51 protein-coding genes and 1 pseudogene (1 of these 52 running past the window's edge) are annotated in these 57,671 nt (G+C 59.9%); 21 read left to right on the plus strand and 31 right to left on the minus strand.

The features are described 5' to 3' along the window. Positions 1-138 precede the first annotated feature (138 nt). Together ACQZ48_RS10875 and ACQZ48_RS10880 are read left to right on the plus strand one after the other, a co-directional pair. Positions 139-1,713 carry a Re/Si-specific NAD(P)(+) transhydrogenase subunit alpha gene (locus ACQZ48_RS10875; protein WP_191217814.1) on the plus strand — a complete coding sequence of 525 codons (1,575 nt, stop codon included), beginning with the start codon at positions 139-141 and terminating at the stop codon, positions 1,711-1,713. 20 nt (positions 1,714-1,733) lie between these two features. Further along, complete coding sequence (locus tag ACQZ48_RS10880; protein WP_443388267.1) at positions 1,734-3,179, plus strand: NAD(P)(+) transhydrogenase (Re/Si-specific) subunit beta; 1,446 nt, start codon at positions 1,734-1,736, stop codon at positions 3,177-3,179. A 207-nt stretch (positions 3,180-3,386) separates the two neighbouring features. On the opposite strand, the gene rutF is transcribed toward ACQZ48_RS10880, so the two are convergent. The 7 genes from rutF to ACQZ48_RS10915 form a co-directional block, all read right to left on the minus strand. Then, positions 3,387-3,911 (minus strand): NADH-dependent FMN reductase RutF, encoded by a 525-nt coding sequence (gene rutF / locus ACQZ48_RS10885; RefSeq protein ID WP_137410893.1) that lies wholly within the window; start codon positions 3,909-3,911, stop codon positions 3,387-3,389. A gap of 26 nt (positions 3,912-3,937) precedes the next feature. Next, positions 3,938-4,558, minus strand: coding sequence for a malonic semialdehyde reductase (locus ACQZ48_RS10890; protein WP_142913598.1), 621 nt, complete (start codon positions 4,556-4,558; stop codon positions 3,938-3,940). A gap of 17 nt (positions 4,559-4,575) precedes the next feature. After that, positions 4,576-5,367 (minus strand): pyrimidine utilization protein D, encoded by a 792-nt coding sequence (gene rutD, locus ACQZ48_RS10895; RefSeq protein WP_162520554.1) that lies wholly within the window; start codon positions 5,365-5,367, stop codon positions 4,576-4,578. A 12-nt stretch (positions 5,368-5,379) separates the two neighbouring features. Continuing rightward, a complete protein-coding gene (rutC, locus tag ACQZ48_RS10900; RefSeq protein ID WP_137410895.1) occupies positions 5,380-5,766 on the minus strand; it encodes a pyrimidine utilization protein C in 387 nt (128 codons plus the stop codon). A 25-nt stretch (positions 5,767-5,791) separates the two neighbouring features. Next, the gene (rutB, locus tag ACQZ48_RS10905) at positions 5,792-6,532 is read right to left on the minus strand and encodes a pyrimidine utilization protein B (protein WP_374635640.1); all 741 of its coding nucleotides are present in this window, start codon (positions 6,530-6,532) and stop codon (positions 5,792-5,794) included. Beyond that, positions 6,529-7,620, minus strand: a complete 1,092-nt coding sequence (rutA, locus tag ACQZ48_RS10910; RefSeq protein ID WP_077981365.1) for a pyrimidine utilization protein A — start codon at positions 7,618-7,620, stop codon at positions 6,529-6,531. Before rutA ends, rutB begins: the two co-directional genes overlap by 4 nt. Positions 7,621-8,023: 403 nt before the next feature. Next, positions 8,024-8,635: a biliverdin-producing heme oxygenase gene (locus ACQZ48_RS10915; protein ID WP_448728806.1), complete on the minus strand. Its 612-nt coding sequence runs from the start codon at positions 8,633-8,635 to the stop codon at positions 8,024-8,026. 307 nt (positions 8,636-8,942) lie between these two features. Between ACQZ48_RS10915 and ACQZ48_RS10920 the strand changes: the two genes are divergently transcribed. The 9 genes from ACQZ48_RS10920 (at position 8,943) to ACQZ48_RS10960 (ending at position 17,867) form a co-directional block, all read left to right on the plus strand. Next, positions 8,943-9,827: a dihydrodipicolinate synthase family protein gene (locus tag ACQZ48_RS10920; RefSeq protein WP_191217811.1), complete on the plus strand. Its 885-nt coding sequence runs from the start codon at positions 8,943-8,945 to the stop codon at positions 9,825-9,827. 20 nt (positions 9,828-9,847) lie between these two features. Continuing rightward, positions 9,848-10,504, plus strand: coding sequence for a GntR family transcriptional regulator (locus tag ACQZ48_RS10925; protein WP_077981362.1), 657 nt, complete (start codon positions 9,848-9,850; stop codon positions 10,502-10,504). 105 nt (positions 10,505-10,609) lie between these two features. Then, a complete protein-coding gene (locus tag ACQZ48_RS10930) occupies positions 10,610-11,938 on the plus strand; it encodes an ABC transporter substrate-binding protein (protein WP_142913596.1) in 1,329 nt (442 codons plus the stop codon). Further along, positions 11,938-12,876 (plus strand): carbohydrate ABC transporter permease, encoded by a 939-nt coding sequence (locus ACQZ48_RS10935; RefSeq protein WP_137410899.1) that lies wholly within the window; start codon positions 11,938-11,940, stop codon positions 12,874-12,876. The genes ACQZ48_RS10930 and ACQZ48_RS10935 overlap by 1 nt, the downstream gene beginning before the upstream one ends. 14 nt (positions 12,877-12,890) lie before the next feature. After that, complete coding sequence (locus ACQZ48_RS10940) at positions 12,891-13,712, plus strand: carbohydrate ABC transporter permease (protein WP_170985582.1); 822 nt, start codon at positions 12,891-12,893, stop codon at positions 13,710-13,712. Between the two features lie 27 nt (positions 13,713-13,739). Next, the gene (locus tag ACQZ48_RS10945) at positions 13,740-14,798 is read left to right on the plus strand and encodes an ABC transporter ATP-binding protein (protein ID WP_173990119.1); all 1,059 of its coding nucleotides are present in this window, start codon (positions 13,740-13,742) and stop codon (positions 14,796-14,798) included. A gap of 20 nt (positions 14,799-14,818) precedes the next feature. Then, positions 14,819-15,778, plus strand: a complete 960-nt coding sequence (locus tag ACQZ48_RS10950) for a sugar kinase (RefSeq protein ID WP_448728807.1) — start codon at positions 14,819-14,821, stop codon at positions 15,776-15,778. Positions 15,779-15,922: 144 nt separating this feature from the next. Beyond that, positions 15,923-16,981, plus strand: a complete 1,059-nt coding sequence (locus ACQZ48_RS10955; protein WP_448728822.1) for a P1 family peptidase — start codon at positions 15,923-15,925, stop codon at positions 16,979-16,981. A gap of 19 nt (positions 16,982-17,000) precedes the next feature. Further along, complete coding sequence (locus ACQZ48_RS10960; RefSeq protein ID WP_448728808.1) at positions 17,001-17,867, plus strand: D-amino-acid transaminase; 867 nt, start codon at positions 17,001-17,003, stop codon at positions 17,865-17,867. A gap of 7 nt (positions 17,868-17,874) precedes the next feature. Here ACQZ48_RS10960 and ACQZ48_RS10965 read toward each other — a convergent pair whose 3' ends face one another. The 7 genes from ACQZ48_RS10965 to ACQZ48_RS10995 all read right to left on the minus strand — a co-directional run bounded on the left by ACQZ48_RS10965 (position 17,875) and on the right by ACQZ48_RS10995 (position 25,681). Next, complete coding sequence (locus ACQZ48_RS10965; protein WP_448728809.1) at positions 17,875-18,771, minus strand: LysR family transcriptional regulator; 897 nt, start codon at positions 18,769-18,771, stop codon at positions 17,875-17,877. Positions 18,772-18,854: 83 nt separating this feature from the next. Further along, positions 18,855-20,366: a serine hydrolase domain-containing protein gene (locus ACQZ48_RS10970; RefSeq protein WP_173990125.1), complete on the minus strand. Its 1,512-nt coding sequence runs from the start codon at positions 20,364-20,366 to the stop codon at positions 18,855-18,857. A gap of 233 nt (positions 20,367-20,599) precedes the next feature. Beyond that, positions 20,600-21,340 (minus strand): ABC transporter ATP-binding protein, encoded by a 741-nt coding sequence (locus ACQZ48_RS10975; protein WP_045532258.1) that lies wholly within the window; start codon positions 21,338-21,340, stop codon positions 20,600-20,602. Further along, the gene (locus tag ACQZ48_RS10980) at positions 21,337-22,167 is read right to left on the minus strand and encodes an ABC transporter ATP-binding protein (protein ID WP_448728810.1); all 831 of its coding nucleotides are present in this window, start codon (positions 22,165-22,167) and stop codon (positions 21,337-21,339) included. Before ACQZ48_RS10980 ends, ACQZ48_RS10975 begins: the two co-directional genes overlap by 4 nt. A 3-nt stretch (positions 22,168-22,170) precedes the next feature. After that, positions 22,171-23,073, minus strand: a complete 903-nt coding sequence (nikC, locus tag ACQZ48_RS10985; protein ID WP_004443520.1) for a nickel transporter permease — start codon at positions 23,071-23,073, stop codon at positions 22,171-22,173. Then, the gene (locus ACQZ48_RS10990) at positions 23,070-24,083 is read right to left on the minus strand and encodes an ABC transporter permease (protein WP_063950297.1); all 1,014 of its coding nucleotides are present in this window, start codon (positions 24,081-24,083) and stop codon (positions 23,070-23,072) included. Before ACQZ48_RS10990 ends, nikC begins: the two co-directional genes overlap by 4 nt. Before the next feature lie 2 nt (positions 24,084-24,085). Beyond that, entirely contained in the window at positions 24,086-25,681 is a 1,596-nt protein-coding gene (locus ACQZ48_RS10995) for an ABC transporter substrate-binding protein (RefSeq protein WP_077981351.1), read from the minus strand. Between the two features lie 235 nt (positions 25,682-25,916). On the opposite strand from ACQZ48_RS10995, the gene ACQZ48_RS11000 reads away from it, so the two are divergent. Beyond that, positions 25,917-26,957 carry a dipeptidase gene (locus tag ACQZ48_RS11000; RefSeq protein WP_142913588.1) on the plus strand — a complete coding sequence of 347 codons (1,041 nt, stop codon included), beginning with the start codon at positions 25,917-25,919 and terminating at the stop codon, positions 26,955-26,957. A gap of 58 nt (positions 26,958-27,015) precedes the next feature. Here ACQZ48_RS11000 and ACQZ48_RS11005 read toward each other — a convergent pair whose 3' ends face one another. After that, entirely contained in the window at positions 27,016-27,309 is a 294-nt protein-coding gene (locus ACQZ48_RS11005; protein WP_077981591.1) for a hypothetical protein, read from the minus strand. A gap of 275 nt (positions 27,310-27,584) precedes the next feature. Between ACQZ48_RS11005 and mprF the strand changes: the two genes are divergently transcribed. The 3 genes from mprF (at position 27,585) to telA (ending at position 33,117) form a co-directional block, all read left to right on the plus strand. After that, the gene (gene mprF / locus ACQZ48_RS11010; protein ID WP_448728811.1) at positions 27,585-30,185 is read left to right on the plus strand and encodes a bifunctional lysylphosphatidylglycerol flippase/synthetase MprF; all 2,601 of its coding nucleotides are present in this window, start codon (positions 27,585-27,587) and stop codon (positions 30,183-30,185) included. After that, the gene (locus ACQZ48_RS11015; protein WP_448728812.1) at positions 30,182-31,567 is read left to right on the plus strand and encodes a virulence factor; all 1,386 of its coding nucleotides are present in this window, start codon (positions 30,182-30,184) and stop codon (positions 31,565-31,567) included. Before mprF ends, ACQZ48_RS11015 begins: the two co-directional genes overlap by 4 nt. A 221-nt stretch (positions 31,568-31,788) precedes the next feature. Next, the gene (gene telA / locus ACQZ48_RS11020; RefSeq protein ID WP_077981348.1) at positions 31,789-33,117 is read left to right on the plus strand and encodes a telomere resolvase TelA; all 1,329 of its coding nucleotides are present in this window, start codon (positions 31,789-31,791) and stop codon (positions 33,115-33,117) included. A gap of 87 nt (positions 33,118-33,204) precedes the next feature. On the opposite strand, the gene ACQZ48_RS11025 is transcribed toward telA, so the two are convergent. The 7 genes from ACQZ48_RS11025 to graD form a co-directional block, all read right to left on the minus strand. Continuing rightward, a complete protein-coding gene (locus tag ACQZ48_RS11025) occupies positions 33,205-34,491 on the minus strand; it encodes an MFS transporter (RefSeq protein WP_162520552.1) in 1,287 nt (428 codons plus the stop codon). Between the two features lie 220 nt (positions 34,492-34,711). Beyond that, positions 34,712-35,050 carry a YciI family protein gene (locus tag ACQZ48_RS11030; protein ID WP_137410913.1) on the minus strand — a complete coding sequence of 113 codons (339 nt, stop codon included), beginning with the start codon at positions 35,048-35,050 and terminating at the stop codon, positions 34,712-34,714. After that, the gene (graB, locus tag ACQZ48_RS11035; RefSeq protein ID WP_448728813.1) at positions 35,047-35,934 is read right to left on the minus strand and encodes a hydroxyquinol 1,2-dioxygenase; all 888 of its coding nucleotides are present in this window, start codon (positions 35,932-35,934) and stop codon (positions 35,047-35,049) included. The genes ACQZ48_RS11030 and graB overlap by 4 nt, the downstream gene beginning before the upstream one ends. 15 nt (positions 35,935-35,949) lie before the next feature. Further along, positions 35,950-37,005 carry a maleylacetate reductase gene (locus ACQZ48_RS11040; protein WP_448728814.1) on the minus strand — a complete coding sequence of 352 codons (1,056 nt, stop codon included), beginning with the start codon at positions 37,003-37,005 and terminating at the stop codon, positions 35,950-35,952. A gap of 3 nt (positions 37,006-37,008) precedes the next feature. Beyond that, on the minus strand, positions 37,009-37,992 hold the full coding sequence (gene tsdA / locus ACQZ48_RS11045; RefSeq protein ID WP_077981343.1) for a gamma-resorcylate decarboxylase: 984 nt from the start codon (positions 37,990-37,992) through the stop codon (positions 37,009-37,011). 46 nt (positions 37,993-38,038) lie between these two features. Next, entirely contained in the window at positions 38,039-39,268 is a 1,230-nt protein-coding gene (gene graA, locus ACQZ48_RS11050) for an FADH(2)-dependent resorcinol hydroxylase oxygenase component (RefSeq protein ID WP_448728815.1), read from the minus strand. 37 nt (positions 39,269-39,305) lie between these two features. Beyond that, positions 39,306-39,845 (minus strand): FADH(2)-dependent resorcinol hydroxylase reductase component, encoded by a 540-nt coding sequence (graD, locus tag ACQZ48_RS11055; RefSeq protein WP_077981341.1) that lies wholly within the window; start codon positions 39,843-39,845, stop codon positions 39,306-39,308. A 206-nt stretch (positions 39,846-40,051) separates the two neighbouring features. Between graD and ACQZ48_RS11060 the strand changes: the two genes are divergently transcribed. Together ACQZ48_RS11060 and ACQZ48_RS11065 are read left to right on the plus strand one after the other, a co-directional pair. Beyond that, positions 40,052-40,483, plus strand: a complete 432-nt coding sequence (locus ACQZ48_RS11060; RefSeq protein WP_004433168.1) for a MarR family winged helix-turn-helix transcriptional regulator — start codon at positions 40,052-40,054, stop codon at positions 40,481-40,483. Between the two features lie 130 nt (positions 40,484-40,613). Continuing rightward, positions 40,614-41,003 (plus strand): hypothetical protein, encoded by a 390-nt coding sequence (locus ACQZ48_RS11065; protein ID WP_191217796.1) that lies wholly within the window; start codon positions 40,614-40,616, stop codon positions 41,001-41,003. A gap of 124 nt (positions 41,004-41,127) precedes the next feature. On the opposite strand, the gene ACQZ48_RS11070 is transcribed toward ACQZ48_RS11065, so the two are convergent. The 4 genes from ACQZ48_RS11070 to ACQZ48_RS11085 all read right to left on the minus strand — a co-directional run bounded on the left by ACQZ48_RS11070 (position 41,128) and on the right by ACQZ48_RS11085 (position 44,920). Next, positions 41,128-41,757, minus strand: coding sequence for an outer membrane protein (locus tag ACQZ48_RS11070; RefSeq protein ID WP_173990149.1), 630 nt, complete (start codon positions 41,755-41,757; stop codon positions 41,128-41,130). A gap of 253 nt (positions 41,758-42,010) precedes the next feature. After that, the gene (locus ACQZ48_RS11075; protein ID WP_193559325.1) at positions 42,011-43,405 is read right to left on the minus strand and encodes a sensor histidine kinase; all 1,395 of its coding nucleotides are present in this window, start codon (positions 43,403-43,405) and stop codon (positions 42,011-42,013) included. 35 nt (positions 43,406-43,440) lie between these two features. Beyond that, the gene (locus ACQZ48_RS11080) at positions 43,441-44,115 is read right to left on the minus strand and encodes a response regulator transcription factor (protein WP_448728816.1); all 675 of its coding nucleotides are present in this window, start codon (positions 44,113-44,115) and stop codon (positions 43,441-43,443) included. 172 nt (positions 44,116-44,287) lie between these two features. After that, entirely contained in the window at positions 44,288-44,920 is a 633-nt protein-coding gene (locus ACQZ48_RS11085) for a TetR/AcrR family transcriptional regulator (protein WP_162520551.1), read from the minus strand. Between the two features lie 139 nt (positions 44,921-45,059). On the opposite strand from ACQZ48_RS11085, the gene ACQZ48_RS11090 reads away from it, so the two are divergent. Then, complete coding sequence (locus ACQZ48_RS11090) at positions 45,060-47,096, plus strand: oxidoreductase (protein ID WP_448728817.1); 2,037 nt, start codon at positions 45,060-45,062, stop codon at positions 47,094-47,096. Positions 47,097-47,171: 75 nt separating this feature from the next. Here the strand turns inward: ACQZ48_RS11090 and ACQZ48_RS11095 are convergent, their stop codons facing one another. The 4 genes from ACQZ48_RS11095 to ACQZ48_RS11110 form a co-directional block, all read right to left on the minus strand. Further along, positions 47,172-48,233 carry an ABC transporter ATP-binding protein gene (locus tag ACQZ48_RS11095; protein WP_077981332.1) on the minus strand — a complete coding sequence of 354 codons (1,062 nt, stop codon included), beginning with the start codon at positions 48,231-48,233 and terminating at the stop codon, positions 47,172-47,174. After that, positions 48,230-50,461 (minus strand): ABC transporter permease, encoded by a 2,232-nt coding sequence (locus ACQZ48_RS11100; protein ID WP_077981588.1) that lies wholly within the window; start codon positions 50,459-50,461, stop codon positions 48,230-48,232. Before ACQZ48_RS11100 ends, ACQZ48_RS11095 begins: the two co-directional genes overlap by 4 nt. 98 nt (positions 50,462-50,559) lie before the next feature. Next, entirely contained in the window at positions 50,560-51,585 is a 1,026-nt protein-coding gene (locus ACQZ48_RS11105; protein ID WP_077981331.1) for an ABC transporter substrate-binding protein, read from the minus strand. Positions 51,586-51,696: 111 nt separating this feature from the next. After that, on the minus strand, positions 51,697-52,695 hold the full coding sequence (locus tag ACQZ48_RS11110) for an ABC transporter substrate-binding protein (RefSeq protein WP_077981330.1): 999 nt from the start codon (positions 52,693-52,695) through the stop codon (positions 51,697-51,699). A 239-nt stretch (positions 52,696-52,934) separates the two neighbouring features. Between ACQZ48_RS11110 and ACQZ48_RS11115 the strand changes: the two genes are divergently transcribed. Beyond that, entirely contained in the window at positions 52,935-53,669 is a 735-nt protein-coding gene (locus tag ACQZ48_RS11115; protein WP_137410927.1) for a response regulator transcription factor, read from the plus strand. After that, a complete protein-coding gene (locus tag ACQZ48_RS11120; protein ID WP_137410928.1) occupies positions 53,666-55,771 on the plus strand; it encodes a sensor histidine kinase in 2,106 nt (701 codons plus the stop codon). The genes ACQZ48_RS11115 and ACQZ48_RS11120 overlap by 4 nt, the downstream gene beginning before the upstream one ends. Here ACQZ48_RS11120 and ACQZ48_RS11125 read toward each other — a convergent pair. Beyond that, positions 55,768-57,101, minus strand: a pseudogene (locus ACQZ48_RS11125) (aspartate aminotransferase family protein). The gene ACQZ48_RS11120 and the pseudogene ACQZ48_RS11125 sit on opposite strands and share 4 nt — an antisense overlap. A gap of 103 nt (positions 57,102-57,204) precedes the next feature. Between ACQZ48_RS11125 and ACQZ48_RS11130 the strand changes: the two are divergent. Further along, positions 57,205-57,671, plus strand: the 5' portion of a protein-coding gene (locus tag ACQZ48_RS11130) for a LysR family transcriptional regulator (protein ID WP_173990182.1). Its footprint extends 382 nt past the window's final position; only the first 467 of its 849 coding nucleotides appear in the window; its start codon is at positions 57,205-57,207; its stop codon lies beyond the right edge, outside the window.

The raw sequence follows: 57,671 nt of genomic DNA on the forward strand, positions 1-57,671 counted from the left end.
TTGCCGCCGTACCGTGACCGCCCCAAATGGCCTTTTCCCTGATGTCAATCCGCCGCAGGTAGAAAAACAGCAAGAACAAGACAAAAATACTCGAAATGGGCTATGACGGCTTATCAGGACGGGAATGGGAGAGCAGTTTTGAGAATCGGGACACCTAAGGAACTCTATGAAGGCGAAGCGCGTGTCGCCATGACGCCGGACAGCGCGCTGGCTTTGCAAAAACTCGGATATGATTGCGTGATCGAGGCTGGCGCTGGCAAGGCGGCCGGTTTTTCCGACGACGCCTATCGCGCGGCAGGCGTGACGGTGGTCGAAAGCGCTGAGGCGCTCTACACCGGTTCCGACATCATCGCCAAGGTTCGCCCACCGGAAACGTCAGAGATTGATCGGCTGTCTTCCGACAAGACGCTGATCTCGTTTTTCTATCCCGCCCAGAACAAGGACCTTCTGGAGCAGGCCAAGGAAAAGGGCGCAAACGTTATCGCCATGGACATGGTGCCGCGCATTTCCCGCGCCCAGAAAATGGACGCCCTGTCTTCCATGGCCAATATCGCCGGTTATCGCGCCGTGATCGAGGCCGGCAATAATTTTGGCCGTTTCTTCACCGGCCAGGTCACCGCCGCCGGCAAGGTGCCGCCCGCCAAGGTTCTGGTCATCGGCGCAGGCGTCGCCGGTCTTGCCGCCATCGGTACGGCCACATCGCTTGGCGCCATCACCTATGCCTTCGACGTTCGCCCTGAGGTGGCCGAACAGATCGAATCCATGGGCGCTGAGTTCGTCTATCTCGATTTCGCCGATCAGCAGCAGGACGGCGCCGCCACCGGCGGTTATGCCGCCCCCTCCTCGCCGGAATTCCGCGAGAAGCAGCTTGAGAAGTTCCGCGAACTGGCGCCGCAGATCGATATCGTCATCACCACCGCGCTGATCCCTGGCCGCGACGCCCCGAAGCTGTGGCTTGCCGACATGGTGGCGATGATGAAGCCGGGTTCGGTCATCATCGACCTCGCCGCAGAACGCGGCGGCAATTGCGACCTCACGGTCCCCGACCAGCGTGTGGTTTCCGACAATGGCGTCATCGTCATCGGCTACACCGATTTTCCGAGCCGCATGGCGGCGCAGGCCTCGACGCTCTATTCCACCAACATCCGTCACATGATGACCGATCTGACGCCCGCAAAAGACGGCAAGCCGGTTCACAATATGGAAGACGATGTCATCCGCGGCGCGACCGTCACCTATCAGGGCGAGATCACTTTCCCGCCGCCGCCGCCGAAAATCCAGGCCATTGCCGCGCAGAAGCCGAAGGAACGCGCCAAAGAGCTGACGCCTGAGGAAAAACACGCGAAAGAACGGGCCGAGTTCAAGGCGCAGACCAAAAGCCAGGTCGGGCTGCTGGTCGTCGGTACCGCGCTTCTGCTTCTCGTCGGTCTTTTTGCACCGGCAAGTTTCATGAGCCACTTCATCGTCTTCGTGCTCGCCTGCTTCATCGGTTTCCAGGTCATCTGGAATGTCAGCCACTCGCTGCACACCCCGCTGATGGCGGTGACGAATGCCATTTCCGGCATCGTCATCATCGGTGCACTGCTGCAGATCGGTTCCGGCAACTGGCTGGTGGTGATCCTTGCCTCGCTTTCGGTCCTGATCGCGACGATCAACATCGTCGGCGGTTTCCTCGTGACACGGCGCATGCTCGCCATGTTCCAGAAGTCCTGAGCGTGCGGGGATTTAAATAAATGACCATTGGTATCGTTTCCGCGGCCTATGTTGCCGCAGCCGTTCTTTTCATCCTCTCGCTCGGCGGTCTTTCCGGACAGGAAAGCGCTAAGCGCGCCGTCTGGTACGGCATCGTTGGCATGGGCCTCGCCATCATCGCCACCGTCTTCGGCCCCGAAATCAGCAAGGGCGTCGGGCAGTGGCTCGTCGTGCTCTTGATGCTGGCCGGCGGCTCGGTTCTCGGCTACTTCGTCGCAAGCCGGGTGCAGATGACTGAAATGCCGCAGCTTGTGGCGGCCCTTCACTCCTTCGTCGGCCTTGCCGCCGTCTTCATCGGCTTCAACGCCCATATCGAGGAAGCGCATGTCGCCTCGCTCGATGAGACCGCACGTTCGCTGCTGACGGGCTTTTCCGCCATTCTTGCCCACAAGACGCCGGTGGAACTGGCGATCATGAAGGTCGAGGTCTTCCTCGGCGTCTTCATCGGTGCGGTCACCTTCACCGGTTCGGTCGTCGCCTTCGGCAAGCTTGCCGGCAAGGTGGACGGCAAGGCGAAGAAGCTGCCCGGCGGGCATCTTCTGAACGCCGGTGCTGCGATCCTCTCGCTCCTGCTGCTCATCATGTATTGCAATGGCGCCGGCGCATGGACGCTCGTCCTGATGACGCTCGCCGCCTTCTTCATCGGTTATCACCTGATCATGGGCATCGGCGGCGCCGACATGCCGGTCGTCGTCTCGATGCTGAACAGCTATTCCGGCTGGGCGGCGGCGGCCATCGGCTTCACGCTTGGCAACGATCTCTTGATCGTCACCGGTGCGCTGGTCGGCTCATCGGGTGCGATCCTCTCCTACATCATGTGCAAGGCGATGAACCGCTCCTTCATCTCGGTCATCCTCGGCGGCTTCGGCGGTACGACAGGCCCGACGATGGAAATCGAGGGCGAGCAGGTGGCGATCGACGCCGAAGGCGTGGCCGCAGCACTCAACGACGCCGACAGTGTCATCATCGTGCCCGGTTACGGCATGGCGGTGGCGCAGGCGCAATCGGCCGTGTCGGAACTGACCCGCAAGCTGCGCGCCGACGGCAAGACCGTGCGTTTCGCCATCCATCCGGTGGCAGGCCGTCTTCCCGGCCACATGAACGTGCTGCTCGCCGAAGCCAAGGTGCCCTACGACATCGTGCTGGAAATGGACGAGATCAACGACGATTTCCCGAGCACCGACGTCGTCATCGTCATCGGCTCCAACGACATCGTCAACCCGGCGGCACAGGACGACCCGAATTCACCCATCGCCGGCATGCCGGTTCTGGAAGTGTGGAAGTCGAAGCTCGTCATCGTCTCCAAACGCGGCCAGGGCACCGGCTATTCCGGTATCGAGAACCCGCTGTTCTACAAGGACAATACCCGCATGTTCTATGGTGACGCCAAGAAGTCGATCAACGATCTACTGCCGCTGATCAAGTAAATGAAAAGGGCGTTTTCGGGAATCCGGGAACGCCCTTTTTGCTGACGTGAAAAGAAACTTCCGCCGTCATCCTCGGGCTTGTCCCGAGGATCTATCCACGTCGAATAAAATCAATCGGTTGCAGATCCTCGGGACAAGCCCGAGGATGACGGCGTGCAAATAGCTGATCGTGAATTAAGGGGTATCATCCGGCCGCAGAGACTGCGTTCAAAGCACCCGGTAACGCCGGTTGAAATACATCAGCGCTTCATCACCCGCATTGATCTTCATATCGACGACAGTGCAGATCAGAATGTCATGCGTGCCGCCGTCATGCGCCTCGCGGATGCGGCAGTCGAAAGAGACGAGCGCGTCTTCCAGAACAGGCGCGCCGGTTTCGAGCACACCCCAGGAGCCGGCAGCAAAGCGTTCATCAGCAGGTGTCTTGCCGCCGAAAAGCGTGCTCAGAACCTCGTGATGGGCGGCAAGTGTATTGATGCAGATAACGCCATTAGCCTTCACCACCTTGTAGGCTGAGGCATTGCGGTTGAGGCAGACGAGAAGCGTCGGCGGATTGTCGGAAACGCTGCAAACCGCCGTCGCGGCAAAACCGGCACGGCCTGCCGCGCCATCCGTCGTCACGATATTGACCGCCGCACCGAGCCGCGCCATGGCGTTTCTATAATCGAGGCTGCGCTGCTCAGCAGTCTTCGTCTCCATTTCCGCTTCCTTTTCAAGAGACATCATCTGCATCTAACCCATCCTTCCTTAACAGGCCATCAAGCCAGGAGACACGCGTCTTCAAAGCCAAGACGCGGCAGGCGGCCGAACAGCTTCGACGGATCGCCATAACCGAGATTGATCAGGAAATTGGATTTCCACGTCCTGCCCGCGAAAAATGCCGCATCCACCTTGGCCTTGTCGAAGCCGGACATGGCGCCGGTATCCAGCCCCAGAGCGCGCGCGGCAAGGATCAGATATCCGGCCTGAAGCGTGGCGTTGCGAAAAGCCGTTTCTTCGGCCACAGAAGGGCTGGACGTGAACCACGAACGCGCATCGGCATGCGGAAACAGTTCCGGCAGTTTCTCGTAGAATTCCCCGTCAATGGCGGCGATGACCGTCACGGGTGCCGCCATGGTCTTTTCGAGATTGCCGGAAGACAGCGCGGGCTTCAGCTTTTCCTTGCCCTCCGGGCTGCGCACGAAAACGAAACGCGCTGGCGAGCAATTGGCCGAGGTCGGCCCCATCTTCGTCAGATCGTAAAGCGCCTTCAGCGTCTCGTCGCCAATCGGCTTGTCCATCCAGCCATTGTGGGTGCGTGCTTCGGTGAAAAGCGTTGCCAGTGCAGCGTCGTCAAGTGCCCCGTTGTCCAGTACATTGTCATCAAGTGCTTTCGTCATCTTGCTCTAAAATCCTGTCATAATGTCTGGTCGGCTGGCAGCAGGAACTGCAATAGCCGCTCGTTGAAAAGGTCGGGCTCGGTGATATTCACCGCATGGGCGCCGAAATCGAGTAGCCCAAGTTCGCTATGCCGCAGGCCTTCTGCCAGCCGCAGCGAGCGCGTATAGGGCACCAGAAGATCGTCCTTCGTTGCCACCACCAGCACCGGACTGCCGATCTCGCCAAGCCGGGCGTCGACGTCGAAAGCCCGTAGCGCCGCTATACGACGAAGCACATTTACCTTGCCCTGAAAATGCGCGACGCCATGGGCATCATCCCGCGCCAGCCGTTCCTGATGCTCCGACATCCAGGCGGCCGGATAAAGAAACAGCGGCTGGGCTTTGACGAAGGCCTCGACACCGGATTTCTCCAGAAGCTCGATCCGCACGTCAAAGCAGCGTCCCGAATGCGGATCGGCCTTGCTCCACGCATTGATAAGCACCAGCCGGTCGATAAGGCCGGGCCGCTGCAGCGCGATATCGAGGCCGATCAGGCCGCCGAGCGCATGGCCCATGAAATGGAATTTTTCGAGGTTCAGGGCCGAGGCAATCTCCAGCACATCATCCGCCATGGCAGATATGCCGCCCTCCTCCGGCACCTCGCCGCCCGTCCTTCCGGTTCCGCGGTGGTCATAGGTGACCACGCGGAAATGACGGGAAAGGGCTTCGATCTGCGGCGCCCAATAGGCACCCGATCCGCCCAGCCCCGAAGACAAAAGGATGGTAGGTGCCTCGGCATCTGTGCGGCCATGAACCTCGAAGTGCATCATCTGCCGTCTCGCCTATTTGCCGATATGGGCGACGGTGGCGATTTCCACCAGCGCATCTGGCTTCACGAGGCCGCACTGGATGCAATAACGCGCCGGCTTGTCGCCGGGGAAATATTCGGCATAGACCGTGTTGATGGCCTGATAATTGGCCCAGTCGGTGATGAAGATGTGGTTCATCGTCACGTCTTCCATCGTACCACCGGCGGTCTCAATAACGGATTTGATGGTTTCCAGAACATGGCGGGTCTGGGCGCTCGCATCGCCCACATGCACGACATTATTGTCCTTGTCGAAGGGCAGCGTGCCGGACACGTAAACCACGCCATCGGCAAGCGTTCCCGGCGAAAAAGGGGCGATGGGTTTGCTGGTGCCGGCAGGCACGACGATCTTTTTCGGCATTTCGTTCTCCTCTTGTGGTTGGATATCAAGCGCTGACGGGTGCGGCCTGCGAGATGACGCCGCAGAAATCATTGACGGTGGCGACCCAGCCGAAAAACTTCTCGACATTGTAGACCGTCGCCTGCTGGATAAAATCCGGCCCCAGATGATGGGTGGCATCCTCCAGCATCACCCCGAAATATTCGAGATGGAAGGCATCGCGCAGCGAGCTTTCGACACAGACATTGGTGGCGATGCCAACGAAGACCAGATTGCGGATACCACGGGCACGCAGCACGCTATCCATATTGGTGTTGAAGAAACCGCTGTAACGCGTCTTCGGCACCAGAATATCGCCGGGCTGCGGCTGCAACTCGTCAACAATGGCATAATCCCAAGTACCCTTGGCCAGCAGCTGGCCTTGCAATTCGGGCCTCTTGCGCATGGTCTTCAGCGCATTGGACTTATGCCAGTTGGGCGAACCAGGTCCACCCGCCTCGACATAATCCTTGTCCCAGCCATTCTGGAAATAAATGACCTGGACACCCGCCGCGCGCGCCGCATCCAGCGTCTTCTTGATGTTGGCGATGGTGCTTTTGGCGCCTGATATGTCGAACCCGGCCAGATCGACATAACCGCCCTCGGTCGAATAGGCGTTCTGCATATCGACCACGACAACGGCGGTCTCGCTGGGTTTGAGGGTAATCGGCTCCGGCCTTGCGGGAAGTGTGACGCTTTCCGAACGGCTTTCCGGCCCCTTGTAACCCGCCACGACGGCTTCACTCATTCCGCTGCCTCCAGTTCGGCCAGCACATGCCGGCGGCTCTTCATCAGCGGCTGCACATATTTGCCGAATTTTTCGACGCCCTCGAGGAAGTCGTCGAAAGTCAGCATCACGCCGCCAGTCCCCGGCACCTCGCTCATCTCGTCCAACATGGCCGCCACTTCCTCATAGGAACCGATCAGCGTTCCCATGTTGATGTTGACCGCCGAGACGGGATTGGACATGTGCCGGACATTGGTGTCGGAGCCGGATTTGGTATCGACGGCGCTTTGCAAGCCGAGCCACTTGATCGCATCCTCATCCGCACCCGCCTTGTAATGCTCCCACTTCGCCCAGGCATCCTCGGATTTTTCCTCGGCAAGGATCATGGTCAGCACGACGGATTTAACCTCGCGGCCGCTTTTTTCCGTTGCCGCCAGAAGTCGCTCATTGGTGGGCGCAAAAGCCTTGGGCGTATTGACGCCAACACCGAAGCAGAAGCTGTAATCGGCGAACTTGGCCGAAAACGCCATGCCGGAATTGGAGGAACCGGCGCAGATGAGCTTCACATCCCCCTGCGGCACCGGCTTCATACGGCAATCGTCCATTTGGAAGAACTTGCCCTTGAAGTCCGACTGGCCCTCCGTCAGCAGCTCTTTCAGCACGGAGGTATATTCGCCGAGATATTCGTAACGATCACCAAAATAATCGTCACCCGGCCAAAGCCCCATCTGGCTATATTCCGGCCGCTGCCAGCCGGTAATCAGGTTGATGCCGAAACGACCGCCGGAAATGGAATCGATCGTCGTCGCCATACGCGCAACAATGGCCGGCGGCATGACCAGCGTGGCGGCGGTGCCGAACAGCTTGATCTTGGAGGTAACGGCAGCGAGGCCCGCCATCAGCGTGAAGGATTCCAGATTATAATCCCAGAATTCGGTCTTGCCGCCAAAACCGCGCAGCTTGATCATCGACAGCGCAAAGTCGAAACCATATTGCTCCGCCTTCAGCGTGATCGCCTTGTTGAGATCAAAGCTCGGCTTGTATTGCGGCGCGTTTTCTGAAAGCAGCCAACCATTGTTCCCGATCGGGATAAAAACACCGATTTCCATTTTGCTGTTCCCTTTTTTGCGTCAGGTGTCTCCTGACTTGAGAAAAGAGTAGCAGGTTCTGTGCCAGACCAAATACAATAATTTTATCAAATGGATAAAATTTTGGGACGCATCTAGCCTTGTCCGAAAGGCAAAATTTTTATCATTTGGTAAAAATATTTGCCTGTTTATTCGGCAAATATTGAGAGCAACACGTGAAAGGTGAGCGGCTCTCGCAGTAGGCCTGAAAGTGCCGCAAGGCTCGCCTCACACTCTTCGTCATCCTCGGGCTTGTTCCGAAGATCTAACCATGTTGCGTAAAATCAATCGGTTGCAGATCCTCGGGACAAGCCCGAGGATGACGCTTACCGTTTCAGGAACTGCGATCAGCCCGCGATAGCTCTCTGGAAGCTATGCCAAAACCTCAACCCATCCGCTGCTGCGCATAGGCATGCACCGCCCGGAATGCCGCCTCGGCACCTGCGACAACGCGCTCTTCCTCTTCCACCGTCAGCGAAATTTCATCAAGCGCAGCAGTGAAGGTGCGCCAGTGCAGGCCACGACCTTCGGGAGCGCCAGCGAGATGGCGGGCGCCGAATTCTTCGCCAAGCCCAAGCTTTGCCGCGTCCTTCAGCAGGAAGGCCGCACCGAGATTGGATCCTTCGACTACATAAAGCCAGCCCATGGCCTCCGGCAGATCGAAGGGCGTCTCGGCCGTAAAACGCGGCGCGGCCGTTTCGGGAATGGCAAGACCGAGATCGGAAAGATCCTGCTCGATCATGGAAAGACGACGGCGGCCCTTGAGGTCGGGCAGCAGGCCATCAAGCGTGGCATTGGAGAAAAAGGCATCGAGATCGCGATGGAAAAGATATTGCGTTTCGACGAATTTGCCGAAGTTCTCGCGGCTCTCGAACGGCTTCGATGCCATAATGAAACTATCGAGATCGCCATGCGCCCCGCGCGTCGCTGCCTTCAGGCGCTTGACGCGGCTCTGCTCGGTCTCTGCTACAGGCGCTGCCGACTCCACAATAGTCATGATGATGGTCCCTTATCCCTATATTCAGACTGCCTGATAAAAATCTTTACTCCGACAGTCAAATTTTATTTTCGCATTTTTCCGTCTCCCTGCCCATGATGCTTGTGCGTCTCGCACCGCGATAAACCCATGCCCATCCGGACCAATCCAATCAATCCTCATCGGCGCTGGCAAGCCCACCCCAGAACTCATTTCCCCTGTAAAGTCCTTAACACTCACGCTCCGAGCAATCCTCTTGCAATTACTGCTTTACAACTAACATGTCAGTATGCCATCAATTCGCGGTCACCTTGGAGGAGCATCTTAATTGACCCAGAAATTCGGCCTTTCGGCAGCCCTGACAACCCCTTTCAAAACGGATGGAACGGTCGATATCGATGCCATGATCGCCCATGCCCGCCGTTGCCTGTCCAATGGCTGCGACAGCGTGACACTCTTCGGCACGACGGGTGAAGGCTGCTCTGTCGGCAGCCGCGAACGGCAGACGATCCTCTCCAGCTTCATTGCAGCAGGCATTGCACCGTCGCGTATCGTCACCGGGGTTCTGGTGGATTCCATCGAAGATGCGGCAGACCAGTCGGCGGAAGCCCTGAAAGCCGGCGCCCGCAATATTCTGCTCGCCCCGCCTTCCTATTTCAAGAATGTCAGCGATGTCGGCCTGTTTGCCTGGTTCTCGGCGGTCTTTTCGAAGATCGGCAAGGATGCACGCGACATTCTCGTCTACAACATCCCCTCCGTGACCATGGTAACGCTGTCGGTCGAGCTGGTGGGACGGCTGAGACAGGCGTTCCCCGGCATCGTTACCGGCGTGAAGGACTCCTCCGGCAACTGGAGCCATACCGAGCGCCTGCTGAAGGAACACGGCGATCTCGCCATTCTGATCGGCGATGAGCGTGATCTCGCAAGAGGCGTCCGCCTCGGCGGTCAGGGCGCCATATCCGGCGTTGCCAATTTCCTGACGCAGGAAGTCCGCGCGATGGCCGTTGACGGCAAGGATGATCCCCGCATTGTCGATCTTGTTGTGGAACTTCTGAAATTCCCGGTTACGCCTGCCGTCAAGGTGCTGGTATCACACACGACAGGGGAAACTATCTGGTCGGATGTGCGTGCACCGCTCGTCGCGATTTCACCTGAGGATCGGCGGCAGATCGAGGGCGCTTTCGACGCGCTGTTTCGCAGGCAGGCCGCCTGAACAAAGCTGAAAGGTTGAGCATGGACGATACCGGCGAACAGACATTGCGGGAACGGGCGTATGAGAGCTTTACGCACCACCTTCTCTCGCGCGACGTTCGCCCGGGGCAATTCATCTCGCAGCGCCGCCTCGTGGAACTGACGGGCCTGCCGCTCGGCGCGATCCGGGAGGCAATTCCGCGGCTGGAGGCGGAAGGTCTGATCAAGACGGTACCGCAGCGGGGATTGCAGGTCGCCCATATCGACATCAACCTCATTCGCGAGGCGTTCCAGTTCCGTATCTTTCTCGAGAAGGAGGCCGTGGCGCTCTTTACCCGTTCGGCCTCGGACGAGACCATCGCCAGGCTGTTGAAACAGCACCGCGATATCGCCGAGGCGACGGAAAACGGTGGGGAATCGCCGGAGCTCGATCAGCATGCCCAGCAGGTGGACTGGGGCATGCACGATGCCTTCATCGATAGTCTCGGCAACTCGATCATCTCGAACGCCTACAGGGTCAATTCCATCAAGATGCGCCTCATCAATCAGGAGCGCTTTCGCATCGCAGGCCACGTGAAATCGGTGATGAAAGAACACCTCGCCATTCTCGAAGCCATTGAGAAGCGATCCGTCGAAGACGCCGTAGAGCGCCTGACCGCCCATATCCGCAACGCAAGGGACAGGGCGCTGGCAGTATAGGGCAATTCCGGCGGGGCAGCAGAACGGTCCTGCGCCGGAATTGCATGAAAATAAGCAACAAGCCGGAGGTGAGGAGAATTTCCGGCTAACTGGAGGAGAACTGACATGAGGCATTCATTGCTCAACCCCACGCGTCGCGCCTTTCTGGCAGGCACGGCCGCGATTGGCGGCAGCGCGATGCTCGGCATTCGCCCGGCATCGGCGGCGGTGAACTGGAAAAAACACGCAGGCACCACGCTGGAAGTCAACCTCGTCAAAAGCCCGCGCAGCGAAACGCTGATCAAATATCTTGGCGAATTCGAAGAACTGACCGGCATCAAGGTCAATGCCGAAGCAACGCCGGAACAGCAACAGCGCCAGAAGGTGGTCATCGAACTTTCCTCTGGAAAGCCCAGCTTCGACGTTGTGCATCTGAGCTACCACGTTCAGAAGCGCCAGTTCGAAAAAGGCAAGTGGCTGGCCGATATCAGCGGCTTCCTGAAGGACCCGTCGCTCACCGATCCGTCGCTCACCGAAAAGGACTTTGCCGAGGCCGGCATGCTGTTTGCGAAGGATAGCGACGGCGTGCTGCGCTCGCTCCCCTTCTCGGTGGATTACTGGATCGTCTACTGGAACAAGGAGCTCTTCGAAGCCAAGGGCCTTAAATACCCGGAGACCTTCGAGGAACTGGTAACGGCGGCGGAAAAGATCACCGACCCCGCAACCAACACCTATGGTTTCGTGGCGCGCGGCCTCAAGAACGCCAATACACCCGTCTGGACCTCGCTGATGCTGGGTTACGGCGCAAAACCAATCGTGGACGGCAAGATCAATACCGAATCCAAGGAAGCGGTTGAAGCTGCAAAGCTCTATCAGCGTCTGATGACCAAAGCCGCCCCTCCCGGCGTCTCCGGCTTCAACTGGGCGGAAGCGCAGTCGGCCTTCCTTCAGGGCAAGATCGGCATGTGGTTCGATGGCGTCGGTTTTGCGCCGCCGATCGAAAACCCGGAAAAATCCCGCGTTGTCGGCAAGGTCGGTTACGGCGTCATGCCGAAGGGTCCGGCAGCACAGGCCGCCGGCACCTTTGGCGATGGTCTCGGCGTCGTCGAAGCCAGCAGCAAGAAGGAAGCCGCCTATCTCTTCTGCCAATGGGCGATTTCGCATGAAATGGGCGCGCGTCTCTTGCAGGCCGGTGCGGGTGTTCCGTTCCGCCAGTCCATTCTCGAAGATCAGAAGGTCCGCGAAGGCGTCAAGATGCCGGCCACCTGGTTGGACGCCGTCGTCGGCTCCGGAAAGGTCTCGCAGCTGGCGCTCCCCGTCATCATTCCGGTGACGGAATTCCGCGACATCTACGGCGTCGGCCTCACCAACATGATCGGCGGCGCGGACCCGGCAACTGAGCTGAAAAAGGCAACGGAACAGTTCGCACCCGTTCTGGCGCGTAGCGAGGGATAATGGCCTCCGTGAGCATCGAAAACACCAAGACAGGCGCGAGCCGGAGAGAAGGGAGCAGGCCCGCAAGGCTTGCTCCCAATTACTGGCCCTTCGTCATACCGGCACTTGTCGTCATTTCGGCGGTGATCGTTTTTCCGTGGGTCTTCACCCTCTGGATGAGCGCGCATCGCTGGACGCTCGGACAGGAGCAGAGCTTTATCGGTTTCGAGAACTATATCAGGCTTGCAAGCGATATCAGGTTCTGGGAATCGCTCTGGCATACGCTCATCTATACCGTGCTGTCGGTCGTCGCTCCGCTTATCCTCGGAACATTGGCGGCGCTGGTTTTCGATGCACAGTTTCCGCTGCGCGGTTTTCTGCGCGGCGTCTTCGTCATGCCAATGATGGCGACCCCGGTCGCCATCGCGCTGGTCTGGACCATGATGTTCCACCCGCAGCTCGGCGTTCTGAACTATCTCCTGTCCTTCATCCACATCGGGCCGCTGGAATGGATCTACAACCAGTCCACCGTCATCCCCTCGCTGGTTCTGGTGGAAACCTGGCAATGGACACCGCTCGTCATGCTGATCGTGCTTGGCGGTCTCGCCGCCGTGCCGCGCGAACCCTATGAAAGTGCTGAAATCGACGGCGCCAACGCCTGGCAGAAGTTCCGTTACCTGACCATGCCGATGATCGCGCCGTTCCTGATGATCGCCGTCATCATCCGCTCCATCGACGCCGTCAAAAGCTTCGACATCATCTATGCGATGACTCAAGGCGGACCCGGCACGGCATCGGAAACCATCAACATCTATCTCTACAACACGGCCTTTGCTTATTACGACATTGGTTACGGCTCGGCCATGGCGGTGGTCTTCTTCATCATCATCGTGGCGCTGTCCTTCGTGCTTCTGATGGTGCGCCAGCGCTCGCAATGGAACGAGATGGAGGATCGCTGATGTCTGCAAAAATCCTGAAACGCAAAAATCTCGACCGGCTCGGCCTGTTTTTCGTGGCGCTGGTGATGATCTCTCCCGTCATCCTGTTCTTCATCTGGATGATCTCGCTGTCACTGAAATATGAAATCGACAACGGCGCCTATCCACCGATTCTCATTCCCGAACGCTTTGCCTGGTCAAACTATGTGAAGGTGTTCGAGGAGAATAATTTCTTCCTCTATTTCTGGAATTCGGTCCTCGTCACCGGCGCCGCCACCATTCTGGCGTTGGTGATCGGCGTGCCGGCCGGCTACGGCATTGCCCGACTGAAGGCTGAAAAATCGGCCGTCGTCATCATGATCGCCCGCATGACGCCCGGCCTTTCTTTCCTCATTCCGCTGTTCCTGCTGTTCCAATGGCTGAACCTCTTGGGCACGCTCTGGCCGCAGATCATCATCCATCTTGTGGTGACGGTACCGATCGTTGTCTGGATCATGATCGGTTATTTCGAAACGACCCCGAAGGAACTGGAAGAGGCGGCAAGCATCGATGGCGCATCCTCCTGGCAGGTGTTCCGGCTGGTGGCGCTGCCGATTGCCAAGCCCGGCATCGTCGTTTCCTTTATCCTCGCGGTCATCTTCTCGTGGAACAACTTCGTCTTCGGCATCGTGCTGGCCAGCCGCGAAACGCGCACCCTGCCGGTCGCGGTCTACAACATGCTGTCCTTCGAACAGGTGAGCTGGGGACCGCTGGCCGCAGCCGCGCTGATCGTGACGCTGCCGGTGCTGCTGCTGACCATGTTCGCACAGAAACAGATCGTGGCGGGTCTCACCGCCGGCGCCGTCAAGGGCGGCTGAATTCAAATTATAACGGGAACCAAAAACATGGCACCGGTCAATATTCAAAACGTCCAGAAGCGCTTCGGATCCGTCAACGTCATCCATGGCATCGATATCGACATCAAGGATGGCGAGTTCGTCGTGCTCGTCGGCCCCTCCGGCTGCGGCAAATCCACCCTGCTGCGCATGATCGCAGGCCTGGAAGAGCTGAGCGACGGCGAGATCCACATCGGCCCGCGCGAGGTGAGCCACCTGCCCGCCCGCGACCGCGATATCGCCATGGTCTTCCAGAACTACGCCCTTTATCCGCACATGACGGTGAAGGATAATATGGGCTTTGCGCTGAAGCTGAAGAAGGTGAGCGCGGACGAAACCAAGGCCAAGGTCGACAGGGCCGCCGCCATTCTGGGGCTGGAAAAACTGCTCGACCGTTATCCGCGCCAGCTTTCCGGCGGCCAGCGCCAGCGTGTCGCCATGGGCCGGGCGCTGGTGCGCGATCCGCAGGTCTTCCTGTTTGACGAGCCGCTTTCCAACCTCGACGCCAAGCTGCGCGTGCAGATGCGCGGCGAGATCAAGGCCATGCACCAGCGCATCGGCACGACAACCATTTACGTCACCCACGACCAGGTGGAAGCCATGACCATGGCCGACAAGATCGTGGTGCTGCATGATGGCGTCATCGAACAGATCGGCGCGCCGCTCGAGCTTTACGACAATCCCGCCAACCTCTTCGTTGCCGGTTTCATCGGCTCGCCCGCCATGAATTTCATTCGTGGTCGGGTGGAGGAAGGCGTCTTCCGCACCGCAAAGGGCCTCAGCCTGCCGCTGCCCGCCCATGCCGATATCGGCAAGCTCGGCGGCCGCGATCTCGTCTACGGCGTGCGGCCGGAGCATATCCGCGCTGCCGAGACCGGCATCGAAGGCCGGGTCGAACTGGTCGAAGGCACCGGCTCGGAAATCTACGCCAAGCTCGATTGCAAGGGTGACGATATCGCCTGCCTGTTCCGCGAGCGCCTGAATGTCCGCTTCGGCGATACGATCCACATTGCCATCGACCCGGCAACGGTGCATCTGTTCGACAAGGACAGCGGCAAGCGCATCTGAACACGGCAGGAGCGGAGAGAATGGTAAAGGAAGCGGGCGGCAAGCATGTGCTCTGCGTGGGTGCCGCCGTGCTCGACACCCTGTTTCGCGTGGCAGATATGCCGAAGGGCGAAGGCAAGGTCCTGCCTTATGAAATGTTGCAGATCGCCGAAGGCATGGCGTCCAGTGCTGCCTATGCCGTGCATCGAATGGGCGGCCGCGCCAGCCTGTGGGGCGCGGTGGGCGACGACGAGACCGGCGTCCGCATCCTGCGTGATCTCAATGAAAGCGGCATAGACACGTCAAGCATGACCGTCGCGCCGGGCGCACGTTCGGCCCTGTCCACGATCATCATCGACAACAGGGGCGAACGGCTGATCGTGCCTTTTTACGATCACCGCCTTCACGAGAAAAAACGCGCCTGCACGCCGGAGGATATTGCCGCCTTCGATGCCGTTCTGGTTGATGTACGCTGGCCGGAGCTGGCGCTTGATGTGCTTGATGTGGCGCGTATGCTCGGCAAACCCGCCATTCTGGATGGCGACGTTGCACCGGTGGAAACGCTGGAAAAGCTTGCGCCCGCCGCAACCCATATCGTCTTTTCCGAACCCGCCGCCGCCCGGATGACGGGCATCGAAACTGTAAAAGACATGCTACCGGTGCTGCATGCCCGTTATCCGCAAACCTTCATCGCCGTCACCGCCGGTCCGGCGGGCTGCTGGTGGACGGAGGCCGGCGATCCGACGGTGCATTTCCAGACGACGATGCAGGTCAAGGCAGTGGATACGCTGGCGGCGGGCGATATCTTCCACGGCACCTTTGCGCTGGCGATGGCTGAGGGCATGCAAAGCCGCGCCGCCATCCGCCTCTCCTCCGTTGCCGCCGCGCTCAAATGCACCGTCTTCGGCGGCCGCATCGGCGCGCCGACCCGCGGAGAAACGGAAGACGCGATGCGGCAATGGCTGGAGCGGGAAGGCGAAGCCGCGCTGCGCGCCTCCTGAGCGCATCGATTGCCCGCATAAAACTATTCCATTTTTGCGATGCCGTTTCCCGGCGAACTAGGCTAACGTCAAGTCAGAGCAAAGCTTTTCATGAAGCCGCGCCTGTTCCAGCTTGAGCCCGCATTCCGCAAAAGTGATCGCCCGATGCATCAGACGACCCGCCCGAGACTGCGCGATATCGGTTTCCGGCCCGGCCATTTCGAGACCGGCCCGCTCAACGCCATCACCGATGTCGAAGGCGTGACCATCGGCCATTCCACAGTGATTGAAGGCGAGACGATCCGCACCGGCGCAACCGCGATCCTGCCGCATGGCGGCAATCTTTTTCAGGACAAGGTGCCCGCCGCCTTCGCCGTCTATAACGGCTTCGGCAAATTTGCCGGCTCCACCCAGATCGAGGAACTCGGCGAACTCGAAACACCTGTTATTTTGACCAATACGCTGGCGACAGGCCGGGCCATTGAGGCAATCAACCGCCATACTCTGGCACAGCCGGGCAATGAAAAAGTGGTGTCGATCAACTCGGTGGTCGGAGAGACCAACGATTCCCGCCTGAATGACATCCGCGCCAGCCGCCCGACCGTCGAGGAGATCTCGGCCGCGCTGAAAAACGCTACCACAGGCCCGGTGGCCGAGGGTGGCGTTGGCGCCGGAACGGGCACGGTCGCCTTCGGCATGAAAGGCGGCATAGGCACCGCATCCCGCATCGTCCCCATCGCCGGGGAGACTTACACGCTCGGCATCCTCGTGCAGTCCAATTATGGTGGCCATCTGCTGGTCTGCGGCAAGCCCTATGTCAGCCCTGAGCATAAAGACAAGGACGGCTCCATCGTTATCGTGGTCGCAACCGATGCGCCGCTCTCCCCCCGCAATCTGAAGCGCCTCGCTGCCAGAAGCTTCGGTGGACTGGCCCGCACGGGCGCCGCACTCAGCAACGGCTCCGGTGACTATGCGCTGGCCTTTTCCACCGATGAGCGGCTGCGTCGCACGCCTGCGCGCCGCAAGACCGTCGCGGACTATCCAGAACTTTCCAACGATGCGATTTCGCCGCTCTTCGAAGCTGCGATTGAGGCGACGGAGGAGGCGATCCTCAATTCGCTCTGCGCAGCCACAACGACATCGGGCTTCAATGCCGGCACCGGCAAGGCCGCCACCGTCGAGGCGATTTCCATCGACACCCTTAAAACCCTTCTTTCAGCCTGATCTTCCAGACGGAGTTTTCATGACCAGCCCATCCGGCCGCATCGTTTACGTCAACGGCGAATTTCTGCCCGAAGCGGACGCCCGCCTTTCCATCTTCGACCGCGGTTTCCTGTTCGGCGACGGAATTTACGAAGTCACGTCGGTTCTGGAAGGCAAGCTGATCGACAGCGACCTGCATATGACCCGGCTGGAACGCAGCGCCCGTGAAATCGATGTGGCCCTGCCGGTCACGACGAAAGAGATCGTTGAAGCCGAACGTCGCCTGATCGCCGACAACAACCTCGTCGAAGGCATGATCTATCTGCAGCTGACGCGTGGCGCCGAAGACCGCAACTTCCTGTTCTCGGCCGATCTTAAACCGACGCTGGTCATGTTCACCCAGGCCAAGAAGCTGATTGGCACGCCAATCGAAGAGGCCGGTATCGCCGTCAAGTCGGTTCCCGACCAGCGCTGGGAACGTCGTGACATCAAGACCGTCTGCCTGCTCCCACAGGTCATGGCCAAGCGCATCGCTAAGGCCGATGGCTGTGACGAGGCGTGGATGATCGAGGACGGTTTCGTCACCGAAGGCGCGTCCTCGACCGCTTATATCGTCACCGCCGATAAAAAGATCATCACCCGCGGCAACAGCAACAAGACCCTGCCCGGCTGCACCCGTCTTGCCGCTCTGCAATTGGCCAAGGAGGCCGGGTTTACGCTGGAAGAACGCCCCTTCACGCTGGAAGAAGCCATGAACGCCGACGAAGCATGCCTGACCAGCGCCTCCAACTTCGTCGTCTCGGTAACGAAGATCGACGGCAAGCCGGTGGGCAACGGCAAGCCCGGCCCGATGGTGAGCCGCCTGCGCGCGCTCTACCTCGAAAACGCCCGCCGTACGGCGATTTAAGCAGGTATCAGCCTTCGAGAACCGCCCATATACGCTCGACCACGGGCCGGCGGTTCTCCTTCGAACGATAAAGCCTTATATCGACGGCAATATCGAAACTGTGATCGGCGGCGCGCACCAGCGCGCCGCTGTCCAGCTCCTGCCGCATCAGGCTTTCCGGCACCCAGGCGACCCCCCAGCCTGCCATCGCCATGGCTTTCAGCCCCACCGACATGCTGCCCTCATGCACACGCTCGAATTGCGGCAACCGCGCGCTTAAGAGATCGCGCAGCAGCGGCCCGAAGAACGAGGCTTTCTCGTAATCCAGATAGGCGAAGGGTTTTTTCGCATTTTCGACCAGCGCATGCAGCGGCGTGCCATCCTTAGTCGGGGCTGAGACCGGAATTATATTCTCTGCACCCAGCACACGAAATTCGAATAGCTGCGCATCAAGCAGCATCGGCACTTCATGGTGGGCATAGGTCAGGAGGAAATCGCTCTGCCCGTCCACCAGCGAGTTGAGGTTTTCCTCCATGCTGCCGGAGTCGGGCCGCAGCACGGAAAACAGGGGGCCAGCTGTGTCATTCACCCGTTTCAACCAGCCAGGAAAAAAGGTGAAGGACAGAGTATGGAGGGCGGTCAGCCGCACGGTCTTCGCATCTGCCCCTTCTTCCTGCAACAGGGTGCGCCGCGCATGGTAGAGCTGTTTGAGCGTCTCCTGCGCCACTGGCACGAACTTCGCTCCTGCCTCCGTCAATCGTGAGGGATAGGATGCGCGGTCGACCAGCGTCGCGCCTACCCAGGCTTCCAGCTGCTTGATGCGCCGGCTGAAGGCGGATTGCGTCACATGCCGCTCATCCGCCGCCTTCGAGAAATTGAGCGTTCCGGCCAGCGCCAGGAAATCCTCGAGCCATTTGACTTCCAAGGCTCACACTCCCAACAAAACATCTTATCCGTTTATCCGGAAAGCGTCTTTATTAGGAGCAATGGGAGGTGAATGAAACCCTTTTAAAGGCCCCTCGAATATTCGATCATCCGCGCCCGACTGGAAACCAGCTCGATCCGATCATCGCCCAGGCGATTGAGGCAGACGCGCTTCGTCCATGGCCCGTCAATCAGCGTGAAGAGGAAACGACCATTGCCGAGCGCCTTCAGAGGCATGCTGCGACGCGTCGGGCCGATGCCCATCGTCAGCGACGAACCGCTGATCGAAAATTCGGCGCCCTCATCGGAGCGCCACAACCCCGAAAGATCATCCGGCACGGCATGCTCGCCAACAGGCAGGAAGCGTCGGGCCGCATGGCCCGCCTCGCCAATGATCGCTTCGCCATCGAACCTCAGTCGCATGGGCGAGGATGCCGAACGCGACGAGACCCAGCCGTCGGCATCCTCGTAAAGCGTGTCGTCACCATCGATGAAAGTGGATGTGCTGCCCTTGATCTCCAGCCACCAAGGACCGCTTTCCGTAGCGTAAAGACCGTCGGGCAGGCTGGCCGCGGGTTTCGGCAGAGGCAGGCCGGTCAAGGCCGCCATACTTTCCAGCGCGATCTTGAAGCCATTGGTGTCCTCGCGGTTCGACACCACGACGAAGCCAGTGCCGTTTTCAGGGTCGAGCAGAAAATAGGTCTTGTAGCCGGGATGCGAACCGCCATGGCCAACGAAACGCCGGTCACCGAGATGCGACCAGCGCAGGCCAAGTCCATATTCGCTCATCCGCCCATCGGCGAGTGGCCGCACGGCGGAGAGCCTGCCCAGAACACCGGCAAAGCTGCCCTCACCCCGCATCAGTCCCTGCAGCCAGCGGGTCAGCGCCTCGGCACTGCCGGCAAGACTGCCGGAGGCGGAGATATGCAGGCCAGCGGCCGACAGCTGCCAGTTCTCTTCAGACTTCCAGTAACCCGGTACGAGACCGTCGACAGGGTCGTTCCAGACATCAGGCGCCTTCAGGAAAACACCAAAGGGGCTCGCAATCTGCCCCTGCACGAAATCATCGAAACGGAAACCCCGGCGCTCCAGCGCCGCTTCCACAAGACGATAGCCCGTATTGGAATAGGAAACCTCGCTGCCGGCTGGAAAGTTCAACCGGGTCAGACGCGTGAGATAATCGAGAAGCGGGCCAGCCTTCGTTTCGGTATAGACGGAAAGACCAAGCAGCGACAGGCATTCGCGCGTATCCGGCAACCCGCCGCTCATATCCAGCGCCTGCCCGACGGTCACGTCGCGCAGCGGCGATTGCAGCTCCGGCAGATGTTTGCCGAGCGGATCGTTGAGCCCGATCAGATCGGAATGGGCGAGCACCATGGCGCAGAAGGCGTGTTTGGTGACGGAGGCATAACGCACCACGCTCTGCGGCGTGAAGGGAGCAAAGGTCGAAAGGCTTTCGACGCCGCCGGCATGGGCAAAACGGATGCCATCGAGATCAAAACCAATGACCGCTCCGCCCGGCTCGTTGCCCGCCCATTGCGAGACGAAGGTCTCTGAAAGGGTTGACGCGGCGTTCCAATCGAATTGATGTGGCATGGTTTGGTCTCGTGTGTTTATGGGTCGAATGCACACGCGAGGACAACGGTTTATCGCCGCCATCGCAGCTTGTTTCTTCTGCCCGCCGGGGAGAAGGTGGCCCGAAGGGTCGGGATGAGGGGGCAACGTCAGCGATAAACTGAGAGCTTGCCCCCTCATCCCGCTGCCGCGGACTTCTCCCCGACGGGGAGAAGAAACGAGCAGCACCCACTCGATCTACTAGCGACCCGACCTCAGGCCGGCTCTTCCAGCCGAATGCTCAGGCTGCGCAGCTCTTCCGTATGCGGATGTTTCGTGCGGCCATCCCGCAGATCACCCGCACTCAATTGCTCCACCATTTCCCCGTTCAGCATCACGCCAACCTGCGGGCACAGATGCGCGATGACAGCCAGATTGTGGCTGACGAGAATATAGGTGAGGTTGCGCGCCGCCCGCAGATCCTGCAACAGGTTCAGGATTTCCGCCTGTACCGAGACATCGAGCGCCGAGGTCGGTTCATCGAGCAGCAGCACCTGAGGGTCGGCGATCAGGGCGCGGGCAATGGCCACGCGCTGGCGCTGGCCGCCGGAGAGCTGGTGCGGAAAGCGAAAACGCACCGCCTGCGGCAGCGCCACATCCGACAAGGCCTGCTGGATGCGTTTTTCGATATTGTCCATGCCGTGCACCAGCGGCAGTTCGCTGAGAATGCGGTCGATGGTCTGACGCGGATGCAGCGAGCCGTAGGGGTCCTGAAACACCATCTGCACCTGCCGGAAGAATTCCGGCGTACGACGCAGGGGAGCATCCTTGCCGGCAAAGGCGATGCGGCCTTCCCAGCTTTCATTGAGCCCGGCCATGGCACGCAGGATGGTGGATTTGCCCGAGCCACTTTCGCCGACAATGCCGAAGCTGCCGCCCTTTTCCACCGAAAAGGAAACGCCCTTCACCACTTCGCGGTCACCGAACTTGATACGGAGGTTTTCGACGTCGATCATTGGCTGGACCACGCTGCATCACGGTTGAGAACGGGAAGACGCTCACGCGGATGCGTCAGCGAGGGAATGCAGTTCAGAAGTCCCTTTGTATAGGGATGTTCGGCTTTCAGAAGTTCGGACGCTTTCAGCTCCTCCATCACCCGGCCGGAATACATCACGGCGACGCGGTCGCAGAAATGCGAGACGAGCGGCAGGTCGTGGCTGATGAGGATGAGACCCATGCCGCGTTCCGACACCAGCTCCTCGATCAGCCGCAGGATTTCCGCCTGCACCGTGGCATCGAGAGCACTCGTCGGTTCGTCGGCGATCAGAAGCTCGGGATCGGGCGCCAGCATCATCGCGATCATGACACGTTGGCCCATGCCGCCGGAAACCTCATGTGCATAGGATGAGGCGACCTGACGCGGATTGCGGATTTTAACCTGATCGAGAAGCGCGATTGCCGCTTCCATGGCGGCACGCTTGCTGCCGCCCTTATGGGCACGCCAGGCTTCAGCGATCTGTGCGCCCATGGTCTTGACCGGGTTCAGCGAATATTTCGGGTCCTGAAGGATGAAGCCAGCCCGCTTGCCACGAATCTGGCGCATCTGCCTTTCGCTGACCGACAGCACATCAATGCCATCGAAAGCGAGCTTGTCCGCCCTGATATCGGCATTGGAGGGCAGAAGCTTCATCAGCGCCCGCGCCGTCAAGCTTTTGCCCGAACCGGATTCGCCGACGATCCCGAGCTTTTCGGTACCGAGCTTCATGGAAACACCACGCACCGCCTCGAAACGGCTGGTGCGGGTCTGGAAGGCGATCTTCAGATTTTCGATTTCGACCAGCATGGCTCAATGTCCCTTCGGGTCGAGAACGTCGCGCAGGCCATCCCCGAGGAAGTTGAAGGCGAGCGAAACGAGGAAGATGGCGATGCCGGGAATGGTGGCGACCCACCATTGTTCGAAGATGAAGCGCTTGGCCGTCGCAATCATCGCGCCCCATTCCGGCGAAGGCGGCTGCGCGCCCATGCCGAGGAAGCCGAGGCTGGCAGCCGTGATGATGATCGAGCTCATGTCGAGCGTGATGCGCACGATAAGGCTCGGCACGCAGAGCGGCGCAATATGCCGGGCAATGATGCGCCAGGCGGAAGCACCGGTCAGGCGATAGGCCGCGACGAAATCACTGCCGCGCACCGTCATGGTTTCGGCACGGGCAAGACGCGCATAGGGTGGCCATGCGGTGAGCGCGATGGCGAGAATGGCGCTTTCGACGCCCGGCTTCAGCGCCGCAACAAAGGCCAGCGCGAGGATGAGACGGGGGAAGGCCAGGAACACATCCGTCACCCGCATCAGCACCGTATCGACGATACCTCCAAAATAACCGGCGATGCAGCCGATGGCGAGACCGATGGGTGCTACGAGAACGACGACGGCAATGACCATGCCGAGCGTGACGCGGCCGCCATAGAGAATGCGCGAAAGAATGTCGCGGCCCAGCTCATCCGTGCCAAACCAATGTTCGGCGCTCGGGAAGGCAAGGCGGTTGCCGAGGTTCTGCGTCGCCGGATCGTAGGGCGCGAGCAACGGCGCCAGAAGCGACAGCGCAATGAAGAGGACGATGATCGTCAGACCGACCACCGCCAGCGGATTGGACTTGAGATTGAGCCAGATGCGATACCGGTTGCCCCAGGCAGCCTGTGTTCGCGAATGCGGCGTCTCATCCAGCGCCCAGTTTCTGAAATTAGCTAACATCATCGAACGCGAGGATCCATAACTCTGTAAAGCACGTCTGCGAGCAGGTTGAGGGCGACATAGATGAAGCCGATCAACAGTGTTGCTCCGACCACGGGGTTCATGTCCGCGTTCATGAGCGAGACGGTGAGATATTGGCCGAGGCCCGGCCAGCTGAAGACGGTTTCCGTCACCACGGCACCTTCGAGAAGGCCGGCATAGGTGAGCGCGAGAACGGTAACGAGCTGCACGGCGACCGTCGGGAAGGCGTGGCCCCATATAACGGTCATGGCGGAAAGGCCCTTGGCGCGGGCGGTGATGACATATTCGCCCTTCAGCGCGTCGATCATGAAGGCGCGCGTCATGCGGGTGATATAGGCCATGCTGAAATAGGCGAGAATGCAGACGGGCTGCACCATATGGGCAATCGCGTCGTAAAAGGCGTCCCAGTCGCCGGCAAGCAGCGTATCGACCGTCATCAGGCCGGTGACCTGCGTGATCATGCCGTCATAGATGATGTCCTGCCGGCCCGGTCCCGGTGCGACGCCGAGCGTGGCGTAAAAGACAAGCAGCGAAATCAGCGCCAGCATGAAGACCGGCACGGAGTGACCGGCAAGGCAGACGACGCGGATCACCTGGTCGGTCAGCTTGCCCTGCTTCACGGCGGCCCAGACACCCAGCGGAATGCCGATGAGAGCGGCAAGGATAAGCGCTGCCGTGGCAAGTTCGAAGGTGGCGGGGAAAACGCGCTTGATATCGATCCAGACCGGATTGCGGGTCAGGATCGAATTGCCGAAATCGCCATGCAGGACCTGCGAGACATAGTGGAAGAACTGCACGACCAGCGGCTGGTCGAGACCCATTTCGGCCCGCACCCGCACGATGACGTCTTCGGGCGCATTGTCGCCGACCGCCGCGATGACAGGATCGACAGGCATGACGCGCCCGATCATGAAGGTGATGATCATCAAACCGAACAGCGTCAGGAGGACGCTGCTCAGTATCGATGATATGCTTTTAACGCGCTTGTTCAATGTCACGCTTTCTTCGCATCGTGGTAGGAATTGCCTTCGGAGAGAACGCCGAGTTCAAAGCCGGAAACGCCCTTGCGGAAGGCTGCCGTCTTCGTGGTCTGGAACATGAACACGAAGGGGCTGTTTTCCATGTGCTCGCGCTGCAGCGCTTCATAAAGCTCCACGCGCTTTGCCGGGTCTTTCTCGTCACGGGCAGCTTCCGCCTTAGCGGCGAAGTCGTCGTTCTTGAAGCGCGAACGCCACAGGAAGGGCTTCGACTTGGCGTCGTCGCCATTGTCCTTGTTGATGTTGAAGACATCGGCGTTGGAATGCGGATCGAAATAATCCGTGCCCCAGGCCGACAGCGCCATCTGATGCTCACGCGCACGCATCTTGGTCAGAACCTGACGGTTTTCAGCCGATTGCAGGCGCACCTTGATGCCGATATCGGCAAGGTTTGCCTGAATGGCCTGCGCCAGATCCGGATAGGGCTGGGCGGAATAGTGATCCATGGTGATCTCGAAACCATCGGCAAGGCCGGCTTCCGCCATCAGCGCCTTTGCCTTCTCGACGTCGCGCTGGAACGGAATGTCGTTAACGGCGCCGGGGAAGCCCTTCGGCTCAAAGCTCTGGTGGATTTCGTGCGTCAGCGGCACGATGTTTTCCTGCATGCCCTTATAGTCCAGCGCCCACTTGATGGCCTGCCAGACCTGCGGCTTGGCAAGGTTTTCATTACCCTGATTGAGCGAAATCAGGACCAGCGAGGCGATGGACTTGCGCTGCAGCTCGATATTGGCGTCGTCCTTGACGGTGCGCAGCTGCTCCGACGTCAGGTCGCGGGCGATATCGATATCGCCCTTTTGCAGCATCAGAAGCTGGGAAGACGGATCGGTGACGTGGCGCAGCACAATGCGCTTGATGTTACCCTTGTAGGGGCCGTTGGGGTTGACGGTGAGCGCAACGCTTTCGCTCGGCTTCCAGGCCTGAAGCATGAAATCGCCGGAACCGGCGCTGTTCTTCTGCAGCCAGCCATTGCCGAGGTCTTCGCCGGAAGCATTGGCAAGAACCGCCTTCTTTTCAACGATCGCGCCGATATTGGCGGAGAGGCAATAAAGCAGGAAAGAAATAGCGGTCGGCTTGGCCGTCGTCAGTTTCACCGTCTTGTCGTCGGCGGCAACAATGGTCGTTTCGGCATTTTCAGGCGTAAAGCCGAACTGACCGATGATGAAGGCCGGGCTCTTGTTCATCTTGATCGCGCGCTGCAACGAGAAGGCAACGTCTTCCGCAGTCACTTTCGCACCGCTGGAGAAGGTCGCATCGTCACCGATCGTGAAGGTAAAGACCTTGCCGTCCGCATCGGCTTCCCAGGATTTCGCGATAACCGGATCGACCTTGGTGGAATCCTCACGGTTGGCCCGCACCAGCTTCTGGTACATGTTGGAGATGATTTCACCGCCGACGGCTTCGAAACCTTCATGCGGGTCAAGGCTCGTCATATTGTCCAGCTGCTGGGCCACGACCAGAATATCCTTGGGCGTTGCGGCAAAGGCCGGAATGCGAGCATAGGACAGGAACGGAACGGCAGCGCCGGCAATCAGCAGGTTGCGTCTTGAAATCATCGAAAATCCCCTTTCGGACCTTATTTTTCGGAAACGGTGTGGGTTTGCCCCAATCCAGTCGTTTTTTTTATGTTTTCCCGCGATTACCACGAGCAAACGAGGCCCGACCAATTCCAAATTTGGCAGAGCCTATGCATGGATTGCATTTGCTCCCGCCTTGACCTTTCCTCTACCAATTCCCAAAAGTCTGATGGACGCGCGTCCGCGCCCTCCCGCTATCCGAAGGTGAATGACCATGACCGATCAAAAACCCGTACCCGTCTTCGACGGTCACAACGACGTACTTCTGCGGTTATGGAAATCGGGCAATGTCTCTCCCGAAACGCTTCTCGTCGAAGGCGACACCGTTGGCCATATCGATCTGCCACGTGCGAAAAAGGGCGGGCTGGCCGGCGGTCTCTGCGCCATGTATGTGCCGTCGCCCAGCATGGAGAAGGACGCCAACGGTGACTTCCCGACACCTGCCGAGGCTGATGCGCTAAAGGCGACGCATGCCATGGCCGCCCTGCTGTTCCGCGCCGAGAAACAATCCGCAGGCGCACTCAAGGTCTGCCGCACCGCCGCCGATATCCGCAGCGCCATGGCAGAAGGCGCCTTCGCCTCCGTTTTCCATATCGAAGGCGCGGAAGCGATCGGCGCCGATCTGGATGCGCTCTACGTTCTCTACGAAGCGGGCCTGCGCACGCTTGGACCGGTCTGGAGCCGCCCGAACATCTTCGCTTACGGCGTTCCGTTTCGTTTCCCCTCGACGCCGGATATCGGCCCGGGTCTGACCGACACCGGCAAGCGGCTGGTAAAAACCTGCAATGAGCTGAAGATCATGGTCGATCTCTCGCACATGAACGAACAGGGTTTCTGGGATATCGCCAAGATTTCAGACGCGCCGCTGGTGGCATCGCATTCCAACGCCTACGCAATCTGCAATCACAGCCGCAACCTCACCGACCGCCAGCTGGACGCCATCCGCGATACGGGCGGCCTTGCCGGCATCAATTTCGGCGTGCTGTTCCTGCGTCAGGACGGCGTCAAGAACCCGGACACCGACCTCAACGAACTCGTCCGCCACATCGACTACATCGTCAATCGCATCGGCATCGACCACGTCGCGCTCGGTTCGGATTTCGACGGCACCACCATTCCCGCCGCCATGAAGGATGCGGGCGACCTGCAATTGCTGGTCGAAGCCCTGCGCAAGGGTGGTTATGACGACGAGGCGCTTGCCAAAATCTGCCACGGCAACTGGATTCGCGTGCTGGAAAAGACCTGGGGCGCGTAAGACCTCCCATCAAGTGCATCTCCGGCGCAGGACGCCGGAGACATCAAGCGGCAGGCCGTTAAGCCTTTGCCGCTTTTTTCTTGCCGCTCGCCCGGAAGGCCAGAAGCCCGGCGACGACACCGACCATCGCCCATTTCATCGGCAGCACGTCCGCCGTCTCGCTGCGGATCGGCAACACGGTCACGGTACCCGGACGGGATTCATAACCCATCTGCCCTTTCGCCTTGGCCTCCGCAATCTGCTGCGGCGAAACGACCCATTCGGCACCGCGCATCTTGTCCACCGCCATGTATCCGCCGCCCGCCACAAGGGCGACGACCACCGAAAGCGCTATTCTTGATGGCGTATTCATCTGCATCTCCTTCAATCAAAAGGAGCGTGTAATGGCATCAAACACCACCACCAGGCAACCGCCGCGGTCAATTTTGTCCTTTTGGGAACGATCTCCAAAATCTTGCATTCTTCAGTTGTATTTGCGCGATTAAACTGCTGGTTATTCCCGAATAACCGGCGACAAAGTTCACATCGACACTTCATGCTTTTCTGCTAATCACATTTCCTCAACCGCAACGAATTAGCGACACAATCCTGTGGTTCGCCAACAGGAACTGGCGCTGGGCAAAATAAATGGCAGACAAGAGCGAAATTACACAAACCGATGTTACGGAATCTGCGGTTGAAAGCTTTTTTGCCAGAAACCGCCCCTATCTGACTGCGATCGCCATTACGCTGGTCTTCGTGATGATGACGTTCGCCATCTATCACCTGACCTCCGAAGTCCGTTATGACGACGTCATCGATGCGCTGACGCAGACCTCGGCGTCGGCGGTGCTGCTCGCCATCGTCTTCACCGGGCTCAGCTTTCTGGCGCTGATATTCTACGACGCCAATGCCATCGAATATATCGGCCGCAAGTTGCCCTTTCCGCCCATGGCGGCAACGGCGTTTGCGGCCTATGCCATTGGCAATACTGCCGGTTTCGGCCCCTTGAGCGGTGGCGCGATCCGCTTTCGGGCCTATTCCCGACTGGGTCTTTCACCGGGTGAAATCGCCCGCGTCATCGCCTTCGTCACGCTGTCCTTCGGGCTTGGGCTGCTTTCGGTCAGCGCCATCTCCACCTTCATCGTCGCGCCGCGCATCGCCGCAATCATCGACGTCGATGCCGCTATCCTCAGAGGCGCGGCGCTTGCCATAATCGCTGCTCTCGGGGCGGCGGCCTTTGTCGGGCGCAACGGGCGTATCATCCGGCTCGGCGCATGGCGTCTGCGCCTTCCGGACAGCCGGACATCATCGCGGCAATTCCTCGTTTCCGCCTTCGATATCGCCGCTTCCGCTTCCGTGCTTTATGTCCTCCTGCCCGACACACATCTCGGCTGGCCGACATTTTTCGCCATCTACGCCACCGCCGTCGGTCTTGGCGTCCTCAGCCATGTGCCCGCGGGCCTCGGCGTCTTCGAAACCGTCATGGTCGCGGGGCTTGGCAATGCCATCAGCGTCGATCAGTTGCTCGGAAGCCTCGTTCTCTACCGCGTGATCTATCACGTTCTGCCGCTGGTGGTGGCCATTCTGGTCATGCTCGTCTCGGAGATGAAGCAGTTCGCGGCAAAGCCTGTTGTCTCCGATATCAGCCAGCTTGCCGTCAGGCTCGCGCCGCCGCTGTTATCGACCTTCGCGATGATCCTCGGCGCCATGCTGATCTTTTCGAGCGTGACGCCGACACCGGACAGCAATCTGGATTTCCTCTCCAATTTCGTGCCGCTTCCCATCGTCGAGGCCGCGCATTTTCTGACAAGCATTCTCGGCCTCGTACTTGTCGTTGCCTCGCGCGGCCTCGGGCAGCGGCTGGACGGCGCCTGGTGGATTGCGCTGGTCGCCGCCTCGCTGGCGCTGGTCCTCTCGCTCCTCAAGGCCATCGCCGTCTTTGAAGCCGCCATCCTCGGCGTCTTCATCGCGGCCCTTTCCGTCAATATGCGCAGCTTTAACCGCCATGCCTCGCTGGTGAAGCAGGCGTTGGGGCCAAGCTGGCTCGCCGCCATGGCCGTCATCATTGCGGGCGCGGCGACAATCCTGCTCTTCGTCTATCGCGATACGGATTACAGCCAGACATTATGGTGGCAGTTCGAATTCTCCGAGGAAGCGCCGCGCGGATTGCGCGCCCTTTTAGGCCTCGTGCTCGCCTCCTCCACGATAGCCATCTTCAGCCTGATGCGGCCGGTGGCCTTCAGGCCGGAGGCCATCAAGGCCGACGACGTTACGAGCGCGACCAGTATCGTCATGACGCAGGATGCGGCCGACGCCAATCTGGTGCGCATGGGCGACAAACACGTAATGTTTTCCGAAAACGGCAACGCCTTCATCATGTATGGGATTCAGGGCCGCTCATGGATCGCTTTCGCCGATCCGGTCGGCGACGAGAATGATTTCCCCGATCTGGTCTGGCAATTCGTGGAAGCCGCCCGTGGCGCCGGCGCGCGCGCCGCCTTCTATCAGATTTCGCCTTTTCTCCTCTCCCATTGCGCCGATGCGGGCCTGCGCGCCTTCAAGCTCGGCGAACTGGCATTGGTCAATCTCACCGCATTCGAACTGAAGGGCGGAAAGCTTGCCAATCTTCGCCAGTCGCTGAGCCGCGGCGCGCGCGACGGACTGACCTTCGAGGTGGTCGAGCAAGCGCAGGTCGCGGATATTCTGGATGAGTTGAAACAGGTATCCGACGGCTGGCTTGCCCACCACAATACCCGGGAAAAGCGCTTCTCGCTCGGTGCTTTCGAGCCGAATTACATCCTGTCGCAACCAGTCGCCGTGCTGCGCAAGGATGGAAAGATCACCGCCTTCGCCAATCTCATGGTGACGGACACGAAAAAGGAAGCCACCGTCGACCTCATGCGTTTTTCGCCGGATGCGCCGCGTGGCTCGATGGATTTTCTCTTCGTCAGCATCATGCAATATCTGCGCGATGCGGGCTATGCGAGCTTCAATCTCGGCATGGCCCCCATGTCCGGCATGTCGAAACGCGACGCCGCCCCCGTCTGGGACCGCATCGGCAGCACGCTGTTCGAACACGGCGAACGGTTCTACAACTTCAAGGGACTTCGCGCCTTCAAGGCAAAGTTCCACCCGAAATGGGAACCGCGTTACCTTGCCGTGCAGAACGGCGCAGACGCCGCTCTGGCGCTGATGGATGCGACGGTTCTCATCAGCGGCGGCGTCAGAGGAGTGATCGGAAAATGAGAAAATCCAGCATGCTGAAAGCGGTTCTTGCCGCCTCCGCCCTGTTCGCCGCCCCCTTGTTGGCTTCTGTCATCGTTTTTGCGCAGGACAAGCCCGCTTACGAGACCGGCATGATCCCCGCCGGACACATCATGGTGCCGGATGGCGAAATTCTCGCCAGCGTCTTCCTGATTTCCGATGCGGACGGATGGACGGCCACCGATGAGACCCGCGCCAAGGCGCTGGTGGAAAAGGGTGCTGCCGTGGTCGGCATCGACTTCAAGGAATATCTGAAGGCGCTCGAGGCCGATGACGACGAGTGCATCTATATGATCTCGGACATCGAGTCGCTCTCGCAGCAGATTCAGCGCACCGCCGGCACGAGCAGCTATCGCCAGCCCATCCTCACCGGCATCGGCAAGGGCGGAACGCTGGCGCTGGCGATGATTGCGCAGAGCCCCGTCTCCACCGTCCGCGAAGCCATTGCCGTCGACCCCAAGGCCGGCCTGCCGCTTGAGAAAATTCTCTGTACCCCCGCCACCAAGGACAAGGCGGATGGCGAAACGGTCTATGGCCTGACCGACGGCCCGCTGCCTGCACCCGTCAGCGTGCTGTTCACCTCTGCCGCGGATCAGAAGGGCCGCGACCACGTCAATGCGCTCGTCAAGCTGCATCCCGATATCGACGTGACGGATGTGGATGACAAGGCGGACGAGGTTCTGACCCAGACCCTATCTGACCAGATCGACGCCGCAGGCGACACCGACAGCCCGCTCGGCCTGCCGATCAAGGTTCTGGAAACCAGCCCTGTGATGGACACCATGGCGGTGATCTATTCCGGCGACGGCGGCTGGCGCGATCTCGATGAGGAAGTGGGCGGCGCCTTCCAGAAGGAAGGCATACCCGTCATCGGTGTCGATTCGCTCCGCTATTTCTGGAAGGAAAAGAAACCGCAGGAAGTCGCCACAGATCTCGGCCGCATCATCGACACCTATCGCAAGGAATGGAAAGTCCGCAATGTGGTGTTGATCGGCTATTCCTTCGGTGCCGATATTCTTCCCGCCACCTATAATCTGCTGCCTGACCGCGACAAGTCGCATGTCGTGCAACTGACCCTGATGGGACTTTCGACCGAAGTGGATTTCGAGATTTCCGTCGAAGGCTGGCTTGGCGTTGCCGGTGAAGGCAAGGGCGGCAAGACGGTGGATGACATCGCCAAGATCGATCCGAAGCTGGTGCAATGTATCTATGGCACGGAAGAAGAAGATGAAGACCCCTGCCCCGGCCTGAAAACCAAGGGCGTGGAAACGGTCGGCATCGAGGGCGGCCACCATTTTGACGAGGACTATGAGGGGTTGGCCAAGCGTATCGTGACATCGCTGAAGACCCGGCTGCCGAAATAGCCTGCATCACCACAGGCCGATATTCCACATCTCGGATAATCTTTGACGGCGAACGCATCGACGACGCGTCTTCGCGTCGCGGCCGTGCTTGCGGAATCGCCTAAACTATTATTCAAAAGAAACCGGCCTGCAGTGGATGTTCATCACATTTCCGCAACCGTGCTGCTGTTGATCGCCAACCATGGATTTTGTATTTCCGGACGGGTTCAGGGAGCCGCCGCATGCCCGCTTTAAAGCGAAAGACGAAAACACCAGTCCTCGTGGAACGCATCGATCATTTCGTCGGCCAGGTCAAAGAGGCGATGAAAAGCGATGAGACCCTGCGTAACAGAAAAATCCGCGACCTGTGGGATGCCGAGGTCCGCTACCATTTCGACAATGGCCGCACCGAAAAGACGCTCGAACTCTACATCATGAAATATCGCAATGCGCTAAAGGCCGAGTTCGGGCCGAAGAGCACGCCGCTTGCCATCTGCAACATGAAGAAGCTGCGCGAGCGGCTGAACACCTATATTGCGCGCGCCGACTATACGAAGACGGGTGTGGCGACCTCCATCGTCGAGAAAATCGAACGGGCGGAGTTCAATACCGCCGGTCGCAAGCCGACCGTTCTGCTGCGCATCGCGGATTTCATTTCGGCGATGAACGGTATGGGAACGAAAGAAGAGATGCAGACCCTGTGGAACGCTGAAATCAGCACCATGCAGGGCAGGGCCCAGACAACGATCATCTCCTACATCACCAAATATCGCAACGCCATCCGCGAGGCCTTCGGCGACGACCATCCGATGCTGAAGATCGCCACCGGCGATGCCGCGATGTATGACGATGCGCGCCGGGTCAAGATGGAGAAGATCGCCAGAAAGCACGGCGCGCTGATCACCTTCGAAAATTACCGGGAGGTTCTGAAGATCTGCGCCGATAAGCTCCTGTCCGCCGATCCCCTGATGATCGGCATCGGCCTGATCGGCATGACCGGACGCCGCCCCTATGAGGTCTTCACCCAGGCCGAATTTTCGCCTGCCCCCTATGGCAAGGGCGTCTCCAAATGGAGCCTCCTGTTCAACGGCCAGGCCAAGACGAAACAGGGCGAAGGAACGAAATACGGGATTACCTATGAAATCCCGGTGCTTGCCCGCTCGGCGACCATTCTCGCCGCCTACAGGCGCCTGCGTGAAAGCGGCCAGGGAAAATTGTGGCATGGCATGTCGATCGACGATTTTTCGTCGGAAACCCGTCTGCTGCTCCGGGACACGGTTTTTAACCTGTTCGAGGATATCTGGCCGAAGGAAGAGCTTCCCAAGCCCTATGGCCTCCGGCACCTCTATGCAGAGGTGGCCTTTCACAATTTCGCGCCGCCGCATGTGACCAAGAACAGCTACTTCGCCGCCATTCTCGGACATAACAACAACGACCTCGAAACCTCGCTGTCCTATATGACTTATACATTGCCGGAAGATCGCGACGATGCGCTGGCACGGGCCAAACGCACAAACGAGCGGACGTTGCAGCAGATGGCGACAATAGCGCCGGTGTCCCGTAAGGCATGATGCTTCCGGGCGTAAAATCGCTCGGCAGCGTTATCGGAAATGGTCCGGCCGCAGAGTTCAGTCCTCCGCGGCCGGCCGTTTCATTCATCAAGCCCGCGCATCACCGGAGGTGCGGTAAAGCAGGGTCAATACCGTCAGCATCAGCCCTACAAGTGCGACCGAGCCGAAAATATAGAAGTTCCACTCCGGCGCCAGACCCCGCTGCAGCACAAGGCCGCCGATCATCGGGCCGGCAATGCCGCCAAGCCGCCCGACCGCCAGCGAAAAGCCGAGACCCGTACCGCGAATATGGACGGGATAAAGCCGCCCGACCAGAACATTGGCGAGGATCTGCGTTCCGATGGTGCCCGCACCCGCAAGGGCGACGAAGGCATAAAGAAGCGGACCCTTGTTCACCGTCAGGGCAAAGATCGAGGCGGCGCCGATGGCAAACAGGATCGCCACGACCACCTTGACGTTCCCCTTATCCGCAAATCGCCCGCCGATGAGAATGCCGATCGCAGCCCCGACATTGAGCATGACGGAAAAGCTGAGCGCGGAACTGATGTCATAACCCATCTTGTTCATGATGGTGGGCAGCCAGTTGACCATGCCGAAGGTGAGAAGCAGCGAGCAGAAGTGGATGCCCCAGGCATTCAGCGTCGAGAGCATCCGGCCTTCCGAAAACAGCGCGCCGACCCCGCCCTTTTGAATTTTTGCATGCGGCACGATGCGTTGCAGGCCATAGCTGTCGCAAATGCCATCAGCCTCCGCCTGCCGACCCTTGCTTGCCAGCCATTCGGGCGATTCCGGCAGGAACCGCATGAAAATCGGTAAAAGAACAAGCGGCAGACCGCCGATCAGCATCAATGGCCGCCAGCCATAGGTCTCCAGAAGAAGGATGCCCATGACGCCGGAAATGATGCCGCCAATAAGATAACCGAGGAAAGACAGGGAGTTGGCCTGCGCCCTGCGATGCGGCGGCGAAAATTCCAGCACCAGCGCGGTGACCGTCGGCAAAAGCGCGCCAAGCCCGAGACCGGCGAAGAAGCGCGTGATTTCAAACGCGAGAAAATTCGGCGTCATGGCCGAGGCGATCATCATCGCCGAAAAGCCGGCGAGGCTGAGAAGAACCACCTTGCGGCGGCCGATGCGGTCGGCCATGGTGCCGGCAAACAGCGCGCCCAGCAGCATGCCCACCAGCGTCAGCGCGGCGGCGCGCCCGACCATGGCCGGGTTCAGCGCCCATGCGCTTTCTTTCAAGAGTGCCGGTGCGACGGCGCCATAAACGACAAGATCGTAACCATCAAACATGATCATCAGGCCGCATGTCGCGATAACGCCGGCCGGGTTCTTCGTCCGCACTGACGCGGCGCTCAGATAATTCGTGGACATGTTCCTCCCTTTCACGCAAGAACGCGCCATCCGGAATGGATAAGCGTCTTCCCGTCCCTGCGATATCCTCCGTGAGTGCCCGGCTTGCTCCACCCTGATACATGCCTCGCTCCCGTCAAGCACATATCGCCAGTATCACCCGCCTTCGATTAAATGTTGCATTTACAAAAATTGCAAATGAAATGTTAGCCACTGCCAAGCGCACCGCGCCGACGAAATTTTAGCCGGCCTCCAGCCCGGAAATCGTCGACAGCGTCGGCGTCCAGTTCAAAATACGAATCCGGTTATAGACACCGTGAATGACGAAGGGGTCGGCCTCGCTGAAAGCGATGACGTCCTCGATCGAGAGAGCTTCGGCAATGACAAGCGCGGCCGATGAGACGCCGGAAACGGCGCTCATTGGGCCGGAAGCGAGAATTCTAAAACCGTCGGCCATCGCGTCGCCATTGCGCAGGTGGGCCTTGTGGGCGTCCAGATGGGCTGCACGTTGCGAAGCCGTAGCGGGATCGCTTTCGGCGAAACGCACGTAAAGCCGAGTTGGGTTTCTCGGGCCACTCATCTGGCAAGTACGAAATCATGGTTCACCGACCAGAACCAATCGTTGGTAAAACCCAGTTCTTTCGCCTTCCGCGCATCGTCAACCCGCTGGAAATCGGCAAGCAGGCTTTCTTTTACGCCGAAGACCGCATCCGAACGGATATAGGGGTCATCGGGATCGAAAATATGCGTGACGAGCGTGGTAAAGCCTTCCGCCGAGACGATATAATGCAAGTGCGCCGGCCGGTAGGGATGCCGCCCCATCGCCCGCAACAGCCGCCCGACGGGCCCGTCATCCGGTATGGGATAATATTTCGGCTTCGCAGCCCGGAACCAGTAATACCCGTCCTCGCCGGTGATGAAGACGCCGCGCAGGTTGAAATCGGGCTGGATGCCTTTCTGCTGCACATCGTAAAAACCTTCGTCATTGGCTTGCCAGACATCGATGCGCGCGTCGGCGACCGGCGCTCCCTCGGTATCGAGGATGCGGCCGGTGACCACCATATCCTCGCCCTTGCCATCGAGGCAGATGTTTGCACCCATCGGCATTTCCGGCGCATCGGCCACATGGAAGGGGCCGAGAACTGTCGATTCCGACGCACCGCTCGGCTTGCGATGGTTGATGGCGTCAACCAGCATGGAGACGCCGAGAATATCGGAAAACAGGATCCATTCCTGCCGCCATTCATTGCAGATCTGGCCGACCTCGGTGAGAAAATGAATGGCCTTCATCCACTCCTCCTCGGTCGGTTCGATTTCCTTCACCGCCTCATGCAGCTTGCGTGTTACGACCGCCATGATTTCCTGCAAACGCGGATCGTCACAATCGCGCATGCGCGCGATCACGGTTTCAGCCGAACGTTCCTCGATGAAGTAGCCGTCATCATTGCTCATCTTCATATCCATCGTCTCCTCCTCCCGTTACTCCGGCCGCGTGCCCTCGAAGGCGCGTTGCAAAAGGTCGCGGATTGCAGTTTTTTCGATTGGCCGCGGGCACCAGTAAGGATTGGCCGTTGCAAGCTCTGCCATGGGATCGAGATCGTCCGACCGGACCCCGAGAGCCGCAAGGCTTGCCGGCGCGCCAAGTCGGGCGGCGAAATCATAGAGCCCCGCCCCTGCCCTGCCGCCGACAAGAGTGGCAAGGGGTGCAAGCAAATCCGGCACCGCCTGTTCCACATAGGCGATGGTGTGCGGCAGAAGCACCGCATGGGTTTCCGCATGCGGCAGATCGAGACTGCCGCCCAGCGTGTGACAAAGCTTGTGATGCAACGACATGCCGACGGCGCCAAGCACCGAGCCGCACAGCCATGCACCATAAAGCGCGGTTTCGCGCGCCTTGATATCCCGCAGCTCGGCCTTTAGGCCGGGAAGGGCTCCGATCATCGCCCGCAGCCCCTCGGCCGCCATCAGGCTGGCGATGGGATTGCGGTCCTGCGCATAAAGCGCCTCCGCCGCATGCGCCATGGCGTTCAGCCCGCTCGTCATGGTGATGTCGACCGGCAACCCAAGCGTCAGTTCCGCATCGTAAATCACCACTTCCGGCAGGATTTCCGGCCCGCGCATGGTGGTCTTCACCCCGTTTTCCGTCTGGCCGAGAATGGGCGTTACCTCGGAACCGGCATAGGTGGTTGGGATGACGATCTGCGCCGCATCGGTGCGCAGCGCAATGGCCTTGCCGAGGCCGGTGGTGGAACCGCCGCCGAGCGCCACGACGCAATCCGCACCGGCGGCGCGATAGGCTTCGACCGCGTTTTTCGTCACCTCGACCGGCGTATGCATGGCCGCATCGGAGAAGACGCCGGCAGCAAGCCGGCCGAGCCGGGCGGCAAGCGCCTCCGCGTCACTCTTCTGCTGTGGCGTGGAAAGCACCAACGCCCGCGACAGGCCAAGGCGGTGGATTTCCTCCGCCGCGCCCGCCGAGCTGCCCGCCCCGAAAACGATGCGGGCGGGCGCGGCCGTGTAGACGAACGGCTGCATGGGTCAGTTCCCGTCGAGTTTGAACAGGCGGCGCGCATTGGTGCGGCCGATCTTCACCCGGTCGGCCTCGGCAATGGTCGTCGCGTTGAACCAGTCGGAGGCATGGTCGATATTCTCGAAGGGCCAGTCCGTGGAAAACAGAATGCGGTCGGCGCCGATTTCCAGGATGGCGTCGATCAGCGTCTGGGTGCGGAAATTGCCCGAGGTGGTGATGTGGAAGTTTTCGTTGAAATAATCCACGAAACGGCGCTTGGCCGGATAACGCGGCGGCAGCTTCACCCAGGCATTGCGGTGGTCGATACGCCACATCATGTAGGGCAGGCCCTCGCCCATATGGCCGAGAATGATGTTGAGGCGCGGATGCTCGTCGAACAGGCCGGACGCCATCAGACGCAGCGCATGCACAGCCGTTTCCTGCGCGAAAGCCCAGGTGGGGCCGAGCAGCCAGGGATGGCCGTCATAAATGCGAGAGTCCTGGGGCAGCGGATTGCGCGGATGCAGGTAAAAAGGCACGTCGAGCTTTTCGACTTCGCCCCAGAACGGGCGATATTGCGGCAGGTCGTAATAAAGCGGCGTCTGCCCATCGCCCTCCTGGCTGAAGCCGTTAACGAGCGCGCCGACGAAACCGAGATCGTTGACACAGCGCTGCAATTCCTCCGTCGCCGCATCCGGGTCCTGCAAAGGCAATGCTGCGAAGGCAAGGAAGCGATCCGGCCGCTTGGCGCATTCTTCGGCAAGCACGTCATTCGCCCGCCGCGCGATTTCGATCGCCTTCTTCCTGTCGGGGATTGCCTGCACCGCCGGTGCGTTCAGCGACAGGATCATGGTTTCGATGCCATGCGCATCCATCAGCTTCAGGCGCGTATCCTGAATGTCGAGCAGGCGGTGCTGCAATTCCTTCCAGTAGTCGCCGGGTACGAAACCGGCCGAGTCCTGAAGAGTTTCCGGGATTGCGAAATGCTCCTCGAGAGCGACCTTGCCTTGCATGTTATTTCCTCCGAATTCACTGTATGATTTGCCGCCTGAGAAGCGATCAATATTGGCCCTTGGGTTCCAGCCCGAGCATGCTCTGACCGATCATGGTGCCGACGGCGTCCCAGTTCATGCTGATATGGCGGCCGACCGCATTGGCATCGCGCCACGCCCGCTGCACCGGGTTGGAAAGATCGAGCCCGACGCCGCCGGTGGAATCGTTGAGCGCCTGCACGGCGCGCAGGGCGAGAGACACCGCAAAGGACTGGCCGCGGCGGCTGAGAAGGCGGTCATCCACGGTAAACTCCGCCCGACCTTCGATCCTCGCCTGCGAAAGCGCCTGCGCCCGGGCGACATCGCGCAGCAATATTTCGCAAGCCGCATCGACGCTCGCCGCTGCTTCCGCAACGCGCAGCTGGATGGTTGGAAATTCGGCCATGCGATTATTGCCGCCCGCCACCGCACCGCGCGTCACCCGGCCGCCGACGTGATCGACATAGGCGGCAAGCGCCCCCCTCGCCGCACCGACGCCCGCCGCCGCAAGACAGGAGGGGATGCCGGTCAGAAGCGGCATGTTGAACAGACCCTCTTCCGCATAATATCGTCCGCCGGGCGTCTTCCCACTGGTGGCGTCGGGGAAGGTCAGAACCCGGTGTTTGGGAATAAAGACATCATCGAGAACGAGCGTCTTGGAACCCGTGCCGGCCAGGCCCACCACGTGCCAGGTGTCCTCAATCACATATTGCCCGGCGGGAACGAGCAAGAAGGCCGGAACCGGCTTTCCCTCGCCCTGCGGCGGCAGGATGGCGGCACAGAGCGACCATTGCGCGTTCTCACAACCTGAGGCGAAGGCCCATTTGCCGCTCAGCCGATAACCGCCATCGGCAAGCTCCGCCATCTTCACCGGCGCATAGGAACCGCACAGCAGTGCGTCGGGGTTTTCACCCCAGACATCGGCCTGCGCCTCTTCCGGAAACATCGCCAGCAGCCATTGATGGGCCGACAGCAGGCCGGCGACCCAGCCGGTCGACGCACAGGCGGCCGAAAGCTCGATATTGGCCTCGACCAACTCGGCGAAATCTCCGCCCTTGCCGCCGAAGGCGCAGGGCTTGACGATATCGAAATAACCGATGCCGCGAAGCGCCTCGATGTGGCTGGCGGGAACGCGCCGGGCCTCCTCCGTCTGTCTGGCGCTCGCCCGGAAAAGATCGGCTATGCCGGCAACGCGGCTGGCGAGGCGGGCACGCGGGTTCGTTTGCACCGGCTGCGGCGCATGGCTCATATCGTTCATGATTGTCTCCTTGCGGGAATGCTCTGATCGCGGAAATTCAGGCAGGTTCGTGCGAGGGGCTTGCCGCGCAATATTGGGCGTTTTCGTAAAGCAGCGGTCGTGTCACCTCGCTGACATCGGCCGAAACAACCTGCCCGATGAAAACGGTATGGGTTCCGTAAGGCATGGCCGCGACCCGGCGGCAGGCGATGGCGGCATGGGCCGTGGGCAGATAGAGAACGCCATTGTCGTGGCGATGCCATTGACCGTCGCGGAAACGCTCTTCCGGCGACACCTTGCCGCTAAAGGCATCCGATAGGGCAATCTGATCCTGCGTCAGCACATTGACGATGAAATCGGGCCGGCACAGCAGCAGTTCATGCAGCAGGGTGCGATTGTTCAGGCAGACCAGCAGGGATGGCGGCTCCATCGAGACCGAAGTGACGGCCGTGACCGTCATGCCGTGATCGCGCTGATCACCCGAAGCACAGGCCGTGATAATCGTCACAGTCGCCGGAAAACGGCGCATCGTTGAACGGAAATTCTGACCGACGCCTTCGGGCGCAAGGCTGCCGAGGCCAAACAATGCTGATGTCATGAGATCCTCCCAAATCCTGTGCTCTTATTTATTTGCATTTGCAATGTTTGTCAATGCAAATGTTATTCGCCATTTTTTGTGAAAGGGAGAACGCCGCATTCCCCCGTCTTATGGGGCGAAGCTATTGAAACGGATGGATTGTGCCGGTACAGCCGATAGGCGCACATCAGCATCTGCGCAGATGGCTCTCAAACGGGGATTTGCTCGTGTCCTATCAATTCACCGACTCGGTACCCTACCTGCTCAACTGGGTGGGCGTTCGGCTTGGCGAGCGCTTTTCCGTGAGACTGGCCTCCTATGACATCACCCTGCCGATGTACCGGGTGCTGGCCACATTGCGGCAGCAGGAGAGCAAGACGCTGACCGAGCTTTCGGACATGGTGTCGGTGGAGATTTCCACGCTTTCCCGGCTGGTGGGGCTGATGGTCCGGCGTAACCTCGTCAGCCGCGAACGACCGCTCGACAATGCGCGCATCGTGCGCATCACCCTCACCCCGAAGGGCGAGGAACTGGCCGATGAACTCATGCCCATCGCCGCCATGTTCGAAAAAACCGCGATCGAAGGCCTCGACCCGGCCGAAGTAAAACTCTTCAAAAGCATACTGCGCCATATCGGCCGCAACATTGCCGGCCTCTGACACAGATAGCCGGCGAACTAGCTAAGACCAACCGGCAGTCACGGCCCGCCCAGCGATCTTGCCGTGCAATGTACTTGCAACAAGCTGTTCCTATCCCTGCGGTATGTCCCCGCAGCTGAAAGGAATTCCCATGTCCAGCAGAGCCTCACTCGCAGTCCCGACAGCAATCATCCTTATCGCCAGCGCGTCCATGCTGCTCACGGCCTGCGCCTCAACCGTCATGAAAAGCTATATTGGCGCGCCCATTACCAGCGTGATGCTGGACTATGGGCCGCCAGACAATATTTATAGTCTGGGCCCCGGCCAGCAGGCCTTTCAATGGCGGAAGAAAAAGACACAGGTTGTTTCCGGGTCATCGAGTGGCGAGGTGCGGACAACGCGGCGCGGTGAGCGATATGAAGTGTCGGAAACGCCAGGTTATGTCGAACGCATCGATTGCTATTATACGTTCTATACGCGCAGTTCCGGCAACGAGTGGTACGTAACAAGTTTCCGGCAGCCGTCGCTTGAATGCGAATGATCATTTCCGGATTTCATCTGGCGCCGTCTGTTTTGCGGTCCATGTTATTGTACCGCCGCCTTCACCTTGAAAGCGGCGGCGTTCTTTTGAAAATTCTCCCTGGGCCGGTCATGGGGCGGGCCGATCAGAAACGATAATTCAGGCCGGCCTTGATGACATGATCGCTGATATCGGTCTTCGACCTGCCGCTTGAAGTCGTCGTGGCCACATTTCCTGTGCTCACATAATTATATTCGAACTTTGCCGACAGGCCGCCGCCGAAGCTCTGTTCAACGCCTGCCCCGACCAGATAACCCTGTTTCCAGCCATCGGGACCCGTCACGCCATTGCCGTCCTTGAACTTCGTCGTGGTCAGGCCGGCAGTGCCGTAAATGAGCGTCTGGTCAAGCGCCACGCCGGCCTTCATCTTGGCCGCGCCACGGAAACGTTCCCGCAACCGACCGTTCGGCACACGCGCCTCGTTCCCGAGATAGGACCCTTCGAGTTCCGCACCGACCACGCCCGAACCGAACTGGAAGTTATACCCGGCCTGCACACCGCCCGTCAGGCCTCGGCCGCTGGCCAGTGGGTTGAATTTCGGGGAGGAGACGCCACCATGCACACCCACATAGGCCCCGCCCCAGGAGAAGGCCGGCGGATTGCCATAATCGAAGGATTGCTGCGTGTTGTAGTTGGTGAGATCAGCGGAGTAGGCATTGCCTGCAACCGCGACGGCGATGGTCACGGCGACAAGCGATTTCTTGATGATCGACATGAATGACTCCAGACGAAACCGATGCGCCATCTTGTGGCGCAGCCAAGTTTCAGTTCGCGTTGAAGAACCGGAAACCGGCTCCCGTTAGTCTGCTGCGCCGGCCGACATGACATGCGGATGCGTTCAGCAGATAAGGGGATTTTCCCCACGAGAATTGCGTCTGCATTACATCGGGCGAATTTTATTAGAAATTATTTATTTATTTAAATGGTTTGGATGTGTTTTCTTAACCGAATTGTAAGAAATTTCACTATCAGCGCGCGGTCGCAGCCCCTTTGGAAACTATCGATCGAATCTCGAGCCGGACACAGAAGCCGGGATTGAGATCGAGGAACAGAACACGGCCGCAATGAAGCTCCGCCGCCTTCTGGATCAGATTTAACCCAAGGCCTGCTCCGGGCGAATTCGTGTTGATACGGTGAAACGGCTCGAATACCTGCCCGCGCTCCGAAACGGCTATGCCCGGCCCTTCATCGCAGACCTCAATGGCTCCGGCCGGATCGATCCGGATCGTAATTGCGCCTTTGCCCCCGGCATGGTCTATCGCGTTGCGCACGAGATTGACGACCGCCATCTCGATGATCGAAGTCTGCACCGTGAAAACGACGTCGCCCACGCCTGGCTCGAAATCGAATTCGTAACCGGCATCCATCGCAATCGGGGCGAGATCGGTCGCGATGCGCTCGACAAGCCTATTGAGATCGCGCGGCTCAGCCGGCAGTTTCACCGCACCCACCGCCTGCATTTCCAGCAGCTGCTGCGCAACGCGGGTCAATCGGTCGATATCGGCCCTGATCTGACGGCTCAGTGCATCATCGGGCAAGAGGTCGGCTCTAGTGCGTACGATTGCGATCGGAGTCCGCAGTTCATGCGCCGCATCGGCAAGAAAGCGGTTGCGGCGATTATACCCGTCATCGAGCCTCGACAGCGCGACGTTGAAGGCATCCACCAGCGGGATGATTTCAAGGGGAACTTTCGAACGGTCGATCCGCTCAGACCGGTTCTCGAAATCGATGGACTGCGCCTGTTTGACGGTTTCCATCAGCCCGCTCAAAGAGCGGCCGACCGCCCGAGGGGTCACGAGCAGTGTCGCGATGCCCGTCAGGATCAGCATGGGCACGACGGCGATGAGGATGATGAAACCCAGCGCTGGCAGCACGGTCAGCCAGCGGATGGCGCCCTCGGCATCCTTTTCCAGATCCAGCTGAACATTGATCCAGATGCTCAGCCCGTCATTGGGAATTCCTTCCTCCGTCCCGGCAATGAACTGAAGCCGCCCGGCGGATGTATCGCGGTTTTCCACGGTGGCGCGCACTGTACCGGCCGCCTCCAGCCGCGCGCGGTCAAAACTCCAGGGAAAAGCCGCCGACAGGGCAGACGCCGGAACAACGCCGTATTGCAAGACGATGTCCTTGGCGTCCCGCACCACAAACCAGAGATTCGGATAGCGCCGTTTCAGCTCCGCCAGCTCCGGCGTCGCCGAAAGTTGCGGCCTGCCCTGTCCATCCTTCGTCACGCTCTCCGCGACGATGCGGGCGGCCTCTTCATTCGCACCTTCGAGCCGCGGATCAATGATCCATATCCAGCCTATGAGAAGGATGACGAAAAGCACGAGCAGAAACGCCTGCAATGCGAAAAGTCGCTTCATCAGCCCCCATCGCAGGGATCGATTGCGCTCCTGTGTCATGTCTTCAACCGGACGAGATAACCGATATTCCGCACGGCCCTTATCTCCACCGAGGCTTCCGCCTGCGCCAGCTTCTTCCTGATACGGGAAATGTGCGCATCGAGAGCGTTGGACTCGATCTCGTCATCGAGCGTATAGACCGCCTCGATCAGGTTCGCCCGCGTGACGATGCGGTTCGGACGACGCATCAGCGCCTCCAGCACCAGATATTCCCGACGCCGCAACTCGATGATGGAGCCGGCAATGCTGACCTCATTGCTGCGCGGATCGATGCTCAGATTTCCGAAATGCGCATATCTGTCGGAAAGAGAAGGGCCGCGTCTATGCAGAGCCCTGAGGCGAGCGAGCAGCTCCTCGATTGCAAAGGGCTTGGCAAGATAATCATCCGCTCCGGCATCGAGCCCGTCGACACGGTGATCGACACTTCCAAGCGCCGTCAGAACAAGGATAGGCACGGAATGCCTGCTCCGGCGAAGCGAAGCCACCAGATTCAGCCCCTCGCCATCGGGAAGGCGGCGATCCAGAACCAGAACATCGTAAGACCCGTCCCGCGCAAGGGCTTCAGCATCGCTGATGGTGCGGACATGATCGGCAAGCACATCGCGCCGACGCAGGGCTTCAAGAAGCGCGCGCGCCATTTCGGGTTCATCCTCAAGAAGCAAGATACGCAATGACGTTCCCCAGATGAATCCTTGCCACCCTCACCACTGTTCGCTGAATGTTGCAGCTACATTGCACGAGGACGCACGGACAGTTCATCTTCTACCACCCTGCCTGCCAAAATCCGACGGCATTGCGTGTGTTTTCGCAAAAGGGCGGTCTTATGGACGTGTCGCCTAAGGTTTACGAACCCGGTCTGTACCCGTGTCTCGCATAAAACCGGTCAAGCTCGCGCTGCTGCGGCATCTCACCGGTATAGATGGCGATATAGTCCGGAATCCTCTGCATCCGCACCGCCACATCTTCCTCGGACTGCATGGAAATGTAGCCGATCTGCACCAGATAGGTGGTCCGGGCACGCACATCCGCCGTGTTTTCATTGTGACCGAACCGCACGAACATGCGTGAAAGCGCCGCCATTCTCATCTCGTCAGCCTTGCGAACTTCCGCAAGAATCTCATCGGACTGAAGAGCCCAGCTTCGAACGGCGAACTCAAATCTGCTGTCGAAGAGCGAGGAATCCAGCCAGCAATCGAAAACATTCAGCATGGCTTCGGCCATCGTCTCGGCGTAGGCTTCGGATTGCGTGACGATGTTTCCGGTGTTTTTTTCCCGCCAGCGGGCGACGAGCGCGGCCAGCAATTCCTCCCGGTCCTTGAAGAACCAGTAGAAACTCGTGCGCGACAGATTTAGCTTCTTCGCCAACGGCAGGATTTTGACGGAATCCACGCCCGATTCCAGCAAAGCCTGATAGGCGGCCTCAAGCCACCCCTCCTGCGATCCACGCCAACCGGTGTCGTTCAATGTCGCTTCCATAACGAGTTCGTAGCAAATAGGCCTCTTCGCGACAAGCGGATGTACACCCATGTCGAAAAGAAAGACAACTGTGTTTTGTAAATTGACACAAGTGTACATTAACGCTTAGCCTTGAGATAGAAACCTTTTGGAGCAGGCTATGTCGAGCGATCCACTTCTGCAGCCCTACCAGCTAAAACACCTCACGCTGCGCAACCGCATCATCGTCACATCGCACGAACCCGCCTATCCCGAGGATGGCATGCCGAAGGGACGTTACCGCGCCTACACGGTGGAGCGGGCAAAGGGCGGCGTTGCGCTGACAATGACAGCCGGTTCCGCCGCTGTCTCCAGGGACAGCCCGCCCGTCTTCAACAATCTACTCGCCTATAAGGATGAAATCGTCCCATGGATCCGGGAAATGACCGACGCCGTGCATGAACAGGGTGCGGCGATCATGATCCAGCTCACACATCTCGGCCGCCGCACCCGCTGGGACAAGGGGGACTGGCTGCCAATCCTTGCGCCGTCCCATCATCGCGAAGCGGCGCATCGGGCTTTTCCGAAGAAGATCGAGGACTGGGATATCGAGCGTATCATCAAGGACTTCGCCGACGCCGCCGAACGCATGAAGGCGGGCGGAATGGACGGCGTGGAGCTGGAAGCCTATGGCCATCTGATCGACCAGTTCGTCTCGCCGCTGACCAATGAACTGGACGGTCCCTATGGCGGCCCGCTCGAAAACCGCCTGCGCTTCTGTCTAGACGTCTTCAGGGCGATGCGCGAACGCGTGGGCGACGATTTCATCCTCGGTGTCCGTTATACCGCCGACGAATGTCTTGAGGGCGGCACCGGAAAGGCAGAGGGCATCGAAATTGCCAGACGATTGAAGGATAGCGGCCTGATCGACTATCTCAATGTCATCAGGGGCCATATCGATACCGACCCCGGCCTGACCGACGTCATCCCAATCCAAGGCATGGCCAACGCGCCGCATCTCGATTTCGCCGGTGAAATCCGCGCCGCGACCAGTTTCCCAACCTTCCACGCCGCCAAGATCCCCGATGTCGCCACCGCCCGCCACGCCATCGCCGCCGGCAAGGTGGACATGGTGGGCATGACCCGCGCCCACATGACCGACCCGCATATCGTGCGCAAGATCATGGAAAAACGCGAGGAAGATATTCGCCCCTGCGTGGGCGCCAATTATTGTCTCGACCGCATCTATCAGGGCGGTCTCGCCTTCTGCATTCACAATGCGGCAACGGGCCGTGAGGAAACCATGCCGCACGAGATACCCAAAGCGGCGGAGCGCCGGAAGGTGGTGATCGTCGGCGCCGGTCCGGCCGGGCTCGAGGCCGCGCGCGTTTGTGCCGAACGCGGCCATGAGGTCGTTGTGTTCGAGGCCGCCAACAATCCCGGCGGCCAGATCCGGCTAACCGCGCAAAGCGAACGCCGCCGGGAAATGATCAGCATCATCGACTGGCGCATGAGCCAGTGTCAAAGGCTGGGCGTCACCTTCCACTTCAACAACTGGGCCGAAGCGGACACGGTTCTTTCGGAAAACCCTGACGTCGTTCTCATCGCCGCCGGCGGTCTGCCGCACACCGATGTGCTTTCCAGCGGCGCCGATCTCGTCGTCTCGGCATGGGATATCATTTCCGGGGACGTCAAACCGGGAACGAATGTGCTGGTTTTTGACGATGCCGGCGACCATGCAGGTCTGCAGGCCGCCGAATTTCTGGCAAAGGCAGGCGCAAGGGTTGAGATCATGACGCCCGACCGCGCCTTCGCCCCGGAAGTTATGGCCATGAACCTCGTTCCCTATATGCGCTCGCTGCAAAAACACGATGTCACCTTCACCGTTACCTACCGGCTGGAAGCGGCGGAAAGAAATGGCAACCAGCTTATCGCCCATGTCGGCAGCGACTATGGCGGCGTGGCGAAATCGAGAACCGTCGACCAGATCGTCGTCAACCACGGCACAATCCCGCTGGATGACCTTTATTTCGAACTCAAGCCCGGTTCAAAGAACCTTGGCGAAATCTCCTATGACGCCCTGCTTGCGGGAACGGCCCAGACGGTCGAGCGCAACCCGGAAGGCGCCTACCGGCTCTTCCGGATCGGCGATGCGGTCGCCGCGCGCAATACCCATGCGGCGATCTACGACGCGCTGCGTCTGGCAAAGGATATTTGAGACCGGCGCTCCCGACGGACAGAGGCAGAACAAATCTGCCTCTATCGCCATGTAATCCTGAGTGCAGGAGCGGCTTCAAGCCTGAATCAAGGCAATGCCCCGGTTCTTGAACCCCAGCGTCACATTGCTCGCTGCCGGCAGGCTGGTCTCCACGGCGTGGTCGACAATAAAAAGCGTACCGATATCGGTTTCCACCTCATATTCGACGTGACCGCCGAGATAGGCGCTGTGCAGCACCCGGCCGGCAAGGCCCGGCCCGCCAAGCTGTCCGATGGAAATCGAGCCGGGACGCACAGCAAGTTTCGCCGGGCCGGGTTTTGCGTTGCGCGCCGAAACCCGATGATCGATGCCGCCAACGCGGATCAGTGCGTCCGAACCCTCAATGCTGATCACTTCGCAGCCGACGACATTCGCCTCACCCATGAAATCGGCGATGAAGGCGGAAGCCGGGGCTTCGTAAAGATCGCGTGGCGCACCCGACTGAGCGATCTCGCCATCCTTCATCACGATGATCCGGTCGGAAACAGCCAGCGCCTCATCCTGATCATGCGTCACATAGACGGCAGTAAAGCCAAGCCGCTGCTGCAATTCGCGGATTTCCGTGCGGACCCGGCGGCGAAGGCGGGCATCGAGGTTGGAAAGCGGCTCATCGAGCAGCAGAACCTGCGGCTCGAGCACCAGAGCGCGGGCGACCGCGACACGCTGCTGCTGCCCACCGGAAAGTTCGGCGGGCAGGCGATGCCCCATGCCGGCAAGGCCGACAAGCTTCAAACCCTCTTCCGCCTTTTCCCGCGCTTCCGCCTTGCGCAGCCCGGAGGATTGCAGGCCGTAGGCAACATTGTCGAGCGCCGTCATATGCGGGAAAAGCGCATAGGACTGGAAGACCATCGAGACATCGCGCTCATTGGCAGGCAGCATGGTCACATCCTTGTCGCCGATGAGGATACGGCCCGAGGTCGGATGCTCGAGGCCCGCCAGCATGCGCAGCGTCGTCGTCTTGCCGCAGCCGGAGGGACCGAGCAGCGTCACCAGCGTGCCGGGCTCAATGGTGAGCGACAGGTCGGGAATGGCGGTGAAGGCGCCAAAGGTCTTGCGGACATTCTGAAAGGTGACGGAGCCGGGCTTTACGGAAATCATGCGGTTTTCTCCTGGGCAAGAGGAACGGAGGAAGCGGAGGGCAGGCCGGCGACGCGGTTTTCACGCCGCAGGCGACGCTCGCCGACAATGAGCTGGAAGCCTGTGATGACGGTGATCATCACCACGATCAGCATTGAGGAATAGGCGATCGCCACCCCATATTCACCGTTCTCGACAAGGCCGACGATATAGGAGGTCGCCATGTTGTATTCGGCGCTGACGAGGAAGATGACAGCGCTGATGGAGGTGATGGCGCGCACGAAGGAATAGACCAGCGCGGCCGTGATTGCGGGTCTCAAGAGCGGCAGGATGACCTTGCGGATGGTGCGGAAACTATTGGCCCGCAGCGTCAGCGAGGCCTCGTCGAGGCTCTTGTCGAGCTGGCTCATCGCCGCAATGCCGCCGCGCACGCCGACCGGCATGTTGCGGAACACGAAGCAAGCGATGAGGATGAGTGCCGATCCCGTCATTTCCACCGGCGGCAGGTTGAAGGCCATGATGTAGCTGACGCCGATGACCGTGCCGGGAATGGCAAAGCTCATCATCAGCGCGAATTCGAAGAGGTTCCGCCCGGCAAATTTCTGCCGCACGATGATATAGGCGGTCAAAAGACCGACGGCGGCGGTCAGCGGTGCGGAAACCAATGCGATCTTCATGGTCGTCCAGAACGAATTCCAGGCAACGCCTGTCCAGGCAATCGAGCCATTGGAGAAGCTGATGGAAAAGGCGCGGACGTAGTGGTCTAGGGTCAGGGAATTGTCGAGACCCCAGGTCTTCACGAAACCGCCCACAAGGATCATGCCATAAACAACGATGGTGAAGACCATCCACGGCACGACGACAGCGTGGACGCCGATGGACAGGCCACGCGGAAGCGCGATATGCGCGCCGCTGTCACCCTTGCCCGTCACCGTCGCAAAATTCTTGCCCGCCAGCCAGAAGCGCTGGGCAAGGAAGGCCGAAAGCGTGAAGCACAACAGGATGATCGCCAGAACCGCAGCGCGGGACGGATCGTTCTGTGAGCCGACGACGGCAAAGAAGATTTCCGTCGACAACACGCCATGGGTGCCGCCGAGCACCAGCGGATTGCCAAAATCCGCCATGCTCTCGATGAAGCCGATGAGAAAAGCATTGGCGAGACCGGGCTTCATCAACGGCAGAGACACCCGCCAGAAGGTGCGCCAGCGGTCGGCGCGCAACGTCTGCGAGGCCTCTTCCATAGACGGGCTGACGCCTTCGACCACGCCGATCAGCACCAGAAACGAGATGGGCGTGAAGGACAGAACCTGTGCGATCCAGATGCCGGTCATGCCGTAAAGCCAGCGGCCCGGTTCTATGCCGAAGAGGTAAGAAAGCCATTCGGTGACAACACCGGCACGGCCGAAAAGCAGCGTCAACGCAAGTCCGATGACGAAAGGCGGCGTGATGATCGGCAGAACGGTGAGAAGGCGCAGGCCCTTCTTGAAAGGAAAGCGCGTGCGGGTGGCGATCAGAGCAAAGCCGAGACCGAGCACGGTCGAACCGAAAGCCGTCATCAGGGCAAGAAACAGCGTGCGCCAGGCAACGCCGCAACGCTCTTCCCCCGTAACGCAGCCAAGGCTCCAGATGCCGGGATCCTGAATATTGCGAATAAAACCATCGGCATTGAAGGAGCCGTCGAAATCCTGAACGGACGCGATCAGCATGCTGCCGATCGGATAGAAGACAAAAACCGCGACGAGGAAGACCAGAACAGAAATGGCGGCGACGACAAAGGCGTCGCCTTTCATGACTCCGCGTTCTGCAAGCCCGAAGGCAAAGAGAAGCACGAAGACAAGCGACATGACGACGGCGCCGGCGCCCATGGAGGGTTGGCCGTCGGCAAGCATGCCGAAGAGGTTCTCGCTCGCCGTCCAGGTCCAGCCGCTGAAGCCGATCGCCAGCCCCTGCAAGGCGAGGAAAAAGAGACCGGCGGCGCCTATGAAGGCAAGCAACCCGCCACGCCGCATTGGATCACGCATCGGCCGAACAAGGCACGCGGCAAGGAAAAAGAGGACGATGCCGACGAGCCATGGTTTTCCATAGGACAATATTTGCAGCACACCGGGCGCATCGCTGGCCGAAGAGAAAAATCCGGACAGCCAGCGGAAGCTGAAAAAGCCGCCTTCGATGCGATACCAGGGGAGAAGAATGAGGGCAAAAGCCCCGAGCGCCAGGACGATGTCCAGCCTGCGATTGCCACGTGTCATGGCCGACCTCGCTTGTTTCATGCCGATGAAAGAGTGGCGGACACCCCGGCTTAAAAAGCCGGGATGCCTGTCGCCTGAGTTCAGATCAGTGGTTCAGATCAGTTTGCGATCGCACCGACTTCGCGGTCCCAACGCTCCAGCAACGACTTGCGCTTGGCCGGATCGCCATAGGTTTTGAAGTCATAGTCGATGAGCTTGATATCCTCGAACTTCGGCGCTTCCTTCGGCACTTCCGCCGTCTTGTTGGAGGGAAGCTGGAAGGACTTGGCGTCCTTCATGCGCGACTGGACTTCGGGCTTCAGCGCCCAGTCGTACCAGATCTTCGCATTGTCGAGATTGCGGGCGCCCTTGATGATCGACATCGAGCCGATCTCGTAGCCCGTGCCTTCGCACGGCGCGATGGACTTGACCGGAAAGCCTTCCGCCGTCTGCGCCACCGCATCGTGCATGAAGACGATGCCAAGCGCCGTTTCTCCGCGCGCCGCCGCCTTGACCGGCGCAGAACCCGACTTTGTATATTGCGAGATATTGGCGTTAAGCTTCTTCAGATAATCAATCGCCTGATCCTCGCCCATGATCTGCACGAGCGACGCGAGCGCCGTATAGGCGGTGCCGGACGAATTAGGATTGGCGATCTGGATTTCGCCCTTCAGCTCCGGCGCCAGCAGGTCGGCCCAGCACTTCGGCTCCTTGTAACCCTTGGACTTGAAGATTTCGGTATTGTAGCCCCAGCCAAGTGCACCGGCATAAACGCCGACAGTCTTGTAACCGGTGCTTTCCGCCTGCTTCACGGCCCAGTCCTGCAACTGGTCCAGCATCGGCGACTTGTATTCGAGCGTCAGGTTTTCGGATGCCGCCTGCATATGCGGATCGCCGGTGCCAGCCCACCAGATGTCTGTCTTCGGATTGCGGGCTTCCGCGCGAACCTTGGCGTAGGTCTCGCCCGAAGACAGGCGCACCATATTGACCTTGATGTCATGCGTCTTTTCGAAATCGCCCTTCATCTGCTCGCAGATGACGACATCGGCCGAGCAGATCAGGTTGAGTTCGCCCGCCGCCTGCGCGGAAACGGCGCTGAGTGCCGTGCCGGCAAAAAGCAGGGTGGAAAATATCGTCAGTCGCATGGTTATCCTCCTGTAGCTTGCGTCTGAATTCTTGGGCCGCGCGCAGACATGGCGCTGCCGGTCGCGGCGTCTTGCAGCACGCGCTGTCTCTTCGGGATGTTGGTTTTTGCCCTACTGGGTCTGGGTGGGGTGGATTTCGCTGTCGAAGCGGCTCAATAACCGACTTCGCTCTTCCGGCTGTCCGAAGGTGGCGAAATCGTAATCCACCATCTTGATCATCGATATGTCAGGTGCGGTCAGCGGCAATGTCGCCCGGGCATTGGAAGGCACCTGGTTCTGGCCGGCCTGGGCCCCGGTCGCCTGCCCTTCCGGGCTCAGCGCAAATTCCACGAAATCCTGTGCAAGGGCCGAATTGCGATTGCCCTTGACGATGCTCACAGCCCCGATTTCATAACCGGTGCCCTCGCACGGCGCGACGATGACCAGCGGAAAACCTTCGATCTTCTGGGTCACGGCATCGTGCATGAAGGAAATCCCGATCATGATCTCGCCCCGCGCCGCCGCCTTGACGGGCGCAGCGCCCACCTTGGTATAGCTCACGACATTCTGGTTGAGTTTCGCCATGAAACCGAAAGCCTCCTCCTCGCCAAACAGCTGGACGAGGGTGGCCAGCATGGTGAAGGCCGTACCGGAATAGTTCGGATTGCCGGTCAGGATATGGCCGCGATAGACATCCTTCGCCAGGTCCTTCCAGCAGGTCGGCGCCGGCAGATTGTTCTTTGCAAGCAGTTCCGAATTATAGGCAAAACCCAGCGCGCCAGCATAAATTCCCGCAGACCGCGATCCCGACATTACCGAGAAATTCTGCGCCCAGGGCAACAAATCCTGCTGGTGGACGGGCCGGTATTCATCCAGCAACCCTTCCGAGCCGGCCTGCAAATGGGTGTCGCCGGTACCGCCCCACCAGACATCAACAGTGGGATGGGATCGTTCGGCGCGAATCTGGTCGAGGATTTCACCGGTGCTCTTTCGCACCATCGAAATCTCGAGACCGGTCTTGGCTTCGAAAGCCTGCTTCATGGTCAAACACCAGGCCTCGTCGACGCCGCACAGGACGTTCAACTTCGGCTCGGCCATGCCATGCCCTGCGCCGCACAGCCATAGGACCATGCTCGCCGCAAGTGCGGTCAATGCTTTCAATTAAGCCTCCCTGCCTGGAACCTCCCCGTTCCAGTCTCCACCAACAGCATGTCACATCCAGCCCGCACCGCAATCGAAGAATGGTTACCAATCTTTCACCGCACCGCCGAACAAGATTACAGATATTACATTTATGACAGCAGCGATAACCAGCGAGCCTTTGAAGATCGCCGCTGCCATGCCTATGATGGTGATGGGAGGAAAGTGCAGTGCTTAATCAGAAGGTTCGCATTCTGATCGTCGAGGACGATCCGGATATGGCCGAGCTCATCTCGGACCTCATTGAGGCGGAGGGCTGGCTACCCACCTGCGCGCGCTCCGCCGAGGAGGCGGACGAGATATTGGCGCGCGAAAGGATGCAGCTTGTGCTCGTCGATCACAATCTGCCCGGCACGTCCGGACGCACCTTCGCCCAGCGGCTGCGCAGCCAGATCGACATCGGTATCGTCATGGTCACCGCCGCCGGCAGCGCCGCTGACCGGGTTCTCGGTCTGGAAACGGCCGCCGACGATTATGTTGTCAAACCCTTCGAACCGATCGAACTCACCGCCCGGATCAAGGCCGTCTTGCGGCGAACGATCCCTTCGCTGAAACAGGACAAGGACAGCGATCAAGGGCGCGGGGCGCTGTGCCTTGGCGACTGGGCGATCGATCTCGACGCCCGCCGGGCGGTCTGCCTGAGCGATCATAGCCGAACGCTGACGACTGCGGAATTCGCGCTGCTGGAAATATTGGCGCAAACACCCAACCAGCCCGTCAGCCGCTCCCAGATCCTCGACAGGCTGGGTTCGGAAAGCGACCGTTATATCGACCGAAATGTCGACGTGCTGGTTTTGCGGCTCAGGCGCAAGATCGAGATAAACCCCGACCTTCCGCGCCACATCAAGACGCGGCGCGGCAAGGGTTATGTCCTGCATACCGACGAGGGCGAGCTTTCCCCGTGATCAGCCGCTCCTTCCTGTCCTCCATCGCCTTCCGCCTGCCCTTTGCGATCGTCTTTACCTGCCTCCTCGTCTTCAGCCTTTCCGCCATCGCCATTTATGGTCTGCAGCGCGCCCGCGATGAAATGGCGGCTTATGGGTTGCAGGCCTTTTCCAGTCTCGCCAAGGCGTCGCTGGTCTCGCGGCAGGTCTCCGATCTCGTCTCCAGCGCACCGTTTCTGATGAACGCCGCCTCACCCTACCGCGTTTCCAGCGAAAGCCGCTCGGTGGTCCAGCAGGTCGATATTTTGCTCGAAATGACAGGATCGGGCGGCGGCGAACGGATTACCCGCGGCTTTGCCAGCGAACGCATCGTTGAACTCCTCCAGATTATCCGGGAACAGACGCTCGATCTTGCGAAGGATGCCGATGCGGCACAGGGCCATAAAGCGGAAGCGGCAGCAGCACTCGGCGAAATCGCCACCGGTCAGGGCATCCTAGATCCGGAACTGCGCCGGCGAATGAACGGCATCGTGCAGGCCGCATCCGCATCCGACAGCCTCTTCCAGCTTGGTGAACTGCGCCGCCGTTACGTGGCGGAAACAACAGCGCGCCAACAGGGCTATCCCGGCGAACGCCTGCCCGTGTCCGAGCTGCACCCCTATGAGCGGGTCTTCGAGGCCCAGAGCCGCTACCTTCTGGAAATGTTCGCCATCCGTGCCTCGGTGTCCCGTCTTCACACCGTGTCGCGCGATCTTTCCCACGCAACCGAGACCCAGGGCGATGCGGTTGCGCGCAGGCTGAACGAAGACCTGATTTCGACCTCCGATGCTCTCAACCGACTGTTGATCATTGTCGCCGTCGCCTCGCTTCTGGTTCTCATCGTGGCGATCTTCTCGATCCGCTCAGTGATGCGTGTCTCGCGCGGGATAGTGACGCTCTCCAACGGCATGAATGCCCTTGCGAAAGGAAATAAGGATGTCGGCCCGCCCTCGTATACTGGTCCCGAGACGGAGTTGATCCGGCTGCTCGATGCGTTTCGCGCCTTCCATGACAGCGTCGACCGCGTCTCGCGCCTCAGGCGCACGGCGGAAGCGGCAGCCCGGACCATCCGCTCGACATTCCGCACCATGAATGAGGGAATAGCACTCTTCGATCCGGCCGGCAGGCCCATCACCATGAACCGCCGCATCATCGAACTCGTCGGACGCTCCGGCTCATCGCGAAAACTGCCGCTTCGCCGGTTTGTCGAGCCGATCCCGGAAATCGACCCGGCCCTGCTACCCTTCGAGGCAGAGCGGGGAGAACTGCTCGACCGCGCAGTCCTGCGCCACCGCACTGACGATCAGCGGGTGATCGAAGTATCGATGTCACGCCAGCCGGACGGCGGCATCGTGCTGCTCGCCCGCGATGTGACCGCGCTCGATCGCCAGGAAGCGGAAGCCGTCAAAGCCCAGAGACTTGATGGCATCATGCGCATGACCCACCAGGTCAGCCATGAGGTGGGCAACATGATCGGCATCATCACCGGCAGCCTCGGTCTTCTGGAGCGGGAGGCCGGTTTCAACGACCGCCAGAAGCGGCACATCGCCCGCATCCGCAAGGCGGCGGATCGCGGCCGCTCTCTGGCCAGCAGCATGCTTACCATCGGCAGCCAGCAACCGATACATCCAAGCGTCATCAATGTCGCCAGCCTGCTGCGCGGCATGGCCGATATTCTCGAAATCGCTGTCGGCCCCAAATGCCGGATCGCGCTCCATATCGATGACGATCTTCCCTCGATACCGCTGGACCCGGCCCTTTTCGAACAATCCATCCTCAATCTCTGCCTGAACGCCGCAGCCGCCATGCCCGATGGCGGCCTGATTTCAATCGAGGCCGCTTCAGGCAAAGATTCGCTGGTGATCGCCGTCGCCGACGAGGGCATCGGCATGACGCCGGAGGCTGTGGACAAGGCCTTCGAGCCCTATTTCACCACGCGGGGCGACCATGGCGGCGCAGGTCTCGGCCTCGCCATGGTCTACGGTTTCGTGCGCCAGAGCGGCGGCGAAGCGCATATCACTTCCAGACCCGGCGAAGGCGCAAGGGTTGAACTGACCTTCCCGGCAAATGCCGGCCACACCTAGCGGGCAAGCTGTGCGGATTCGATCGAATCCGCCAGTATCTCCAGCCCAAGATCGATTTCCGGCTCCGATACCGTCAACGCCGGCGCAATGCGGAAGACGCCGCCCATGCCGGGCAGCTTGACGATGTTCATGCTGAGGCCACGCAACATCGCCTCCTGCATGATGCGTGCACCGAGTTCGAAACCCGGGGCTTTCGTATGCCGGTCGGCGACGACTTCAAGTCCGAGTAAAAGCCCGCGCCCGCGCACGTCACCAACGCATTCGAAGCGCTGCTGCAACGAGAGCAACCCCTGCTTCAAACGGTTTCCGCGGGCAATCGCCTGTTCCACCAGCCCATCGCGTGCCACCACATCGAGAACCGTCACGCCGACAGCCGCCGGCAGGGGATCGGAAACATGGGTCGTATAGAACAGGAAACCCCTCTCGAAGGCCTTCTGTTCGACCTCCGCGCTCGTCATCACCGCCGCAAGCGGCAGGCCGGCGCCGAGTGTCTTCGACAGCGTCATGATATCGGGGTCACACGATCGCGCTGGAAGGCGAACATATGCCCGGTTCGGCCAACACCGGTCTGGGCTTCATCGAGGATGAGCAGCATGCCGCGCTCCTCGCACTTTTTCTTTAGCGCAGCGAGATAGCCGACCGGCAGTTCGAGGATACCGCCACTCGACAGGATCGGTTCGGCAATGAAGGCGGCAAGATTGCCGGTCGACTGGCGATCGATCAGTTCGAAGGCATCGTCGAGTTCCGCTTGCCAGTCATTCGATCCATCGGGATTCTTGAAGCGCGGACGATAGGCGTTCGGCGCGGGAATAACGAGTGAGCCAGCCGTGGCAGGGCCATAGCCCCTGCGGCCGGCACTATAGGTAGCGGAGGCCGCAGCGCCCGTCATGCCGTGCCAACTCTGCGCGAAAGCGACGATTTCATGCCCGCCGGTCACGAGCTTCGCCATGCGGATCGCCGCCTCGTTGGACTCAGCCCCGGTGGTCAGCAATTGCACACGATCGAGACCAGGCGCAAGCGCCGCCAGCCGCGCCGCCAAGTCGACGACCGGGCGAGACAACATGCCCGAGAATAGATGCGCGACCGATGCCATCTGCCGGTTGACGGTGGCGACGATATCCGGATGGGTATGCCCGAGCAACGCGCTCATCTGGCCGGAGGTGAAATCGAGAATGGCGCGCCCATCCGCATCATAGACGAAACTTCCCTCAGCCCGCTCGACGATGATCTCCTCGAAGGCCGGTCCGTAGCGGGTCAGATGTTTATTGGCGGCCTCCCAGAAAGCCGGTTCGTCATTGAGCGAGGCGAAGGTCTTCGCAGGCTTGTCCATGGCACATTCCCCAAAAGTTTATCTTGCGGAAACATAACCACCCATTGCCCCCTCAGTCCAATTGATAGTATTATACTCCGGTATCGACAATCTTGATATCGCCATGCTCGATCTCACCCTGCTGAAGAACTTCATCATCGTCGCTCGCGCCGGCTCCATCAGTGTCGCCGCAATGCAGATTGGCCGCACCCAATCTGCGCTCAGCACGCAGATGCAGCGGCTGGAAGGGCTGGTAGGCCATATCCTGCTGCAGCGAACGGGTTCTGGAGTGCGTGTAACCGCAGCGGGAGAGAGACTGCTTGCCCATGCCAGCGCCCTGCTTGCCCGGCATGACGAAATCCTTGCCGATATGGGCGAGGCGACGCTGCAGGGAACCGTCAGCCTTGGCTGCCCTGAAGATTATTCCATTGCCTTCCTGCCGGAACTGCTAAGAGGCTTCTTCGGCACCTACCCTAAAATCGACCTGCGCATGGTCTGTGCGCCCACGACGGAATTGCGTCCCCTCCTGCAGCGCCGCCAGATCGACATGGCCCTGGTTTCGCAATCCGATCCGGATCACCGCGATGTGCT

The sequence above is a fragment of the Agrobacterium sp. 22-209-1 genome (assembly GCF_053522485.1).

Bases quoted from the DNA above. Each gene is read 5' to 3' on its own strand.
- ACQZ48_RS10930 (WP_142913596.1), top strand. From the start codon at position 10,610: ATGAGGCATTCATTGCTCAACCCCACGCGTCGCGCCTTTCTGGCAGGC.
- ACQZ48_RS10960 (WP_448728808.1), top strand. From the start codon at position 17,001: ATGACCAGCCCATCCGGCCGCATCGTTTACGTCAACGGCGAATTTCTG.
- ACQZ48_RS11000 (WP_142913588.1), top strand. From the start codon at position 25,917: ATGACCGATCAAAAACCCGTACCCGTCTTCGACGGTCACAACGACGTA.
- ACQZ48_RS10890 (WP_142913598.1), bottom strand. From the start codon at position 4,558: ATGACGAAAGCACTTGATGACAATGTACTGGACAACGGGGCACTTGAC.
- rutB (WP_374635640.1), bottom strand. From the start codon at position 6,532: ATGAGTGAAGCCGTCGTGGCGGGTTACAAGGGGCCGGAAAGCCGTTCG.
- nikC (WP_004443520.1), bottom strand. From the start codon at position 23,073: ATGATGTTAGCTAATTTCAGAAACTGGGCGCTGGATGAGACGCCGCAT.
- ACQZ48_RS10955 (WP_448728822.1), top strand. From the start codon at position 15,923: ATGCATCAGACGACCCGCCCGAGACTGCGCGATATCGGTTTCCGGCCC.
- ACQZ48_RS10950 (WP_448728807.1), top strand. From the start codon at position 14,819: ATGGTAAAGGAAGCGGGCGGCAAGCATGTGCTCTGCGTGGGTGCCGCC.
- ACQZ48_RS10970 (WP_173990125.1), bottom strand. From the start codon at position 20,366: ATGCCACATCAATTCGATTGGAACGCCGCGTCAACCCTTTCAGAGACC.
- rutC (WP_137410895.1), bottom strand. From the start codon at position 5,766: ATGCCGAAAAAGATCGTCGTGCCTGCCGGCACCAGCAAACCCATCGCC.
- mprF (WP_448728811.1), top strand. From the start codon at position 27,585: ATGGCAGACAAGAGCGAAATTACACAAACCGATGTTACGGAATCTGCG.
- ACQZ48_RS11070 (WP_173990149.1), bottom strand. From the start codon at position 41,757: ATGTCGATCATCAAGAAATCGCTTGTCGCCGTGACCATCGCCGTCGCG.
- ACQZ48_RS11015 (WP_448728812.1), top strand. From the start codon at position 30,182: ATGAGAAAATCCAGCATGCTGAAAGCGGTTCTTGCCGCCTCCGCCCTG.
- rutD (WP_162520554.1), bottom strand. From the start codon at position 5,367: ATGATGCACTTCGAGGTTCATGGCCGCACAGATGCCGAGGCACCTACC.
- ACQZ48_RS10935 (WP_137410899.1), top strand. From the start codon at position 11,938: ATGGCCTCCGTGAGCATCGAAAACACCAAGACAGGCGCGAGCCGGAGA.
- graB (WP_448728813.1), bottom strand. From the start codon at position 35,934: ATGGATATGAAGATGAGCAATGATGACGGCTACTTCATCGAGGAACGT.
- ACQZ48_RS11040 (WP_448728814.1), bottom strand. From the start codon at position 37,005: ATGCAGCCGTTCGTCTACACGGCCGCGCCCGCCCGCATCGTTTTCGGG.
- ACQZ48_RS10975 (WP_045532258.1), bottom strand. From the start codon at position 21,340: ATGATCGACGTCGAAAACCTCCGTATCAAGTTCGGTGACCGCGAAGTG.
- ACQZ48_RS11025 (WP_162520552.1), bottom strand. From the start codon at position 34,491: ATGTCCACGAATTATCTGAGCGCCGCGTCAGTGCGGACGAAGAACCCG.
- ACQZ48_RS11105 (WP_077981331.1), bottom strand. From the start codon at position 51,585: ATGCGACTGACGATATTTTCCACCCTGCTTTTTGCCGGCACGGCACTC.
- ACQZ48_RS11065 (WP_191217796.1), top strand. From the start codon at position 40,614: ATGTCCAGCAGAGCCTCACTCGCAGTCCCGACAGCAATCATCCTTATC.
- tsdA (WP_077981343.1), bottom strand. From the start codon at position 37,992: ATGCAAGGCAAGGTCGCTCTCGAGGAGCATTTCGCAATCCCGGAAACT.
- rutA (WP_077981365.1), bottom strand. From the start codon at position 7,620: ATGGAAATCGGTGTTTTTATCCCGATCGGGAACAATGGTTGGCTGCTT.
- ACQZ48_RS11030 (WP_137410913.1), bottom strand. From the start codon at position 35,050: ATGAGTGGCCCGAGAAACCCAACTCGGCTTTACGTGCGTTTCGCCGAA.
- ACQZ48_RS11085 (WP_162520551.1), bottom strand. From the start codon at position 44,920: ATGGAAGCGACATTGAACGACACCGGTTGGCGTGGATCGCAGGAGGGG.
- ACQZ48_RS10945 (WP_173990119.1), top strand. From the start codon at position 13,740: ATGGCACCGGTCAATATTCAAAACGTCCAGAAGCGCTTCGGATCCGTC.
- ACQZ48_RS11095 (WP_077981332.1), bottom strand. From the start codon at position 48,233: ATGATTTCCGTAAAGCCCGGCTCCGTCACCTTTCAGAATGTCCGCAAG.
- ACQZ48_RS10880 (WP_443388267.1), top strand. From the start codon at position 1,734: ATGACCATTGGTATCGTTTCCGCGGCCTATGTTGCCGCAGCCGTTCTT.
- ACQZ48_RS11100 (WP_077981588.1), bottom strand. From the start codon at position 50,461: ATGACACGTGGCAATCGCAGGCTGGACATCGTCCTGGCGCTCGGGGCT.
- ACQZ48_RS10915 (WP_448728806.1), bottom strand. From the start codon at position 8,635: ATGACTATTGTGGAGTCGGCAGCGCCTGTAGCAGAGACCGAGCAGAGC.
- ACQZ48_RS10925 (WP_077981362.1), top strand. From the start codon at position 9,848: ATGGACGATACCGGCGAACAGACATTGCGGGAACGGGCGTATGAGAGC.
- ACQZ48_RS11090 (WP_448728817.1), top strand. From the start codon at position 45,060: ATGTCGAGCGATCCACTTCTGCAGCCCTACCAGCTAAAACACCTCACG.
- ACQZ48_RS11075 (WP_193559325.1), bottom strand. From the start codon at position 43,405: ATGAAGCGACTTTTCGCATTGCAGGCGTTTCTGCTCGTGCTTTTCGTC.
- ACQZ48_RS10995 (WP_077981351.1), bottom strand. From the start codon at position 25,681: ATGATTTCAAGACGCAACCTGCTGATTGCCGGCGCTGCCGTTCCGTTC.
- ACQZ48_RS11005 (WP_077981591.1), bottom strand. From the start codon at position 27,309: ATGAATACGCCATCAAGAATAGCGCTTTCGGTGGTCGTCGCCCTTGTG.
- ACQZ48_RS10980 (WP_448728810.1), bottom strand. From the start codon at position 22,167: ATGCTGGTCGAAATCGAAAATCTGAAGATCGCCTTCCAGACCCGCACC.
- graD (WP_077981341.1), bottom strand. From the start codon at position 39,845: ATGACATCAGCATTGTTTGGCCTCGGCAGCCTTGCGCCCGAAGGCGTC.
- ACQZ48_RS11110 (WP_077981330.1), bottom strand. From the start codon at position 52,695: ATGGTCCTATGGCTGTGCGGCGCAGGGCATGGCATGGCCGAGCCGAAG.
- rutF (WP_137410893.1), bottom strand. From the start codon at position 3,911: ATGCAGATGATGTCTCTTGAAAAGGAAGCGGAAATGGAGACGAAGACT.
- graA (WP_448728815.1), bottom strand. From the start codon at position 39,268: ATGAACGATATGAGCCATGCGCCGCAGCCGGTGCAAACGAACCCGCGT.
- telA (WP_077981348.1), top strand. From the start codon at position 31,789: ATGCCCGCTTTAAAGCGAAAGACGAAAACACCAGTCCTCGTGGAACGC.